The sequence below is a fragment of the Paraburkholderia phenoliruptrix genome (assembly GCF_019511605.1).
GTDB lineage: Bacteria > Pseudomonadota > Gammaproteobacteria > Burkholderiales > Burkholderiaceae > Paraburkholderia > Paraburkholderia phenoliruptrix_A.
Genome location: NZ_JAEUAV010000037.1, coordinates 1 through 44623, shown reverse-complemented (window position 1 = coordinate 44623; position 44623 = coordinate 1). Strand labels below are relative to the sequence as shown.

Below are 44623 nucleotides of genomic sequence, written 5' to 3'. Positions count from 1 at the left end.
GTATAAGAGACAGGGGGCAAGCGGGTGCTTCGCTTGCCAGGCGTTCGCGACCGCCACGGGTGAGCGAAGGTCGCTGAGGTCGCTGAGGTTGAAGACGGGCGCTGAATGAACGATCAAGCCGCAGGAGCGGATAAGCCTCAAGCGCGGCATACCGCCGCTAACATCGGATAAAGCGGCTAGTTCCCATCAAAGCCGCTCGCACCGTCAAGTATCGGGCGAATCCCGCGGCCTCGCTCACCCCTCGGACTGCGTGTGCAATATATGTTGTTGCACAGCCCTGTCGATCAGGTCGGGGCGGTCGAGCCGCTCCACCCACCAGCGCAGTGCCTTGCCCGTTTCGTCGTCGCGCCACGCCAGATAGAAATGCGTGATCTCGCGCATGCCTAGCACTTCTTTCTGGACCAGCTCGCCGCTCTTGAGCGCATCGACGGCGAGACATTCGGGAATGGTGCCCGCGGCAAGCCCGCGCAACTGCGCGGCGAGCTTGGTTTCGAGCGTCGGAACGGTCAGCACTTCCTGATGGTCGGCAATTGCGATGGTGCGCGGCGCGAGCTTGCGCGACGTGTCGCCGATTGCTACTGCACGATGACGCGCGACCACGTCGAGCGTCAATGGTCCGGGCAACGCTGCGAGCGGGTGATCCGGCGCGACCACGAACACATGCCGCAGCGAGCCGATTGGCTTTGCGACGAGGTTGGGGATCAGCGGCGGGTCGCCCGCCGCGCCGACGATCAGATCGGCGCGGCGCGTGAGCAGCGCATCCCACGAACCGCCCAGCACTTCCTTCGACAGATTCAGGCGTGTGTCGAGCTTGAGCTTGTAGAACTCGTCGACGTGATCCCATAGCAGCGCAAACGGAATGATCTCGTCCACGGCCACGTACAGGTCGCGCTCCCAGCCCTGTTCCATGCGCTTTGCCTTGAATTCGAGGTCTTCTGCGGCCGCAAGCAGGCGGCGGCCTTCTTCGACCACCACGCGTCCCGCCGGCGTGAGCGTGGCGCGCCGGCCGCTGCGGTCGAACAGCTTGACGCCAAGATCGAGCTCCAGCTTCTGAACCAGATAAGTGAGCGAGGAGGGCACCTTGTGCAGTGATTCTGCAGCACTTGCAAACGTGCCGGTCCGATCGACCGCGTCGAGCACCTGCAGGACTTCAAAGGAAAGATTCATGGCGAAAATGGGCGAACGGCGAAATACATGCGGGCGGGGCGGCAGAAGCACTCAGCGCATCGGGTTAGGCTCGTTTCGCGACGCCTTATGGATCGCCTCTTGCGCTCTTCTGTGCGTTGTTGTCTTCTGACAAGTCGTGCAAGCATTATGCAACAGCTCGCTATGAAACGAGGAGCGTCTTATGGATTTTGCGCGGCGTTGTTGCGTGCGTGTGCTTTGTCCGCAAAGTATTGCGCCGCCATAGAACGGAACGCGATGACGGCCGGGTTGTCCTGATCGGCACGCCACGCCATGCCCATTTCCGCGTGGATCGCATTGCCGGCGATCAGGCGGAACTCGACGTTGTTATAGCGGAACCGTTGCGCCGAAGCCGGCAGTATCGCGAGACCGAGCCCGGCTCGTACGAGCGAGAGAATGGTAGGTGTTTGATCGATATATTGCGCGATGTTCAGATTTACATTCTCGGCCGCAAGCATGCCCATGATGCGATCATGAAAGTACTTGCCTTGCGCGGGCGAAGGCATGATGAACGGCTGCGCGTCCAGCTGCTTGAGCTCGATCTGCTCGAATTCGCACAACGGGTGGCGCGTTGGCAGCGCGACAATCAGCGGCTCTTCGTCAATGAGCACAAACTCCAGTTTCTGCCTCGACGGCAAGGGTCGCAGAAAACCAAGATCGATTGCGTTCGCGGCGAATGCCTCGATCTGCGCGGCGGAAACGAGTTCGAGCAGCACGACGTCGATGTCGGGCAGTGCATTGGCAGCGGCCACGAGCAACTCGGGAATCAGTTCATAACCGGCCGCGCCGGTAAAGCCGAGGCGCACGCGCCCGGTCTTGCCCTTGCTCGCACGGCGCACCGCGCCTTCCGCCTGTTCGGCGAGATTGAGCAGGCGCGTGGCGTCCGCGAGAAACACGCGGCCTTCAGTTGTCAGCCTGACCGTGCGGCCAATGCGTTCGAAAAGCTTCACGCCCAGGTTGTCTTCGAGCAATTGAATCTGTCTGCTCAATGGCGGCTGGGTCATGTGCAGCAGCGCGGCAGCGCGCCTGAAGTTCAGTTCCGTCGCTGCGGCGACGAAGCAACGCACTTGTCCGAGATCGAGCATGCTTGTATCGACATGGGTGGGAAATCGACGCTCATTATAGGTGCGCGCGCTCCCACCCCGATCGCGACGGCCATGCGAAGGCGCCGCCCGCGCTAGCATTACGTCGTGAGGCTGCCTTCAGGACGTTGGCCCGCCAGCGCCTGTTCGAGGCTTGCGAGCACCATCTCGCCCATTGCGGTGCGCGATTCCACCGTGGCGCTCGCGCGGTGCGCCTGCAACACGACGCGGTCCATGCCGAAGAGTTCGGGCGGCACATTTGGCTCGTCGACGAACACGTCGAGACCGGCGCCTGCAATCACGCCGCCTTCGAGTGCTTCGACGAGATCGCGTTCCACCACCAGTTTCCCGCGCGCCACGTTGATGAGGTAGCCGTTTCTGCCGAGCGCGTCGAGCACGGCGGCGTCGACAATGCCCTGCGCCTTGTCGGCGGCCGCGGCCAGCACGAGAAAGTCGCTACCGCGCGCGAGCGACAGCAGATCGCCTATGAACGGATGCCCGACGTCCTCCATGCGGCGCAGGTCGGTGTATGCAACCGGGCAGTTGAACGCGCTCGCACGCTGCGCGATGGCGCGCCCCACCTTACCCATGCCGACAATGCCGACACGCTTGCCGCTCAAGCGGCGCGACAGCGGCAATGCCCCCGGATGCGGGTTCTTCTGCCAGTTGCCCGATTTGACGAACTCGTTGCCTGCGCAAATTTCGCGGCACACCGCGAGCATCAGGCCGATCGCTAGATCGGCGACATCTTCCGTCAACGCGCCGAACGTGGCCGTGACCGGAATGCCTCGCGAACGCGCGAAAGTGAGATCCACAGCGTCGGTGCCCACGCCGTTCACTGCGATTACTTCGAGAGCCGGTAAGCGCTCGATCAACGCGTTCGAAATACCTGTGTGGCCGCCGGTGATCACAGCACGGATCGACGCACCATGCTCAGTCACATAGGCATCCTTATCGTCTTTTTCAAAGAGCCGATGCACCGTGTAGAGCGACGCGAGCTTCTCGTTGATTGCGGGAATCAGAATGGGGTTCAGTTGCAGAATGTCCGGTTTCAATGCCGTGCTCCTTCTTGTAGTCGACTATGCGCTTCGCACCGCGAGCAGCGCACGCATCCCGTCGTGATGTCGGCGAATCATGAGCCTTTTGGCGAGCGGCGTCCAATCCCAAAACGCTATCAGTTGATCCACAAATCGAAGCGCAGCGCGTGCTCGCCGATGATTCAATCCAGGAATCAGGTAATAGCGAGAAAAGATTGGACGGTCTGGGGCATGGGCCGCCAGAATCGACAACGTCGGAAGGAGCATTGCTTCGCAGATTGACCGGCAGGCAGGCGCCTCATACATTTCAAATACATCGGAGACAAAGCGTGAAAACATGCTGCCGCATGACGCCTCTCGCTGCACCTGGCTTTTCGCTAGTGCCCCCGCGTCGCGACGCAACGCTTGCGCGGAGTTCACATGAATAATGCCAGGAGTGTGGTTGCCGCAGCCAAGGCCGAGCCGCTTGCGCAAAAACGCACGAGCCACCGTTGGGTGGTGATGGGCCTGATCTTCTGCATCTGGGCGATTGCCTGCGCCGATCGCGCCAATTTCGGCATTGCATTGCCGTACCTGAAGAAGGAGTACGGCATTACCAACACGCAGGCCGGCCTCATAGTCAGTCTCTTTTCATTCGCGTACGGATTCGTGCAGATACCCGTCGGACTGCTTTACAAGCGGCTCAGTGAAAAGACAACGGGTTTTCTGTTTTCAATCTTCATGATTTTCACGTCGGTCTTTACAGGGCTGATGGGCACGACCTCGTCCGTGTTGCTGCTGCAGGCGTATCGGGTCGGTCTCGGGCTCTCGGAAGGCCCGTTGGGTATCGGCTGCACGAACGTCATCAATCGCTGGTTTCCCGCGAAAGAAAAGGGCACGGCGACGGGCCTCTGGATCGCTGCGTCCAAACTGGGTCCGCTGATCGTGCCCTCGGTATGCATCGTCGTGATCCAATTGTGGGGATGGCGCGAGATCTTCTACGTGTTCGCCGTGCCGGGCATCGTGCTCTCGATCGTCTGGATGTTCGTCGTCACGAATTCGCCTGCTGACAATCGTTTCTGTTCCGAAGCCGAGCAGCGCTATATCGCCGACGACACCCCACGCGAGAGCCGCGGCGCCAATGTGTCGCGACGCGGTGAAGCCGCGCCTATTCCTTATCTGGATGTCATTAACCGGACGAAACGTGTCGCCCAACTCGAAACCATTCGCCAGGTGTTCGGCTCATGGAACATCCTCGGCGTGGCGCTCGGCTATGGCTGCATGATCGGCATCAGCAACATCTTTATGTCGTGGATGCCGACCTACCTCGTGACGGTAAAAGGTTTTGCCTCGGTGAAAATGGGCTTTCTCGCGTCGGCGCCGTTTATTGGCGCGGTCGCCGGCAACATGCTCGGCGGCGTGATCTCCGACCGGCTGCTCGGCGGCCGCCGCAAACCGATGATGATGCTTGGGGCGCTCGGCACGATGCTGACGATGTTGCTGTTGATCGATGCGCCGAACAGCGTCGCATATCTCGGCGCGACGCTGATACTTGCGGGCCTGATGCTCGGCATCGGCTTTGCCGGATATTCCGCGTATCCGATGGGACTCGCGACCAAGTCCACGTATCCCACGGCGTTCGGCATCGTGAACTGTGTGGGCCAGATAGGAGGCGCATGCGCGCCGCTTGCCGTCGGCATGCTGCTCGACACATTCAGTTGGACCAGCGTGTTTCTTTACATGGTCGGCACCGCGCTGCTGTGTCTATTACTCCTCTTTAGCGTGGTAGAGCCGATGGTCGCCCGGCACGGCGACGGGCAGGAGAAGGCGCGGTAGGTCGCCTGCACGGCACGCGCCGCCGCCCCGCGCGGAACGGGACGGACTCGACGCGCGCCTGAAACCCGACACCCGGCCTGCTGCACCCGTCAACGCTCGGGTAGGGTTAGCTCCGTGCGTTCGTCGTGGCGGTGCGCGTCGTCGCACGTTTCGGTCAGAAAAAGCGATTGATGGCCGATCACAAGAACGGCAAAGTCAGGGTGACGGCTGTCTCGCCTCTTTGCAGGGCTGCTTCGGTGCACGCAGTCTTTTGCGGTTCCTTTTGCCTCTTGAAGCGAGCCACACCGCCGGGTTCAGGGTCAGGCGGTATCCGGCGTAGCCACGCAAGACGCGCGCATTGCAGTCGGTGTCCGATCGCCACGCAGCGGGATTCGTGCAACGCGTTTCGGCAAGTGAAAAGTACAGCAGGCTTCTGAGCATGAAGCGCGATATGGTTTGTGGTTTCATGATGTGATGACGCGCCTCGCGAGTGATCCGACGTCTGCGCAATCGAATTGCAGTGCTTGCGCTCATTGCAGCAGACTAAATATTCCACTGTGATGAGTCGCAGTTCTTATCCGATACATACGAGCACGGAAGAATAGAAGTTCCCTGTGCTGAATGATGGGCACCAAATCCGGTCTGCGTCTGGCGTTCAATACAACGCTTCTGGCGCGTTCCTCCTTGCTTGAGTAACTTGCAGAATTGAAGCCACGCGTGGAGCGCGGCGTGGCCTGGACAAAGTTGTCCAACACGAGGCGGGCAGTCGCCGTGCGCCTCAACGCAGGTCGCGCAAGTCGACCAGCAGAAACGCTCAGGCGCAGCTGCGGGCGAGCGCAGGCGACGATAGGCGAAACCCGTCGTGCCGGTTAAGTGGCAACTCTGGCCAGGGTGAATCGAATCGCCGACCACACGCGTTCGGCGCGAGTAGGTTCACTACGCGAATGGCGTGCAAACGCATCGCGCCGGGTGGCGTGCTATTCGATTTAAAGGCGGGGAATCTGCCCGCAAGGGGCGAGAAGCACCGCATCCTGCTGCTCTGGATGCGGCGCAGAGCGTTCTGCGTTACATCTCAGGCTGCAGTCAAGTTGGTACAGGACCAACTACAACTCGCATCGGTGTTCACAGAAATCTCCGGCAGTTCAGATGGGCCGAATGGTAATCGCTCGTTATCAGCCTCGTCAATAGACAACCGCGCATTGAATGGCATTGAAAGAATGCCAAACCAGAGCACAACAGCGCAACCAACGGCGCGAATGAATTCACTCAACGCACGCGGGAAGATTCGAAAGGTTCATTACGGTACTTGCGGTTTGCACGGCATGGTTATGTCGTCGCGCCACGTAATGCATCCATTGCGGTGCACGCGCTGTGCGCTGTGCCAGGTGCCGGACATTTTATGCACGATCCGCACTGCTTTCGTACTGACGACGATTCCGTACCTGTCCGATTGAACGCACGTTTCAGAAACTGTATCGTCCTTCTCCATCGCGACGGGTGCAACGATTTGTGCAACTGGCGTTCGTACGGGCAGCCATTGCGAACCGTCATTGCGCGCGGACTTTCCTGATTCGTGCAACAGCTATCGGTTCCCATACCGGTGAGCCTGTAAAGAGTGCGACCGGTGCGGAAGCGGCAGATGACCCCTCCATGCCTCTTCCGTGCCGGCAAGGCACTGCTATCCCAACAGTGCCTTGCTTTTAGAGCCGCTCCCAGCGGCTCTCTTTTTTCCGCATTACCGTTCAACGATCAGTATGACTGATTAACAGCCGGGTGCTTCATTTCTCGATTACCTGACCACGAATGCATGCGACTGAGATTCCTTGACGTGGTCTTCACGTGCTCGACGTTAGCAAAAACCGTACGTGTCCGATTGAGAAGAAGTCGAATCAAAAATAAGCTTGTCGCGGAGCCTGAGCACACCGTTCTTTCGGTGTGATCAGCCGCGAATCCGATCAACCCTGTCACGAACGATTCCCATGTGCATTAAGGTCATCTGCGCGGACAGACATCCCGTGCTGTTAATTGGTATGCAGGCCATCATCGAAGGTCTGGAGGAGGTGGAACTGGTGGGCACCGCTAACAACTGTACTTCTGCGCTGCGCCTGTCGAATGAGGTCTTCTTCGACGTGCTGGTCACCGACACGACCGCTCCGGCGCCCGATTACGACGACTGGCGCCCTTTAGTCTGCCTCATGCGTGACAAACATCCGGAAAAGGGCGTTGTTCTGCATTCGTGCAATAGCAATGCCGCGTATCTGTCAACGCTGTCTTGCTGTGGAATTCACGCTCTAGTGGCCAAGAACGATATTACCCGCCACCTCGGGATTGCCATTCAGTCCGCTTATCAAGGAGGCACCTACCTGTCTCCGCAATTGGCTTTGGCCACCGAGGCGCATTCGCGGCTATACGGTAAGCCAGTGCCGCTGACATACCGTGAAATCGAGGTATTGCAGCTGCTTTTGTCCGGCAACAAAGTCACTGAGATTGCGAAAAAGCGGTTCCGCGCGAAACAGACTATCAGCACTCACAAGTCAAGCGCTATGTCCAAGCTCGGCATTTCGTGCGACGCGGGCTTGTTCAAGACGATCTCCGAGGAGGACGTCTCTCTGCTTGCAGGCCTGCGAAACACTGTTCGCGGAGTATCGAATTGAAGGCCCGGGCATTCCGACGTTCAGTAAGCAAGTACCGCAGGGGGCGCGCGATTTTGAATGCGAGGAGACCCATCATGAGGGTACTGGGTAAATTCACGTTGCCGATCGTCGCTTGGGGCGTAACTGGATGCTCAGACGTCTTTCCAAATCAGTTTACCGAGCACTTCACGGCCACGAACACTATGCAGAGCGTCTCGAGCACTCCCGAAATGCCGCGCAATGGCATTGATCTGCTTGTCAGGGATGACGCCGAACCCGAGTGCAGACAACTTGCCGACCTTCACTTTCGTCTGCTCGGCACCTCGCGGTTCCGGTGGGCAGAGCTCAAATCGTGGCGCAGCGATGCGCTTGCCCAGGCGCGGGAAATCGGCGCCGAGGTAGTGGTCGTCAGTCGGCGGCCGGTGGGTACGGTGACCAATACCATTCGAATCCAGTATCCCGACAACCGGACGGAGCTGCAGAAAGTACTGAATCCGCACCCGCGGACCATGCTCGGCACGCCTCTTTACGACCAACCGGGTGGTCTCACGTCGTACCAGGCCAATACCGTACAGGTAATGGAATACAGCGCATATTTCTGGTTGAGGCCTTCGCAGAAGTAATGGTGTCGCCGGCGGGTGGGCACATTGCGACCGAGCCACCGGCGGCTTCATAAAAGTGGCAACCGCGCTGGGCTTGCCTCTGTAGTTGCTCCGTTCATGTTCCGCGTCGTCAGCGCATGACGGTCTCAGTGTCCTGGTGGTAGACATCAACCGGGTGCTCGCCTTAAGCGACAACTTCATGTGTATTCACGTGGATCTTTTAAGAACCTGACAAGATGAAAAAACTGCTGGTGATTGCTGTGCTCGCAATAACTCTTGGCGCTACCGGGACGGCATATGCGGCCCCCGAACTGGCGTTCTCGACGGATGACATCTATCTCGGTGTATCTGGTGCGCAGTCGTCAAAGCGCGACCCGACGCTGCTGATGAGAGACAGAGGCATTATCGGTGGCGGAGGGGAAATCCACTTTGGCCACTGGCTGCTGTCAGATAGTGGTGGGTTTCGTCTTGGAGCCGAAATGGAGAACATCAATACAATTCATCGCGGGACAGACAGCACGAAGCTGGACTTTGATGGGGTGAACAGTGCGAGTATCGCCGCCCGCCTGGCGCGTGACATTGGCAGGTTCCGGCTGTCGGCCCGTGTGGGCTTTGCCAGGTTCGGTGAGTATCAGCCTGCTTCGCCCGACCGTGTGGCGTATAGAAAGTACGTGGATGAAGAGGAAACGAAGAACAAGAGGAAATACGAGAACGAGCAAAAAAACAACAGCAATCCGCGCAATAGAATCTACAAGAAGAAAAACGAGGCAGAAGACGGTAGCTTCGGTCGATATGGCGAAGAAAGCTCAGCGCTTGGAGCATTAATAGGTGCAGATGTTGCTTATCGATTTACTGAGAACATTAGTGTTCATGCTGCATGGACCAAGCTTATTGGCGTACAACAGTACGTCTATGACGGTAGGAGCGTCGCTCCTGAGAATCGTAACTCCCCTAGTATTTTCTCGGTTGGCCTGGAGTACGACTTCTAGTGACTGCGAACACGCGCGTCGCGCCAGGTTCGAAAGATGGCGTTCGAAGGGGATGCCGGCGCCCCCGCCCGAGCTCGTGAGCCGAAGTTCCGACCACAGCGCCGGATTGCACCCCGTTAGCTCGTGGCAGGGACGGAAGGAACCTTGCACTCCTTTCAGACACGACAGGACCTTCCAGGCTGACGCAGCATCGTCAATTCCGGCTTTCAGTTGCCCGATGCGGCTTTGAGGTCGCTCTGCGGCGGGTCAACATGTTCATCGCTTCGACGAACGCGGAAAATGCCATCGCCACATAGATGTAAGCCTTCGGAACATGCGAGCCGAAGCCCTCGGCAATCAGCGTCATGCCGATCACCAGCAGGAAGCTCAATGCCAGCGTAACGATAGTCGGATTGCGGTCGATGAATTGCGACAGCGGGCGCGCGGCGAACAGCATTGCCATGACCGCGCTGATCACCGCAACGAACATGATCGGCACGTGGTCGGTCATGCCAACGGCCGTGATGATGCTGTCGACCGAGAACACGATATCGAGCAACAGGATCTGCCCGATCGCACCCGCCACCGTCAATTGCACGGTGCTGCTTGCGGTGCCGCGTTCCTCGTTGCCCGAGGCATGCACCACGTGATGATGCATTTCACGCGTCGCCTTCCACACCAGGAAGAGGCCGCCGCCGAGCAGAATCAGGTCGCGCCATGAGAATGCGTGGCCGAACAGCGCGATTGCAGGGGTGGTCAACTGCGCGATCCAGGCGACTGTGCCGAGAAGCCCGAGCCGCAACACCAGCGCGAGCATGATGCCAAGGCGCTGTGTGCGAGCGCGCTGTGCTCGAGGCAGCTTGTTGGTGAGGATCGAAATGAAGATGAGGTTGTCGATACCGAGCACGATTTCCATCACGACCAGCGTGAGTAGCGCTACCCATGCGGCGGGGTCGGCAGCGAGTGCGAGCAGAGTGTCCATGAGTTCGTGAGTGAATGGGTGGAGTAGATCAGGCAATAGCGGCCATGATCGCCGATGGCGTGCATCGCATAAACCAGTGTTAAGCTGACCGACGTTTCGATTTTTACGAACCTGATTTCGGTTGACCGCACCATGCTCAATTACCGGCACTTGTACTATTTCTGGATCGTCGTAAAAGAGGGCGGCTTTGCGCGCGCGGCCGAGCGGCTCGACATGGCGGTTCAGACCATCAGCGCGCAGGTGCGCGAGCTCGAAAAATCCATCGGGCGGCAGCTATTGAAACCGGCCGGTCGGGGCGTGACGATGACCGAGGCCGGCGAGGCGGCGTTCAGCCGCGCGGAGCAAATCTTCCAGCTCGGCGAGGCGCTGCTCGACGACATGCGCGAAGCGGGGGGCGAGGACGTGGCCCGGCTGGCGGTCGGTCTGTCTGACGGCATCTCGAAGCTTGCCGCTCACGCACTTCTTGCGCCAGTGCTCGGCACGCCGTCGCTCAGGCTGCTGTGCCACGAGGGTGAGCCTGCACAGTTGTTGTCCGAACTTGCACTGCATCGGCTCGATCTGGTCCTCGCATGCCAACCGGCACCACATAATTCCGATCTGCGCGTACTGAGCCAGCGACTCGTGGGCGCGCCGGTCGACTGGTATGGTCCAGCCGAGATCGTGCGCAAATCCGTGCGAGCGGGCTTTCCGCAGTGCCTCGCCGAGATTCCCGTGTTGTTGCCTACCCGGCATGCCGCGTTGCGCGGGCGGCTCGACCGCTGGTTCGATTCGCAGGGCATCCGGCCGCGCATTGTCGGCGAGTTCGAAGATAGCGCGCTGATGGCGGTTTTTGCCGCGCGCGGCCTCGGCGTTTTTCCACTCGCGGAACTCGGTGCCGAAGGTCTGTCGCTACTGCGCGGCTTGCGTCGGCTCGGTCGCGCGGAGGGCGTGATTGAAGAGATACACGCCATCCGCTCGCGCCGCGGCCAGCATCACGCGCTGGCGTCTCAGGTGCTCGCCACCGCACGCTCGTAGTCCCGCAACACATGTGACGGCAGTCCATGACGACTCGTGGCAGGCTTCAGTTCGTGTCCCCACGCGTCGAACACCGCGGCGAGCAGCGCGATTTCGCCGTCCGCGAGATAGTCGTCGGCGACGGTTACCGCGACGCATAGGCGAACGACCCTGCGGCGCAGCGTGGGGTCGTCGATTTCGTCGATCAGCGTGGCGAGCAGGGCCGTGTCGAGACAACCCATGGGAGGCGTGCACGACAGCTGCGCGATTGAGCGGTCCTCGCAAAGCGCCTGCACGATCTCGGCGAATTGCGCCGGCGCAAGTCCAAGTTCGCCGGCTATGTTCAGCTTTTCGAGCGCCCGCTCTTCCGAGCTGCATACGTAGCCGTCCGAGGTGAGGGCCAGCGCGACGATACGTGCTGCGGCTTCTTTACTGTTGCGCGGATAGGTTCGCATGATTCGGTCCTTTTGCGGACGATGTCCGTATTGAAGATAACCCAGTCTGCGGCAACGTTGGTATCGAATAAACCTGTTAATAGCGAAGCTAGACTTCGGAAAAAACGAATCTCTAGTTTGGGGGCGGACAGATGCTTGCCGAACAGCCGGCAACGCGCGCAATGCACCGCTGCACGCGTTGCCGGAGCGTGTGAACCGTTACAACATGCCGAGTTGTCGCGCAGTCGCGTCGACGGCCTTCTTTGCTTTCGCCACGATCTCGTCGATTTCCTGCCTGCTGATAACAAGCGGTGGAGACAGTAGCATACGGTCGCCTGTCGCGCGCATGATCAGATTGCCGTTGAAGCAGAAGTCGCGGCAAAGGATGCCGACGTCACCGCCATTCGCAAAGCGTTTGCGCGACGCAGGTTGTTGCGCGAGCTGAATTCCGGCGACCAGCCCGGCGCCGGCAATCTCGCCGACAATCGGATGATCCGCAAAGGCATCGCGCAGTTGCTTCTGGAAATACGGCCCTGTGTCCAGTCTGACTTGTTCGACGATTTTCTCATCTCGCAGCAACCTGAGATTCGCCACCGCCACGGCTGCCGCGACAGGGTGGCCGGAGTAGGTAAGGCCGTGATTGAATTCGCCATTGTCGATAATTGCGGTGGCGATACGATCGTGCAGGCCGACCGCGCCCATCGGTACATAGCCGCTCGTGAGCCCCTTCGCGAGCGTGATGAGATCGGGTTCGAAGCCGAAGTGCTGGTGAGCAAACCATTCTCCCGTGCGGCCAAAGCCGCCGATAACTTCATCGGCCACTAGCAAAACATTGTATTTACGGCAGATGCGCTGAATCTCCGGCCAGTATGTGGACGCCGGGAAGATAACGCCGCCCGCGCCCTGGAATGGTTCGCCAATGAACGCGGCGACGTTTTCGGCGCCTAATTCGAGGATTTTGGCTTCAAGTTGCTGCGCGCGAGCAAGGGCGAACTCTTCAGGCGTCTCGCCGCTTGCAGCTTCACCGAAGAAGTACGGCTGGTCGATATGGACGACATTCTCGACCTTTGATGGCATCTGCTCGTGCATATAGCCCATGCCCCCGAGCGTGCCGCCTGCGATCGTGGAGCCGTGGTAGCTGTTCCTGCGTGAAATCACCACCTTTTTCGAATGCTTGCCCTGGATGGCCCAATACTGATGGACGATGCGCAGCACCGTGTCGTTGCCTTCGGAACCGCTGTTGCAGTAGAAAAAGTGCTTGAACGGTTCGGGCGCAAGTTCGGCAAGCAGCGCCGAAAGTTCGATAATCGGCGGGTGAGTGGTCTTGAAGAAGGTGTTGTAGTAAGGCAATTCCTGCATCTGTCGGTAGGCTGCATCAGCCAGTTCCTTGCGGCCGTATCCGACGTTTACGCACCAGAGACCGGCCATGCCGTCGATGATCTTGTTGCCCTCCGAGTCCCACAGATAAACCCCGTGCGCTTTCACGATCACGCGGCTGCCGCTGCGATTGAGCGAGCCCATATCCGAAAAGGGATGGATGTGGTGCGCGGCGTCCAGTGCGCGGTATTCCGCGGTACTGCGTTGCGGTGCAGCCGCCGGGCTCGCGGCAGATTGCGCCGGCTGCACATAGGCGATTTCTTCCGTTTGGTAGCTCATTGTGTTCTCCAGGTCTCTGTTTGCATTAGACGTGCAGCAGTAAATGCCGGCGCTCCCACGAACTGATTACGCGGAAAAACGCCTCATATTCGGTCTCTTTCAAAGCGAGGTAGGCTCTCACGAATTTTTCGCCGAGTACTTCCGCAATGGGCTCGCATGCGCTCATCAGCGTGAGGCCTTCTTCCAGGTTGCGCGGCAATTGGTAGGGCAATTCATAGCCGTCGCTCAGCAGCGGTTCGGTTGCTTCAAGTCTTTGCGTGATGCCGAGATAACCGGCCGCGAGCGTTGCCGCAATCGCCAGATAGGGGTTGCAATCCACGCCTGGAATGCGATTTTCAATGCGCCGCGCGGCAGGCCCCGAATGCGGAATGCGAAAACCTACCGTGCGGTTGTCGTAGCCCCAGGCCACGTTGATGGGTGCAGCCATGAAGCGCGACAGCCGCCGATATGAGTTGATATACGGCGCGAAAATCGGCATCAACGCAGGCGTATATTTCTGCAAGCCAGCTATATAGCTTGTGAAGAGCGACGTCGGCTTGCCGTCGGCAGCGGTGAAGAGATTGTGGCCGGTCTCTTCGTCCACGAGACTCTGATGCATGTGCATGGCCGACCCCGGTTCGCCTTCCATTGGCTTGGCCATGAAAGTCGCGTACATCTTGTGGCGCAATGCGGCTTCACGCACCGTGCGCTTGAAAAGAAATACGCTGTCCGCGAGTTTCAGCGGATCGCCATGCATGAAGTTGATCTCCATCTGCGCGGCGCCCACCTCGTGAATCAGTGTATCGACCTCGAGTTCCTGCACCTCGCAGTACTCGTAGATGTCTTCGAAGAGCGGGTCGAACTCGTTCACGGCTTCTATCGAATACGACTGACGTCCGGTCTCAGGACGGCCGGTGCGGCCGATCGGCGGTTGCAGGGGCAGGTCGGGGTCCTTGTTCATATCGACCAGGTAGAACTCCAGTTCCGGCGCGATGACGGGCTTCCAACCCTTTGCACGGTACAACTCGAGCACGCGGCGCAACACGCGGCGTGGCGAAATCGCGACCGGCGTGCCGTCGAAATGCACGCAATCGTGAATGACCTGGGCAGTCGGGTCGACGGCCCACGGGATCATGCGGATCGTGGTGGAGTCGGGAACGCACACCATGTCCGGATCCGTAACGCCGGTTAGCGTACCGTCGTCCGGATAGTCGCCTGTGACGGTCTGAATCATCACGGCCTGCGGCAAGCGCATGGATTCGCCAGACTCGAACTTGCTGCGCGGAATGATTTTGCCGCGCGCAATCCCCGCCATGTCTGGAATGATTGCCTCTATTTCAGTGACGTGGTTCTTCTTCAGAAAATCGTCGATGTGATGCATGATCTTTCTCTCTCGTTGCAGTACTGTTCGGGTCAAGCAGTGGGGGATGTCACGAAATGGCCGGCCTTGTCGCGCATCCGTTCGCGGCAGGCATTGCCGAACGCACTAAAAATCGCGCTGGAGAGCGCATCGTCCGCATGCCTCCATTCCGGATGCCACTGCAAACCCAGTGCGAAACGGCGCGCGCTTCTGACGCTGACTGCTTCGATCAGCCCATCGGGCGCGCGCGCTTCAATTGCGAGGCCCGCGCCCAACCGCGCTATGCCCTGGCCGTGCAACGAGTTCACACGTGCTTGGTCTGCGCCCCCTGCTAGGCGTTGCAATAAACCGCCTCGGGTCAGCGAGATGCTGTGAGAGGGCGCATATTGCAGCTCGACGCTGTCTTCATTGTTCTCGCGATGGTCGTGCAAGCCGGGCACCGCATGAACGCTTTGATGCAACGTGCCGCCGAATACGACGTTCATTTCCTGAAACCCCCGGCAAATGGCGAGCACGGGTACGCCAGCCACGATCGCGGCCGGCAGCAGCGGCAGCGCGGTTGCGTCGCGAGCGGCGTCGTACACAGCGCCTGGTTCGTCGGGCTCACCACCGTAGCGATACGGCTCGACATTCGAGTAGCTGCCGGTGAAGAGCAGGCCGTCCACTGCGGCCAGCACGTCATCCGTCGGCTGACGCTCGCCGAGCGCAGGCACCAGCATGGCCAGCGCCTTTGCACCGTCTACGATCGCTGCAATGTATTTTTCGCCGACCACGTGAGATGGATGCTTTCCTATCGTCGTTCTATCGGCAATGATGCCGACCAGAGGTTTATTTCGCATAACGAACCGATGTGTTTGTTCAGCCGCAAACGCGGCAGGACGTTCTTTGAAATGGCGCGCTGAGCGTGCGAAGTGCGCGGCCGCACGCGCTGCGTCAGGCCACCGGGATAAGGCAGGAGGCCGCCGTCAACGGAACGCGCCGCGCGTCATGATTTGATGCGCAGTCCGATGCCGCCCGCGACGGCAGCCAAGCGGGCGCGCGCGTGCCAGACGGATCGATGTCAGGCAAATGCGCACGCGCGCCAGTCCTCGCGTGAGGCGAGTACGTTCTGGCAGTCGGGCGGATCGAACGGCAAACAGTAGGGAGGCGCTAGGGCAACAGCGAAGCGACTTCGTCTGTGCGCACCGCGATGAAGGCGCGCGCAGAAACAGAGTTGTGACGTCGAACTGAACGGCGGGACAGGATTGTGAAGACGGACAGAAAGCGGCGGAACGCAAGGCTGCCGCTGCTGCCGTTGGCGATGGCGCCGTCAGCGCGAGGACAGCTCGCCTGACTGCGGTTCCATCTCACCAAAGGGCCACGGACTCTCACGATGACACTCGATTAGCGACGTTGAACATGTTGAACCGGCTGCTGCACTTGCATGACGCATGCACACAAGCAGTCGGTCTGGATGATCGTGTTATCCGCTGCGAACCGGGTTCGCTACGCCGCAAAACGTGATGCGTGTTTTCGTTTCGACGCCGGTTTCACGATCGCCTGTTAACCAGCATATACGAGTCGGTCATGGCGTCAAATTGTTTTGTGAGCGGAAATCGCTGCGGGCCTTCCCGAAGGCGTGTGACTGCCAGTTTGCACACGTGGCCGAGGTTTGCATAATGCATGGTTCGGGGGTTTTCGTATTGTCTGCCCTCGGAAAATTCCGGCTGTCATGGCATTGCCGTAAGCCTTTGATTTCTCGGGAAACATTGATTTAATTCCGCGAAAATCCCGATTGTCTGGGGCTTGCAATCTGGTTAAGTGGTCTGCTTTCAGGTCGCAACGACCACGGTCAAGACACACAAAAGGATAATGAACAGGCTTCCGCGGTTTTTGATAGCGAAGACGATGGGGTCATCATTCATCTGTCCCCTGAAGGCGACCATCCACATGCGGCTGATCCAATAAAGCAGCAGGGCAAACAGAACCCACAGCCAGTGAGGGTGCTGATACAGCACGGGCACACCATCGGAGTGCATGTAAAGCGCAAGCACTAGCACCGCAACGTATCCGGCAGCCGTTCCGAACGACCGCACGATGCTCATATCGTCAGCCAGATAGCCTCGGCCCGCTGCGGCGATCTGGCCCTCGCGCCGGACCTTGTCGAGTTCCGTATAGCGCTTGACCATCGCGAGACTGAGAAAAATCATGACCGAGAACATGATCAGCCAGTCGGAAAGCACAATGTCGGCGGCGGCTCCGCCGGCGACAATACGCGCCGTATAGAGCGCGGCGAGCACGAACACGTCAATCAACATCATTCGCTTCAGGCGAAAGGAATAGGCCAGCGTCATCGCGACGTAGCCCGTCAGCACGAGTTGAAACGCAGGCGTCAACATGACGGCAAGGCTCGCCGAGACGGATAACAGCACGAGCATCAGGATGATGCCTGCGAGAAGCGGCAGTTCACCCGATGCAAACGGGCGAGCGCGCTTTCGGCTGTGTCGCCTGTCTGCGTCAAGATCGAGCATGTCGTTCAACAAGTACACTGACGACGCGCAAAGGCAGAACGAGAGGAATGCGATGCCCTCGTCGATGAGAGTGCCCACCTGGGTGAAACGGTGAGACGCGAGCAGTGGCACAAAGATCAGGAGATTCTTGACCCACTGATACACCCGCATTTCCCTAAGCGCGAGCCGAAAAAACGGACGCGACTCCTCGAAAAAGACCGTCGTTTGGTTTTCCTTTTTGGCCGCCGCCTCGATGCTCTTGCTTCCTACCACAATCGCCTGTCGCGCGAGTTTCCAGACCGGAATATCGGCGCGCGCATTACCGCAGTAATCGAAACCCTGTACGCCAAACGCCGAGGACAATGCCTGCGCCTTGTGCACGCCGGAAAGGTTGTGCGAGGCGTCGCTTGCCATTACGCCTTTGAAGAATCCGAAGTGCGAAGCAACCTGATCGGCATACCGGTGATCACCGGCGGTACACAGGTATAAATCGCGGCCGCTGGACCGTTCGTGTCGCAAGAAATCGACGAGGCGGGCGTTGTACGGAAGCAGAGAAACGTCAATTGCGACGCGCGCAGCGATCTGGGCTTTCAGATACCCTTTGCCGCGCAATATCCACGCTACGCAAAGGAACGCGTAGAGAGGGTTCTTCTTGATCAGTACAAGGAACGACTCGATCAGAATGTCGCTATGGGTCAATGTGCCATCGAGATCCACACATAGAGGGACAGTTGCACCAGCCATCATTAGCCTCAACGGTTGCCGACGGAAGTTCATGTGCTGCGGCCCTGGCGCACAGAGTGAAAATCATGCGTCGCGACGCGCGATATTCAAGCTAGCACAGGTTTTCTTAATGAACAGTGGACGGGTGTTGATTGGCGCGGCGAAAGGAAATCGTGGCTGATTTCGCCAGAAGTGCAGTAAAAGGCTGATTAATGGCTTTCCAACAGACGTCCATCTAGAGATGACAAAAGTTAGGTTTCTTATCTATTTGTCGCGTCGCTCGGCTTGCAAGCGGGCTACTATGAATCGAACTGTAGATCGTGTGGACAACGATCAAAAGAATTCCTCCGATTTCATCATGCTTTCAAAACAAAGCGGAAGCACTCTAAAGCAGATCGCGAGAGTGATAGGACGTTGTGGTTTCTTCATACACGCGCCATGCGGTTAATGCTTCCGGTGGAATGGCTTTCGGTGCCTCCCTCCAACGGCCAGTATCAATAGAAGGAAGTTCGCTCATTGTGAACGCGCACGACATTCGAACCTCATCCACGAAGGACTCAAAAGAACGCGTCTTGCGGCTCACCCATCGAAGTTCTGCACGAGGGAATCGGCGTTCCGGCCGATCTGGCGAGGTGTACGAACGTCCTTTACCAGCAGGAGGGCCATTCATGTCGACATCAATGAGAAACGCCATTGAACAGATTTTGTGGCCCCGATTCTGCGATCATGTTCTCGTATTCGTGTTTGCTTCCTCTCTGTATGGTGCCGTGCTGTACAACACCGGTTGGCATGCGCCGTACTGGCAGGCGGTTCTCGGGCTGGTTATTCTGGCGGCAATCGCGTCCTATGGCTATATTACAGGCGCCGACTGGCGCACGGCTCTGCTGGCGATAGCATTTATCGCCGTCGTGCTATTCGCCTGTGGATTCCTGCGAGAGTTCAGTTACGACGGCTTGAACTACCATAGCGCCGTCCCTCTCACACTGGATCAGCGCAACAGCGGGCTAACAGGCGCCTCCGAGATAGGCGGAATGTTCTGGGCAGAGCACTATCCGAAAGCTTTCGAATTCTTCGCCTATACTGCCCGCGTTCTGACTTCCCGCTTTAATAGCGGAAAATCCTTCACTTTCCTGCTGAGCGTTCCTGCGCTGGTTTGCCTGATGGAAGTGTTCCGAAGCGCAGGGCACTCGGTAAAGACGGCATTCGCCGCGGCGATAGCGTGCGTCTACAGTCCCGTCGCGTTAGGACAGATCACTACGCTTTATGTCGATGCAGCGCATTATTATTGCTGGACCATCTTCTCGGTTCCGCTCATATTCGCCGTCGCGAACAGGCCCTATTCGGCGATCCAGTTAGGTACCGCACTTGCGCTTCTCATTGGTTCAAAAATGACTGGTGCTGTGTTCGCTGGCGTTTCCATACTGGTTGTTGTTGGTGTGGCACTGGTGGAACAGGAGAGAAATGGATTTCTGCGCCGACAATGGAAAGTGCTCGCTCAGATCGCTGTCTGGTCCGTCGTGGCCGTCACGATTCTCGGCTATTCTCCTTACCTGCAGAATGTATTCGCAGGCAGACACGTCTTCTATCCGGTTCTTGGCAAGGACAGAATAGACATCATATCGAGCCAGGCGTCGCCACATTTTCTAGGCATGAATCCGTTGCACCGGCTTCTTTTGTCTTACTTATCCATACCGAGTAACTGCACTTCTTGCGCTGCGGCGGAGCCGGTCTTCGCGCCCTCGATGGACCATCTACGCGATGCATTTATCGCTCTGCACACCGCCGATACCCGCTTCGCCGGATTTGGTCCGTTCTTTGGCGCAATGCTAGTACTTGGCGTTATCGCGGCGCCAGGCAACAAGAAAGGCGCGAGCATTGCAAAAGTCTATCTGCTCGCCACGCTGGCAATCGTGCTGGTACATCCTCAATCATGGTGGGCGCGCTATGTTCCCATGCTTTACGCGGCTCCTTTCCTCAGTTCTGCCGCTTTCTCCAACAGCCGAAAACTCTTCCACTCGATAATTGTTCTGGCGCTGCTCAACTCGCTCCTGGCGGCAGGCAGTGTGACAGGCTACATGGTATTGAAGCAGACCCACTATAGAAATACCTTGGACTCAGTCCGCTACACGTGCGGTCAACGGCCGCTTGCCTTGTCTGCTTCAAAAATGAACTGGCAGTTTGACTTGCGCGACGACAATTTCAATATCGCGACAAACGGTACGCCTTCGTTGAATGGATGCGGTGTCAACTTCGATCAATTGATGATCATGAAGAGGTAGACAGTTTGGGCCATATAGCATCGTCCGCCAGCATTTGAAGCTTTGGTAGTGAAAAATGAGAGCTTCGTGAAGCTCGTTTCCGCGCGTGCGTGCTGCCCGCGACCGCTCCATGGCGAAAAGAGCAGCGGCGTCGTTGCGGTTTCCGCGCTACTTCACGTGATCTGAGTGCCCGCCGTTCCTGCCGCCATAGCCTCGATATGTTCAAGGGAACCGATTACCGCACGTTTTCCCATCCGCGTGACAAAGTCGCACGCCGCTTCCACCTTGGGTCCCATCGATCCGGCCGGAAATTTCAAGGCCCGTAGCTCGGCGACCGAAGCGGTGCGCAACACGCGCTCGTGCGGCGTGCGCCAGTCCGCATAGACGGCCTCCACGTCGGTGGCGATCAGCAGCACATCGGCGTTCAACTGGGCAGCGAGCAGGGCGCTACACAGGTCCTTGTCGATGACAGCTTCTACTCCGGTTCGCGTTCGTCCGTCTGCGGCCAGCGTCACCGGAATGCCTCCTCCGCCGGCTGCAATCACAATGACATCGTGCTCGAGAAGCCATTGCACCGGCTTCACTGCTGCAATACGCTGCGGCTTCGGCGAGGCCACCACGCGTCTGAAACCGCTGCCGTCCGCAGCGATGTGCCAGCCGTTACGCTCTGCCAGCAGTTGCGCCTCGGCTTCGGTATAGACGGGCCCAATCGGCTTGGTTGGATGAGCGAAAGCGGGATCGCGGGCATCCACTTCGACGCGCGTGAGCAGCGTGGCTACCTGCCGGGCAGCCGGCAATGCGTTCGCCAGCTCCTGCTCGAGCAGATAGCCGATCATGCCTTCCGACTCGGCATCGAGCACGTCGAGCGGCGCCACGTCTTTCGCACCCCCTGCGGCTGCCTGCATTGCAAGCAGGCCGACTTGAGGACCGTTGCCGTGGGCAATGACCAACTGGTTGTGATCCGCGAGCGTCGCTATCTGCGCTGCTGCCCGACGAATATTGGCGATCTGGTGCGCCATCGTCATCGGTTCGCCGCGGCGAAGAAGCGCGTTGCCGCCCAGCGCTATCAGGATACGCATGCCAAACCCCTACGCAAGGGTCGCCACAAGCACTGCCTTGATGGTATGCATGCGGTTTTCGGCCTGGGAAAAGACGATCGAGGCGTTGGACTCGAACACTTCGTCGCTGACCTCGAGTTCGGACAGGCCGAAGCGCTCGTGAATCATGCGCCCGGTGTCCGTCTCCAGGTTGTGATACGCCGGAAGACAATGCATGAAGCGTGTACGCGGCTTGCCCGTTGCTTTCATCAGCCTGGCGTTGACCTGATAGGGCAACAGCAAGTCGATGCGCGGCCCCCACGCGTCGACCGGCTCGCCCATCGACACCCACACATCGGTATAGAGGAAATCAGCGCCGCTCACCGCCTCATACGGGTCCTCGATAATCGTTACCTTAGCGCCGGTGCGTTCGGCCAGGTGCCGCATCTGCTGCACCAGTTCGTCGTGCGGCCACAATTCGCGCGGCGCCGCGATGCGCACGTCCATCCCCATCTGCACGCCGCCGATCAACAGAGAATTACCCATGTTAAAGCGCGCATCGCCAAGGTAGCAGAACGACAGTTCGTGGAGCGGCTTTTCGCCGAATTCGCGCATGGTTAGCAGATCGGCGAGCACCTGTGTCGGGTGAAACTCGTCTGTCAACCCATTCCAGACCGGCACGTGCGAATAGGTCGCCAGATCTTCCACCACGCTTTGGTGAAAGCCGCGATATTCGATCCCGTCGTACAGGCGCCCGAGCACGCGCGCCGTGTCCTTGAGCGACTCCTTACGGCCGAGCTGCGAACTGGATGAGTCGATGTACGTGACGTGCCCACCCTGGTCATGCACGGCAACCTCGAATGCGCAGCGCGTGCGCGTCGAGGTTTTTTCGAAGATCAAGGCCACGTTCTTGCCGCTTAGCCGTGGCACTTCGTTGCCGGCGTATTTGGCACGTTTGAGTTCTGCGGCAAGGTCGAGCAGAAAGCGGATGTCGCGTGGGGTGAAGTCCTGCATGTTGAGCAGGCTGCGATTGCGAAGATTGAATGCCATGCGCGAGTTCTCCTGAAGTTTGACTAAATGCGGCGTGCGCGTGGCGTCAGACCGGCGCGCGTTCAATGGGGCAGGTCATGCAGTGGCCGCCGCCGCGCCCGCGGCCGAGTTCGGCGCTCGGAATGGTGATCACCTCCACGCCCGCCTTGCGCAGCAGCGTGTTGGTGTACACATTGCGGTTGTACGCAGCGACCACGCCCGGTGCGAGCGCGATCACGTTGTTGCCGTCGTCCCATTGCTCGCGCTCGGACTCCCATGTGTCGCCACCGGTGGCGACAGTGCGCAACGCCGCGATGCCGAGCGCTTTGGCCACGACTTCCAGGAACGGTGCTTTCTCGGGGCGCACGTCGAGCTGACCGGGCAGGCGGCCAGGGCGCAGGCTCGTGCAGCGAATGGCATCGACGACTTCAGGAAAGATGGTCACGAGGTCGCGGTCGCAGAACGTGAACACCGTGTCCAGATGCATTGCACCGCGTGAGCGCGGCAGCTGCGCGGCAATGACCTGCTTGACCGACTCGCGGGCGAACAATGCGCGCGCAAGCTGTGCGACGCCTTGCGGCGAGCTTCGCTCGCCCATGCCGATCAGTACGACGTCGCGCGACAGCGGCATCACGTCGCCACCCTCCAGCGTCGCGCCGCCGTGGTCCACGTCGGGATCGCCCCACCAGATGCGCGTGCCGCCGCTGAAAAGCGGATGGAAGCGGTAGATCGCCGCGCACAAAAGCGTCTCCTCGCGCCGCGCGGGCCAGTACATCGAGCCGAGCACGAGGCCGTCGTTGATCCAGCAACTGCTGTCGCGCGTAAAAAGCGTGTTGGGCAGTGGTGCAAGGATGAAGCCCGACGCAGGCGTGCATTGCGCAAGCAGGCCATCGGGCTCGAATGGCAGTTCCGCGCGCACCACGCCGCCGATCAGCCGCTCGGCAAGCTCCGCGGCCGGCATCTGCGCGAGCCACGTCTTCAATTGGGAAGCGAGCTCTGCGTCGACGGTGCCCCGCGCAAGCTTGCGCTCCAATACCCATTCGCGCGCTTCCCGTCCATGCAAAATGTCGGCGAGCAGATCGTGCATGTCGAACACTTCGACGCCGTGCTCTTGCATCGTGCTCACGAACGCGTAATGATCGGTCTTTGCCTGCGAGACCCAGAGTACGTCGTCGAACAGCAGGTCGCGGCAATTGGCGGGAGTCAGGCGCGACTGCGCAAGGCCCGGGCGGCAGACCATTACTTTGCGCAGCGCGCCGATTTCGGAATAAACGCCGAATGTCATTGTAGTTCTCCTGAAGAGTCTCGGATTACAGGCCAATTGCACCTGTTGCCAGCAGCCAGCCCGCTACTGCTGCAAGCACGAGAAGCGCCGCGAGTATCACGAGTTCGAACGGCTTGAACAGACGCGCGCCGCGTTCGCGTTTGGCCCATCCATACAGGAGCACCCCGGGCGAGTAGAGCAGGGCCGAGAGCAGCAAATACTTCGGGCCTGCCGCGTACAGCAGCCAGCAGCAATAGACGGTAGCCGCTGCCCCGATCAGCATGTCGCGGGTTCGCACGCTTTGGTCTTGTGCGTAGCCTTCGCCGCGCATCGCAATGCGTGTCGCGTAAACCGCGGAGAACAGATAGGGGACGAGGATCATCGAGGTCGCGAGCGAGATCAGCGCCTGATACGTCGCACTCGAGACGAGCGTGATGACGAGAAACAGTTGCACGAGCCCGTTGGTGACCCACAGCGCGTTGGCGGGAACGCCACGACTGTTGGAACGCGCGAGAAACTTCGGCATGACGCCGCCGTTCGCCGGCGTGAAGAGCGTTTCGGCTGCGAGCAGCGTCCATGCGAGCAATGCGCCACCCACCGACACCAGCAGACCGAGACTGATCAGCACCGCGCCCCAGGCCCCGACCGCTCTTTGCAGCACGCCTGCCATCGACGGGTTTTTCATCGCGGCAAGTTCGCCTTGCGGGACGATGCCGAGCGACAGCAACGAAACCGCCATCAGCAGAAGCAGAACGACGCTGAAGCCGAGCAGGGTGGCACGGCCCACATCTTCGCGCCGCTGTGCTCGGGCCGAGAATACATTCGCGCCTTCAATGCCGATGAACACCCACACAGTGATAAGCATGGTGCTTTTGACCTGTGTGAACACGTTGCCGAGCTTTGCATTGCCCCAGAAATCCTGTGCGATCACATGGCTTCGGAAAGCCACTGCGGCGAGCACGATGAACAGCAGGAGCGGAATCACCTTGGCGATCGTGGTAATCGCATTGAGCACAGCAGCGCTTCGCACGCCGCGCAGGATCACGGCGTGCATGGTCCACAGCACGATGGACGCCCCCAACACGGCAGCAGACGTGTTGCCGTCGCCGAAGACGGGAAAGAAGTAGCCAAGGGTGCCGAACACGATCACCAGATAGCCGACGTTGCCGATCCACGCGCTGACCCAGTAGCCCCACGCCGAATTGAAGCCGAGGAAATCGCCGGCGCTCGCTTGCGCATAGGCGTAGATGCCGTTGTCGAGTTGCGGCTTGCGGGTGGTCAGCGTCTGATAGACGAACGCGAGCATCAGCATGCCTGCGCCTGTAATGAGCCAGCCGATCAGCACGGCGGCGGCGCCCGCGCCCGAGGCCATGTTTTGCGGCAGGGAAAACACGCCGCTGCCGATCATCGAGCCGATGACGAGCGCGGTGAGCAGACCGAGCCGCAGCTGCTTCACGCCAACGCTGCGAGCCGGCTCGGCTGGCTTCGCGGCAGACGATGCCGGTAATGAACCTGTCAGGTTTTTCATGTCGCACCTCACTCCGTTTTCGGATAAGAGGATTAGTACATCGCCGGGAGCCTCGTCGATTGATCTGGATCATTCGGGCCTGAGTGGGCTGCGCCGTCATCACGATGCCGTTGGCTGAACGTGCGCGCTCCTGGCAGGCCGCGAATTCGTGGCACCTATCGATAGGACAGTTGATGGAGATCAGTTCCTCCAGATGCTCGGGCGATATCTTCTGACTGTTCACGACCGACCGGGGGACCGGGTATGCCGACTGATGCAGATCACGTAGATCACGTAGATCACGCAGCGTCACAGCCAAAGCACAGCGCCACCACGCGCGAAGGCTACGTGGTTGCCATACGCGGGGCGATCGTCGACGTCGCATTCGGTGACGCGCCTCTGCCTGCGCTCGGAGAGGCGCTCGTCGTCAGGCCTGGCGATCTTGCGCCAGTGCTCGCCGAAGTAGAGGCGCATCTGAACGAGACGACGGTCCGCGCGCTGGCCTTGCAAACCACCGCCGGTTTGCGGCGCGGCATGCGAGTCGAGGCGCCTGGCGGCGCCATTGAAGCGCCGGTGGGCGAGGCAGTGCTCGGCAGGCTCATCGACGTGACGGGCACAGCGTGCGACGGCGGCGACGCACTGGACACGCAAGTCGAACGGCGGCCGATTCATCGTGCGGCGCCCCCGCTTAAGTCGCAGAAGGGCACTACCGTGCTGTTCTCAACAGGCATCAAGGTGATCGATCTGCTTACGCCACTGGCACAAGGCGGAAAGGCCGCGATGTTCGGCGGTGCCGGAGTCGGCAAGACCGTGCTGGTCATGGAACTGATCCACGCGATGGTCGAGCACTACGAGGGAATCTCGGTGTTCGCGGGCATCGGCGAGCGCTCGCGCGAAGGGCACGAAATGCTGCTCGACATGCGCACTTCCGGCGTACTGGCCCGCACCGTACTTGTGTACGGGCAGATGAACGAGCCGCCCGGCGCACGCTGGCGCGTTCCCTTCACTGCATTGACGATAGCCGAGTACTTCCGCGACGAGCGTCGTCAAAACGTGCTGCTGCTGATGGACAACGTCTTTCGCTTCGTGCAGGCGGGTGCGGAAGTGTCGGGGCTGCTCGGGCGCATGCCGTCGCGAGTGGGCTATCAGCCTACGCTCGCAAGTGAAGTCGCGCAGTTGCAGGAGCGCATCGTGTCAGTGGGCGGTGTGTCCGTCAGCGCGATAGAGGCGGTGTACGTGCCCGCCGACGACTTTACCGATCCGGCCGTGACCGCGATCGCCGCCCACCTCGACAGCAACGTCGTGCTGTCCCGCTCTATGGCGGCCGAAGGCATGTATCCGGCCGTCGATCCCATTGCGTCGTCGTCGATTCTGCTCGATCCGCTCGTGGTAGGCGACGAACACGCGGCGGTTGCTACCGAGGTGCGCCGCGTCATCGAGCATTACCGCGAACTGCAGGACGTGATCTCGCTGCTCGGCATCGAGGAACTGGGCGCGGAAGATCGCACGCTGGTGGGCCGGGCGCGACGCCTGCAGCGTTTTCTCACGCAGCCCTTTGCGGTCACGGAGGCTTTCACGGGCGTGCCCGGCCGCTCGGTTGCGCTGGCCGACACGATTGCCGGCTGCAAGGCGATTCTGGCCGGCGAATGCGATACCTGGCAGGAGAGCTCGCTCTACATGATCGGTACGCTGGACGAAGCCCGCAGCAAAGAAGAGGCGGCGACGCAGCAGACCGCTGCTGCCGCAACGGAGCAATCGGCATGAGCAGCAGCACGTTGCGGCTCACAATCGCCACGCCTTCGCGCGTGTGGTTCGACGGTGTGCAGATCGCTTCGCTGCGCGCCGAAGACGAAAGCGGTGCGTTCGGCATTCGCGCCGGTCATGCGGACTTCGTCACGCAACTTACGCCCTCGGTGGTCCGCTGGAGCGGCACGGACAACGTGGAGCACTACTGCGCGGTGAGTGGCGGTGTGCTGCTCGTGTCGGGCGGCACGCACCTGTCCATCGCCTGCCGCGAAGCAGTTCCGGGCGATGTGCTGAACGATCTCGCGGCCATCGTTCAAAGCCGCCACGCCGCCGAAGAGGAAGCGCTGCGGCGCGCGCGCGTCGACGAATTGCGCCTTCATGCGCGCGCCGTGCGTCAGATACTGCGCTACCTGCGGCCGCGCGCCGACGCAGGCAGCGCGCTGTCAACCGTTGCCGGCACGTCGCTGCCATGAATGAGCCGCGCCGCGACGAGCGGCACTCCCGCGATGACAGACTTGCCGACGCGGCGCGTGAAGCCGCGCGGCGCGCAGCGCACGCCCGTGAGGTCCCTGAACCGTCGCTTGGCAGCCGGCTTGGCCAGATCGGCATTCTCGGCTGGGCAATCGTGCTGCCGACACTGCTTGGGCTTGCTGCCGGGCGCTGGCTGGACCGTATCTTCGGCATGGGCGTGTTCTTCTCCGCGCCGTTGCTGATGGTGGGAGCAGCGCTCGGCTTCTGGTCCGCATGGAAATGGATGCATCGCGAACATGAGGAGCGCCGTGATTAATACGCTGAACACCTTGATCGTACCGCTCCCTTCGCTTGTGATTCAGAGCGCGGTTGGACTCGCGGCGGGCCTCGCGGCAGGCGCATGGCATTTCCTGTCATTGAAGTGGAACTGGCCTTTGTTTTCAGCAGGGAAATTTGCCGCGGCACTCGGGCTGCAGTGCGCGCGCATTGCGCTGACCTGCGCGTTGCTGCTGCTTCTCGCGCGAATGGGCATGCCCGCATTGCTTGCCGGAATGGCGGGCGTGCTGGTGGCACGCCGCATCGTGGTGCAGCATTACAGAGCTTGCAAAGGCGTGTCATGACCGAGTCACCGCTCACCGTCTCGCCGGTATTCCAGCTTGGCCCTGTCGTGATTACCGAACCGGTGCTCGCGACGTGGGCGATCATGGCCGTCGTGACGATTATTTCAATCGTGATGAGCCGGCAACTCTCGCTTGCCCCCGGCAGGATGCAGACCGCCCTCGAACTGCTCGTGGACACCATCGATCAGCAGATACGCGACACCATGCAAGCGGCACCGGGTCCTTATCGCGCGCTGATCGGCACGCTCTTCGTCTTCGTGCTGATCGCCAACTGGTGCGCGCTCGTTCCCGGCGTCACGCCACCTACCGCGCGCCTCGAGACCGACGCCGCGCTCGCGCTGGTCGTGCTTGGCGCGGCCGTCTTCCACGGCCTTCGCAGCCGGGGCTTGGCCGGCTATCTCGCGTCGTTCGCCGAACCGAGCTGGGTCATGATTCCGCTGAACGTCGTGGAGCAGATCACGCGCACGTTTTCGCTGGTGGTGCGCCTGTTCGGCAACGTAATGAGCGGTGTGTTCGTGATCGGCATTGTGCTGTCGCTCGCGGGGCTGCTCGTGCCGATTCCGCTGATGGCGCTCGATCTGCTCACAGGCGCCGTGCAGGCCTACATCTTCGCTGTTCTCTCCATGGTTTTTATCGGCGCCGCGATCGGCGAACCGCAACCCGCTAACGTCAAAGAGGCAAAGACTCATGAATAACCTTGTGCAGATTGTCAGCATCGTCGCGGCAGCGCTTGCCGTCTCGTTCGGCGCGATTGGGCCCGCCATCGCCGAAGGCCGCGCGGTCGCAGCGGCGATGGATGCGATCGCGCGTCAGCCGGATTCCGCCGGCACGGTGTCGCGAACGCTGTTCGTCGGTCTCGCGATGATCGAGACCATGGCAATCTATTGCCTTGTGATTGCACTGTTGCTGTTGTTCGCCAATCCGTTTGCGAAGTAGGTGGGCGCCATGAGAATCGACTGGTGGACCCTCGCGTTGCAAACCATCAATGCGTTGGTATTGATATGGCTGCTGGCGCGCTTCCTGTTCCGCCCCGTCGCGGACATCATCGCCGAACGCCAGAACACGGCGCGCACCCTTATCGCCGATGCCGGCGCTGCGAAGACCGCTGCACTTCACGAGCGCGACGAAGCGGCTCGCGAAACGCAGCGAATCGTGGCGGCCCGCGACGATGCACTCAAGGCCGTTGCCGCCGAGGTCGCGGCGCAGAAGCAGGCGCTTCTGGCCGCCGCGCGAGCCGATGCGCAGGCGTTGCGGGCGGCGGCCACAGACGAAGCGGCCGCTGCCCGTGCGCTCGAAGACAAACTCGCTGGCGAACGCGCGAGCCGGCTCGCCGTGGACATCGCGGCGAAACTGCTCGAAAGGCTGCCCGACAGCGTGCGCGTGACGGCCTTTATCGATGGTCTCGCGGCGGGAATCGGACAGCTTGCGCAGCCGGCGCGCGCCGCGCTCGCAGAAGACGGCGTCGCGCCGGTGCTGGCCGCGCCGCGCGCCTTGAGTGCACAGGAACAGGACACGTGCCGCGCAATGCTGGCTGCGTGTCTGCGGCGGGATGTGCCGCTTCGCTTCGAGGTCGACCCGCAACTTATCGCGGGCCTCGAACTGCGGTCCCCGCACGCCGTCGTGCGCAACAGCCTCGGCGCCGAACTTGCCAGAGTCAGGGAGGCGCTGCTCGATGACAGCCATGCTTCCCGCTGAGTCGTGCGACGACGCCTGGCTCGCGGCGCAACAGGCGGCGCTCGCCCGCGTGCAGACGGGGCCATATGCCGACACGCTCGGGCGCGTCGAACGTATCGGCGACGGCATTGCGTTCGTCTCGGGACTAAGCGATGCCGCGCTCAATGAACTGGTGCATTTCGACACCGGCGCAAGCGGCTTCGTGCATACGCTCGAAGCCGACCTCATAAGCGTGGTGCTACTGGACGATGCCGCCACGGTGGAAGCCGGCGCGTCGGTGACTCGTACCGGTTCGGTGCTCGAGGTTCCGGTGGGCGAGGCATTGCTCGGCCGTGTGATCGACCCGCTCGGCCGGCCGCTCGACCGCGACGAACCTGTGAGCGCGGCCGGTCGCATGCCGGTGGAGCGTGCGGCGCCCGCTATCGTCGATCGCGATCTGGTCAGCGAGCCTGTGGAGACCGGCGTGCTGATCGTCGACGCGCTTTTCGCCATCGGCCGCGGGCAGAGGGAACTCATCATAGGCGACCGGGCGACTGGCAAGAGTGCATTGGCAATTGATGCGATCGTCAACCAGAAGCACTCGGACATGATCTGCGTGTATGTGGCCATCGGCCAGCGCTCGACTGCCGTGCAGCGGGTGATCGAGGCCGTGCATCGCTATGGCGCGCCCGAACGCTGCGTGTTCGTCGTTGCCGCTGCGGCGTCGGCTGCGGGCTTGCAGTGGATTGCACCGTTTGCGGGCTTCACGATAGCCGAATACTTCAGAGACCGCGGGCAACATGCGCTGGTTGTCATTGACGATCTGACGAAACATGCCGCGACGCATCGCGAACTGGCGCTGCTCACACGCGAGCCGCCGGGCCGTGAAGCCTATCCAGGCGACATTTTTTACGTGCATGCACGGCTGCTCGAGCGCGCGGCAAAACTCTCCGCGAGCCTCGGCGGCGGTTCACTGACTGCATTGCCGATTGCGGAAACCGACATGGGCAACCTGTCAGCGTATATTCCGACCAATCTGATTTCGATTACCGACGGCCAGATCGTGCTGGACGCAGGGCTCTTCGCGGCAAACCAGCGTCCGGCCGTCGACGTCGGCCTGAGCGTCAGTCGGGTAGGGGGCAAGGCCCAGCATCATGCGTTGCGCGACGTGTCAGGACGATTGCGGCTCGATTACGCGCAGTTTCTCGAGCTCGAAATGTTCAGCAGGTTTGGTGGACTGACGGACTCGCATGTCGCCGGCAAGATTGCTCGCGGCGAGCGCATTCGTGCCTTGATCGCGCAGCCCCGCTTTGCGCCGCTCTCGACGCTCGACGAAATCGCGTTGCTCGCCGCACTTGCGCAAGGCGTGTTCGATGCAGCGCCGCCATCGGTCGCGGCGGCAGTGCGCGCGGAACTGGCCGCGCGGCTGCCGGGCGCGCAACTGGAAGGAGCCTATGACGATGCGTCGTTCGACGCGGCGACCCAGGCGAGACTCGTTGCGGCGGTGCGCGACATCGTGCAGCGTCTGTCACGGGGCAGCAGTCCCGGTATCGCTGCGGCCGGGCCGCGGAGCGAGCGATGAGCGGCAGGCTGGCGGAAATCGAAGCGCGCAACGCGACAGCGCGTCAGCTCGATGCGGTGATCGGCGCGATGCGCGGCATCGCAGCAGCCCGCTCGCGGGAGGCGCAACGGCGGCTGCCCGGCATACGTTCTTCCGCGGCAACCGTGGGCGCCGCAATCGGCGCGGTGCTCGCGCATGGAAGACCCGAGCCTGCGCTCCAGTCGCCACAGGATGTACGCGCGCGAATCGTGATCGCGCTTTGTTCGGAGCAGGGCTTCGTCGGTGCCTTCAATGAGCGGATACTCGACTATGTGCAGAGCCGCACCGCCCACGCGCAGTCGGAGTTGATGCTGGTCGGCACGCGCGGCGAGTTGCTGGCCAACGAGCGTCGTTGTGCGGTGGTCTGGAATTCACCCGCGGCTTCTCACGCAGACGACGTTTTGTCCCTGGCGGGCCGCATCACGGATGCGCTCTACCAGCGTCTCGCAACCCGGGCGATAGACAGTGTCTCTCTCGTGCACGCGCTGCCCGGTGGTGCGCTTTCAGGCGAGGTCGTCGAGCATCAACTGATTCCTTTTGACTTTTCACGGTTCAACGCGCACGAGCGCAGCTTGCCGCCACTGTTGAACCTCCCGGTCGAACGTCTACTTGCCGGGCTCGTTGAATCCTATGTGTTCGTTGAAATCTGCGAGGCGTTGATGCTCTCGTTCGCTGCTGAAAATGAAGCGCGGATGCGGGCGATGCTGGCCGCTCGTGCGAATGTGCGGGACAGGCTAGATGAACTGACGCAAAGCTATCGGAGGGTTCGCCAGGACGAGATCACCGACGACATCGTGGAACTGGCAGCGGGCGGGGCAGAGATACGCTAATGTCACAGCCAACACGCTAGTGTCACAGCGGACGGTGCAGGAGCCGTGAGACTGCGGGGCAGTTGCGGGCGATCTGGCGGACAAGCCAGGCGCCTGTCGTCGGGCGCCTGGTGTGTTCTGCCGCTGTTGCCGGTTTAGCGGCGCCTGCTTCGTGCGAAACGAAAACGCGTCCGCTTGCTGTCAAGCCGCGGGTTGATTGCCGCGGTCGTCACCGTCCGCATTGCGACGTTTGCGTGACTGACGCAGCGGCTTGCTGGCAGGCTTACCAGCGGGGCCGGCGTCGCCCGCAGCGGAAGCGGGCTCGCGCTTTTGCGGCAGCGTTTCTCGAGCCTCTTCCTGCGGCAGCGCTTCGCGCACTTCAAAAACCGCGACTTTATCGCTTGTATCGAAACGGCATACCACCCGATTGCCTTCGCGAACCGCGCCGTCGAGCATCTGCTTCGCGAGCGGATTTTCGATGACCTGGCGGATCCGCCGCCGCAATTCGCGTGCGCCGTACTCCGGCCGGTAAGCCTCGGTCGCCAGATGATCGACGACGCTCGCGTCGAACTCGATGTCGATATCCTGGCTCCTCGCGACGCGCGCCACCTGATCGAGCTGCAGACGGACGATGGAGCGGATCTGCTCGGCACTCAACGATTCGAAGATGATGATTTCGTCGATGCGATTCAGGAACTCGGGCCGGAAGTGCGAGCGCAACACCGCCATCACGCCCTCGCGCACGGGCTCCAACTGCCGCTCTTTGGCAGCCCGTGTGCCCGGCGCGTGGCCGGTTTCCCCCTGCATGAAACCCGGCCGGCTGCGCGACGTGCCCATAATGACTTCCGAGGCCAGATTGCTGGTGGCGATGATAAGCGTATTGGTGAAGTCGACCACGCGTCCTTTGCCGTCTGTCAATCGCCCGTCGTCGAATACCTGCAACAGCACGTTGTAGACGTCGGGGTGCGCCTTCTCGATTTCGTCGAGCAGAATCACGCTATGCGGGCGGCGCCGCACGCGCTCGGTCAATTGGCCGCCTTCGTCGTAACCGACATAGCCGGGCGGGGCGCCGATAAGGCGAGCCACCGCATGCCGCTCCATATATTCGCTCATGTCGATGCGCACGATGGCGTCCTCGTCGCCGAACACGACTTCGGCGAGCGCCTTTGCCAGTTCGGTCTTTCCGACGCCCGTCGGGCCGAGGAACAGGAACACCGCAAGCGGCTGCCGACGGCTCTGCAAGCCTGCGCGGCTGCGGCGCACGGCGTCGCTGACCGCGCCAATTGCCTCTTCCTGACCGATCACCCGCTTGTGCAGACGCGACTCCATTTGCAGCAGCTTTTCTTTTTCCTCCAGCGTGAGATCCGCAACCGGAATGCCAGTCATCTTTGCAACGATTTCGGCAACCAGTGTGCGGGTCACTTCCGCGCTGCTGGTGCTCACGCGTCGTTTCCACGCGAGGGTGGCGTCGTTGAGCTGACTCTGTTTTCCCTTTATCTGCTCAGCGAGCGCCTTGGCGCGCTCGAACTGCTTGTGCGACGCCGCGTACTCCTGTTCGCGGTCCATCTGCGCGATCTCGGCTTCGAGTTCGAGCACCTCGGCGGGCCGTGACGTGGACGAAAGATGTTCGCGCGCGGCAGCCTGATCGATCAGGTCGATTGCCTTGTCCGGCAGAAAGCGCCCCGAGATGTAGCGATCGGACAGTTCAGCGGCGGCCACGCAGGCTTCGTCGAGAATGGTGACCTTGTGGTGCGCTTCGAGGCGGTCACGAAGCCCGCGCAGAATGCCGATGGTCTGCTCGACACTCGGCTCGCCTACGAGCACCGGCTGGAAACGGCGCTCCAGCGCCGCGTCTTTCTCGATGTACTTCTGATACTCGGCGAGTGTCGTCGCGCCAATCAGGTTCAGTTCGCCGCGCGCCATCGGCGGCTTGAACACGTTGGCGATGTCGAGGCCGCCTTCGCCGCCGCCCTGGCCTGCTCCCACAATGGTGTGCACCTCGTCGACGAAAAGCACCAGTTCGTCCTTGTGCGCGGCGATTTCGTCCATGATCTGCTTGACGCGTTCCTCGAACTCGCCGCGATATTTCGAGCCCGCAACCAGAGAATTGACGTTGAGCTCAACGAGCCGTTTGTCGCGCAGCGTTTCCGGCACGTCGCCGCTGATCATGCGCAGCGCCAGTCCTTCGACAATCGCCGTTTTGCCGACGCCCGGCTCGCCGATCAGTACGGGGTTGTTTTTCTTGCGCCGCGCGAGCACTTCGGCGAGCGTTTCGGTTTCCTTCGATCTGCCGATCACTGGATCGAGCTTGCCTTCGCGCGCAAGCCGCGTCATGTCCCGGCTGTACTTGTCGAGTTGCGGCGTGTTGCCCGGGGCGTGTCCTTTGTCTTCCTGACCGGCCGCTTGCAACGTCTGCTGACGCAATTGATGAGACGACAGGCCGTACTTCATCAGCAGGTCGCCGGCGAAGCTGTCGGTAACCTCGGCGAGCCCGGTCAGAATGTGTTCCGGGCCGACATAGTTCTGCCCAAACTCGCGCGAAGCGATCACGGCCCGTTCCAGCGCACTTTTCAGCCGTGGCGAGACCGAAATATCGGCTCCTTCCGGAAGGCTCTGGGTGGTTTCGCCTTTGGGTGCATGGGTGTCGATGTAGTGCTGAAGGTCGCTCGCCGAAATCTTCAGAGATGACAGAATCCGCTCGACAGTGTCGGTCTGCGCGAGTTCGTAAAGTACATGCTCGGTGTCCACTTCGCGTCGGCCGAATTGCACCGCGCGCTCAGCGGCACGTTGCAGAATCTCCTTGGCCTGTTCGCTGAAATGTTGTTGCAGGTCGATGCCCTTACTGACGGGCGCGTCGCGTTGCGAGTCTGCCCGCCCAGCGCGTACTTCGTTCATGCCCGCGTCGAGCAGACCATCGAACAGCCCGCCCCGAAACAGCGATTCGAGCGGTGATATTTGCCGCTGATGCCGCGTGAGTTGTGCGTAGTGGTAATCGCACACGTCCAGTTGCCTTCTGCGTCCGCCTTGAACGACGGCGACGCGGATCGTCGCCGGCCTGACGCCGCATAGTTCACACAGGTGCTCCGCCATCTCGTCTCTCCTGATTGGCTTGCCGCGAAACAAAGGGCGGCGCAGCGCGGCTTCCGCTGCCCGTCGGTAAGTCGATTGTGGGCGGTGACAGACGCGAGGCGTTGAGCTTGATCAAGCGCGCGGATAACTGGTCGCGTGTCGGCGCGACGCATCTGCTTTGTGCGGGCGCGAGCGCTTCGAGCCGATCGCGCGGCGCGCCGCCAGCGCAGTGCATGTCGGCGCAGTCCATGCCGGATCGCTCGGGAAACGCTCATTGCGCCGTGCTTTCCCGTTGGGGTCGAAGGGGGATGAGACGCGAACGGGCGACCAGCGCTTGTGAAGACGGCCTGCGGGCGTTGACTTGTGTCAAGCGGCTCCGTTGCCAGTGGCCTAGCCTGAACTCATCTGGCTTCGCGGCGCCGTGCCAGCACGATGCGGCCATCGACAATCAGGAGACGCACAATGAAACAACGGCTCCCGGCCCGACCGGGCATTGCAGCGGCGCTGTTGATCGTTGCGTCGTCGGCTGCGTTAGCAGGTGAAATCGCGTCGATAGAAACGCACACCCAGCGTTACGGAAACCATATCGCCATCTCTGCTTTCGAAGATCCCCTGGTGAAGGGCGTGACCTGCTACGTCACGGAATCGCAATCGGACCGCGCGTTTGGGGGCGGGCGGATGTCGCATGCCGCGGATCTGACGGCCTCGTGTCATCAGACAGCCAACCTCGAGGTGGCCGCCGCCGTGCCTGCGCGCGCAAAGGTGTTCGCGGCTGAACAGAACGCGGTTTTCGATTCGCTACATGTGTTCCGTATTGTCGACGCCGAGCGGCATGCGCTGGTGTATTTCAGCTATTCGGAAGACGAAACCGCCGGAGACCTGCCTGGCCGGCTGAGCGTGATCCGCTTACCGGCGGGACTGCGGATGTCGACGCGATAGCGCTGTCAACGCCAAACGTTCGGGACATTGTGGCGAGATGTCAGCGTGCGCCGCCGCGTCGTGCGTGCCATACTGCTTAAGGTTTCCTTCAGCTTTGCTCCGTACCATCTGCGCGGATAGGGTCTGTGGGGTCTGTAGGGTCTGTGCCGCCCGGGCGGCGGCCGTTCCGACTTTCCGACTGTTCGTCGACAGAAATCTCCAGGCGCCCGAACAAGGCTCGCCGGAGCACGCCATGAAAACTCTGTTCTTGCAGGCGCCGTCGTATGACGGCTTTGACGGTGGCGCGGGTTCGCGTTACCAGGCCAAGCGCGAAGTGCGCTCTTTCTGGTATCCGACGTGGCTTGCGCAACCCGCCGCGCTCGTTCCCGACAGCAGGGTACTGGATGCGCCCGCCGACGGCCTGTCCGTCGATGCAACGCTTAGCATCGCGCAGCACTACGATCTGGTCATCATTCACACGAGCACGCCGTCATTTCCCACCGACGCGCTATTCGCGGAAGACCTGAAAAAGCGCAAGCCTTCGCTTCTGATCGGCATGGTCGGCGCGAAAGTTGCCGTGGACCCGCACAATTCGCTGACGGCGAGCGAGGCGATCGACTTCGTTTGCCGCGAGGAATTCGACTACACGTGCCAGGAAGTGGCCGCCGGCAAGCCGTTCGCGCAAATACTCGGGCTCAGCTACCGAGCCGCGGACGGTTCGATCGAGCACAACGCAGCGCGCCCGATCCTCGAGAACATGGACGAACTGCCGTTCGTCGCGCCCATCTACCGACGCGATCTGAAGATCGACAATTACTTCATCGGCTATCTCAAGCATCCTTACGTGTCGATCTACACCGGACGGGGTTGCCGCTCCAGGTGCACGTTCTGCCTCTGGCCTCAGACCGTGGGCGGGCACCGCTACCGCACGCGTTCGGTCGAGAACGTGCTGGAAGAAGTGAAGTGGATTCGGGACAACATGCCAGAAGTAAAAGAGATCATGTTCGACGACGACACTTTCACCGACTTCAAGCCGCGCGTGGAAGAAATCGCCCGGGGGCTCGGCAGGCTCGGCGTGACGTGGTCGTGCAATGCGAAGGCCAATGTGCCGTATGGCACGCTCAAGATCATGAAGGAAAACGGCCTGCGCCTGTTGCTCGTCGGCTACGAATCCGGCGACGATCAGATCCTGCTGAACATCAAGAAAGGCTTGCGCACAGACATCGCGCGGCGTTTCAGCGAAGACTGCCGCAAGCTCGGCATCAAGATTCACGGCACTTTCATTCTGGGTCTGCCGGGCGAAACGCAGCAGACCATTCAGAAGACGATTGAGTACGCCAAAGAGATCAATCCGCACACCATTCAGGTGTCGCTCGCCGCGCCGTATCCGGGCACGCGCCTCTACGACCAGGCGGTCGAAAACGGCTGGCTCGAAGAAAACAAAGTCATCAACCTCGTCAGCAAGGAGGGCGTTCAGCTTGCGGCGATAGGCTACCCGCATTTGTCGCGCGAAGAGATCTACCACCAGCTCGAGACTTTCTACAAGAGCTTCTATTTCCGCCCGTCGAAAATCTGGGAAATTCTGCGCGAAATGTTGACAAGCTGGGACATGATGAAACGGCGCTTGCGTGAAGGTGTCGAGTTTTTCCGCTTCCTGCGCGCCCACGAAGCGTGAGCGGTCGAGCCGCTGCAAGACAGCAAGCGGGCGGTGCGGGAGAATGCGTCGACGTTGCGCGAGCCGGACCCCGGCCGGCCACATGCAGTTCCTGTTCGGCGCGCACGGCGCGATGAACCCGCATTGCAAGCCGCTGCCGGGCAAGAACACAACAGCAGGATAGGCCGCGATGACATGCACGTTTTTCAGATTGAATAACCACCGGTCAACTCGTTGCGCGATGCGCGCACGTGAGATCTGCAGATGATCAGGCACCTCGGCAGAGTAGCCGCCATAGTCGGGCTCATTGCGGCGCTCTGGCTCGTCTGGCAGGACAATCCCACGGCGGTACTCGGCGCGTTGCGGGCCGCTGGCCTGGGTCTCGTCGTCGCGGCACTTGCGCACAGTCTGCCTATGCTGGCCAACGGCTGCGGCTGGCGCTCGCTGATTCGCGGCGCGAAGCGGCCAGGCGTGCTCGCCATGCTGCATCTCGTTTGGGTTCGCGAATCCGTCAATAGCATGCTGCCGGTCGCGCGCATCGGCGGCGAGGTGGTGTCGTTTCGCATGCTCAGGCGTTGGGGCGTGCGGCCTCCCACGGCGGTGGCGAGCATCATCGCCGATATGCAGTTGGCTCTGATCAGCCAGTTGCTGTTTACGATGGTGGGGATCGGCTTTCTGTTTGCGCGGGCGCATTCCGACACGCTACGGCTCGCCGGGCAACTTGCGTGGGGCGTGGCGGTGCTCACGCCGCTCCTTGTGCTGTTCGCGCTCGTGCAGCACGCCAGTCCTTTCGAGCGCATGACGCGCGTGCTCAATCACATCACGAGCGGCAAGCTCGCCGCACTGGTCGGACGCTCCGCGCAAATAGACAACTCGATCAAGCTCATCTGGCGGCGTCGCGGCGTGGTGCTGCGCTATCTGTTCTTCTGGCAGCCGCTGCAATGCTTCCTGACTTCGCTCGAAATCTGGCTTGCGTTGCATTTTCTCGGCGCGCAAGTCACGCTCGTGGAAGCCGTGGTGATCGAGTCGTTGATCCAGGCTATCAGCAGCGCTGCATTCTTCGTGCCGGGCGGCCTCGGGGTGCAGGAAGGCGGTTTCATTGTGATCGGCGGCGCATTGGGACTCGACGCATCCACCTGTCTGGCGATGGCGGGCGCGCGGCGGATTCGCGATTTGCTAGTGTTCGTACCAGGCTTGATTGCGTGGCAGTTTGCGGAAGCGGCGAACCGCGCGCCCGCGCGAACTGTCGTGCGGCCCGCGCCGATGCGTGGCCGGCCGGATGCCAGTCCAATTTCCGGCAACCCGCCTGCACGCGAAGCGGTGCAGGTGGAGCTCACGCAACGCATGGCCGCCGGCGAGACCAACCGCCCCTAACCGCCGCTAACCGGCGGGCTCCAACTGCTTTGCCGGCGCAGTGGTGTAAGCGGGGAAAGAGACTTCGACGCCCAGTCCGCGCCCGTCGAGGCCCGTGCCGAACTGAACGGTTGCACCGAAGTGTTCGGCAATGCGCGAGACGATCGACAAACCAAGGCCGCTGCCGGTCGCCTGGTTGCCGGTTGCGCGGAAGAAGCGGTTTGTCAGTCGATGCAGATCGGCAGGCGCCACGCCCGGGCCGTCATCGCGCACGCTCACCACGACGCGGTCTTGCCCCGGCTTGCGCGCGCTCTGCACGGCAACTTCGACCCGGCCGCCGGTATTGCCGTACTTGATCGCGTTATCCAGCAGGTTGTCGAACAGAATGCCGATCAGCACCGGCTCGGCCTCGATCTCGGCGCGCATGTCGCAGTTGAGTGTGATGTGAATGTCTTTGTGCTGCGCCCCTCCGGCGTTTGCCAGCAACGCATTTTTCGCGAGCGCGCCAGGCGCGAGCGGCACCTTCGCCAATTTTTCATGCATGTCCAGACGCGCGAGCAACAGCAATTGCTCGGCGAGCCGCGCGCTGCGATCCACCCCTTGCACGACGCGTTCCATCGCGAGCCGCTGGCGCGCCGGGTCGGGCTCCGCCAGCGCGACTTGCGCCTGGACCTTGATCGCGGCGAGCGGCGTCTTCAGTTCATGCGCGGCATCGGCCGTGAACGCACGCTCCCGTTCGAGCGAATGCAATAGCCGCGAAAGCAACTGATTGATCGCGTCGACGAGCGGGAGCACTTCGATTGGCGCGCGGCCGATGTCGACGGGCTCGAGGCGGTTGATGTCGCGCGCGCGGATCGCGTCGGAGAGCGTGCGCAGCGGCGCGAGGCTCCAGCCGATGCTGGACCACACCAGCAGCGCCAGCACCGGCAGCGCGATCAGCGCGGGCCGCGCAATGCGGCTCGCGACCCCGCTTACGAGGTCGCTACGCGTATTGGCCTGCTCGAATACGCGCACCGTGTGGCCGAGCGGCGTGTCGCGCAGCGTGAACGAGTGGTACGTCTCGCCGCCGAGCACGACGTCCCGTGCGCCGGTGACGGGCGGTACCGGCAAGTCCCATGCGTGGAGCGCGTGCAACGGCGAACTGCCGGCAATTACCTCGCCGTTGCTCGTGCGCACCTGGAAGAGGGCGTCGCGCGGTAGCGAGTCGTCGTCGTCGGTGTCGTTCGCACTGGTTTCGCCGCCTCGTTCTTCTTCGCGCACGTCGATGTGCGCGTTCGCGAGCGCGTTCAGATTCGACTGATCGAGAAGCGCGAGCATCTGCGCGAGTTCCGCGAGACGCGCTTCCTCCCACTGCGCGACTTCCCGCGTGGCCTGACGATAGCTCGACACGAGCGCAATCGCCCACACCAACGTGATGCTGCACAGCACGAGCAGCATGAGCCGCCGCCGGATGGAAGCGCCCATCATTCTTTCTCCACCACGTAGCCGATATTGCGCACCGTGCGTATGAGATTGGCGCCGAGCTTCTTGCGCAGGTTCGACACGTGCACCTCGATAGCATTACTTTCGATTTCTTCCTGCCAGCCATACAGGCTTTCCTCGAGACGCGAGCGCGACTGCGGAATGCCCTGATTCGTCAGCAGTTGCAAGAGGATGGCCCATTCGCGCGACGTGAGGGACACGCGCCGGCCGGCCACCTCCACGGCCTGCGCCGCAGGATTCACCGACAGATCCCGATAGCGGATCAATTCGACGCTGCGCCCTTGCGCACGTCGCAGCAACGCGCGGCAGCGCGCGATCAGTTCGGTCAGATCGAACGGCTTGCCGAGATAGTCGTCGGCGCCGGCTTCAAGACCGCCGACACGGTCGACCACCGTGCCGCGGGCGGTGAGCACCAGCACCGGCACGTCCTTGCCGGCGTCGCGCAAACGCCTGAGCAGTTCCATGCCGGACACGCGCGGCAGGCCAAGATCGAGCACGACGAGCGCATAGCTCGTGGTGTCGAGCGCGAGACTGGCCTTGTGGCCGTCGCGCGCCCAGTCGACCGTAAAGCCTGCCTGGCGCAAGCCCGCTTCGATTCCACAGCCGATCAGGTCGTCGTCTTCTACAAGGAGTACACGCATGGGGTATCCATTCCGTTAGATGTTTCTATCGCTGAGGCTGCACATCGCGCAAGCGTGCTGCAAGCGCACCAGCCGCAACCTCACAGTCTACCCACGCGGATTGCGAGCTGCTTTGCGTAGCGCCTTTGCTTAAGGTTTCCTTCAGCTTGGCTCGATACTATCGTTCGTTAAAAGCTCATCGTTGCATCAATCAGACAACTACGCCGCATTGCGTATCGTTGTTGAGTTTGCGAAACGCGATCGTCAGTCCATCGAAGGAATGTATGCGTCAGGTGGCCGTTCCGTTCTTGCCGGTGGATGCGCCGAGAGTCGGCATGCGCCGCGGCCCCGAGCCGCGCGGTGCTTTCACCAGGCCACGGGACAAAAACCATGAAGCCAGTCACCGCTGACATGCTGCGCGCCCATCTGCTGGTGGCCTCCTTCACGGCTCTAGTCGCAGACGTATTCGCGTGCGTGATCGTGGCGGTAGCGCCTCGCACGCAGCACCTGCTGGTCTCATCGGGTTTCCGGCTCGCTGCGCTCGTCATGATGGCAGGCGGCGTGATCGTCGCTCGCCAGATGGGCCAGACCGCGTTCAAGCTGGCGGTCGCGCACCGTTATGCGATCGGGGCAGGCATCCACGCACAGCCCGTTAGGGTCGCATCCGGCTGCCCGCGCCGCTGGCTTGTGATACTCCATCTGCGCCTCGCGGGCAAACCGTTCGTCGTCAACGAACACTGACGGAACCCGGTCATGGCTGCGCACGCAGTGGCAATTTGCGAATGGGTCCTGCTGGCCGGCTGCATCGGCGCCGCGCTGTACGCAGTTGTGGCGGCGGTCGCGATGCCGTTCTTCACGGTTCGCCGCGGCGCGGCATTTCATGCTAACCGCATGGCGCAAACTGCCCCTGCAGCGGAGCCTGCCGCGCTCGTGCATGGCGCGTCACTGCACGCAGCAAGCTACCCTTCGTTCTATCCGTTTGGCGAGGCCGGTGTGACCGTGCTCAAGCCGTTGTGCGGCAACGAGCCCCGTCTTTATGAAAACCTGACGAGCTTTTGCGAGCAACGACACACGCGGTTCCAGCTCCTGCTCGGCGTGTCTTCCCCCGACGATCCCGCCATTGCGGTCGTGCACCGGCTGCAGGCCGCCTATCCGGCGCTGGACATCCAACTCGTCGTCGACACGCGTGTGCATGGCGCGAATCGCAAAGTGAGCAATCTGATCAACATGATGAAGCACGCGCGTCATGATGTAATCGTGATTGCCGACAGCGACATCGCAGTCGAAGCGGATTACCTGGAAAGCATCGCCGCGCCGTTGGCCGACCCGGGCATCGGCGTGCTCACGTGTTTATATGTGGCGCGAAGCGTGGGCGGTTTCTGGTCGAGAATGGGCACGCTCTTCATTAACGAATGGTTCGCGCCTTCGGTACGGGTTGCGCACATTGCCGGCTCGCGCCGCTTCGGCTTCGGCGCAACACTCGCGCTGCGGCGCGCGACGCTCGAGCGCATAGGAGGCTTCGAGGTTCTGAGAAATTGTCTCGCAGACGACTACTGGCTCGCCGAACATGCGCGGGCGCAAGGACTGCGCACCGTGCTCTCACGGGTGATGGTGGCCACCGACGTGGTGGAGCCGACGTTCGCCGCACTGTGGCAGCGCGAGACCCGGTGGTTGCGGACCATCCGTTCGGTGAATCCGCTCGGCTTTGCGTTCCTGTTCGTGACGTTCGCCACGCCGTGGCTCGTAGCCAGTGGCTGTCTTACCGGTGCTCTTGCGGCTGGCGCGAAGGGAGGGGCGCAGGGCCTCGCTGCGCTCGTCGGTGGTACAGCGACAGCGGTCGGCATCGCGGCACGCCTGTTGCTCCATGCGCGCGCCGTGCGTCAGCAGACGGCACTGCAGCAGAGGTTGCCCGAAGCGGCTGTGGATTCGTTCGCGCATGCGTTCTGGCGCGATCTGCCGCTCGTGCCGTTGCGCGATACGCTGCTGCTGTTGCAATGGTGCGCAGGCTGCTTTGGTTCGCACGTGGTGTGGCGGGGCGCGTGCGTCCCCCTCAGCAGCGCGAATGCGACGCCGCGCGCAAGGTCGCTGCAGGTGATCGACGTCGTGGAGGTCTCCGATGGCCGCTGATCCGCACGGCATAGAGGAGCACGCATTGCATGCCACAGCATTGCGCCCGCGAGCGTTGATCGTCACGGCCGACGACTTCGGCTTGCACCCGCGCGTCAATCTGGCGGTGGAACGGGCGCATCGCGACGGTGTGCTCACGGCGGCGAGCCTGATGGTCGGTGCGCCGGCGGCCAGCGATGCGGTGCAGCGAGCCCGGGCGCTGCCGCGCTTGCGCGTGGGCCTTCACCTCGTGCTTGCCGACGGGGACCCAGTCACGCCGCACGCGAGCATTGCGGCATTGGTCGACGAGCATGGCCGCTTCGGCAACAACATGGTTCTCGACGGCGTGCGGTTCTTCCTGCTGCCGCATGTGCGCGAGCAGCTCGCGCGCGAAATCCGTGCGCAGTTCGAGGCGTTCGCGAAGACCGGACTAGCGCTCGACCATGTGAACACCCACAAACACTTCCATTTGCATCCGACGGTGCTCGGTTTGATCCTCGAGATCGGCCGCGACTACGGCATGAAAGCGATGCGCCTGCCGTTCGAGGCGAATGCGCCGCTGTGGCTCAAGCCCTGGATCGCCCAGTTGAGGGCGCGGCTCGATCGCGCGGGGATCGCCCACAACGACTATGTGGTGGGCATTGGGCAAAGCGGCCGCATGGACGAAGCTGCCTGGCTGGCGGCGCTTGCCTCTCTGCCCGCCGGAGTCGGCGAAATCTACTGCCATCCCGCCGTTGCAGGGGAGCGCGCATTGACTGACGGCATGCGCGACTACCGGCACACCGAGGAACTGGCCGCGCTGCTTTCGCCGAAGGTCGCCCAGGCGATTCAAAACCTGCGTGCAAGAGTCGGCGGATTTGCCGATGTGTTCCAGTGCTAGAAGCGGCACAGGCCCCGGACTACGCGTTAAAAAAAAAGCCCGTCAGTCAGCGACGAGCCCAAGCGTCCGGGGATCACCGGCGCACGATAATTTTAGAAGACGACCGCGTCGTGGCAAGACCGACGCAGCATACTTTGCAGACATTTTTGACCTTCCATAGTTTGGGACAAATTGATGCATGGCACGCACGGACAAAGCGTGCTTCGCAGCACGAACAAGCGCTCGAAACAATCGGCCGCTCGTACAGGTAGCGCGGTTAACATGCGCTAACAAGGTGGTCGTCGCCAGCCATCGAATCATTCTATTGCGCATCATTAGCTGTCTTCGCTGCCGCTGACCGACCTTACTTCGCGCTACCCTTGCAGGGTCCCAGCGTATCCGGTCTAAAGCGGAAATGACCGCTGTGCAGACGCAGTTGGTGTGTATCCACCTGGTCGAGCAGGTCGCGCGCGGTATTCTGTATCTCGGTGCGGTGGCGCCTGAATGCATTGAGCAGGTCTGCCGATGAAGGCGACCTGGCGCCAAAATGATCCTCGAGTGCTTCTGCCGAGATCGCGCAATCGACATTCTTGCCGTCGACGCAGGCGACAAATGCAACAGTCAGATCCGATCCGCGAAAGACGGGCGGGG

Annotated in this window: 38 protein-coding genes; 21 read left to right on the top strand and 17 right to left on the bottom strand. The window is 61.4% G+C overall.

The genetic code is table 11. The annotated features are described in order from the left end of the window. Positions 1-234: 234 nt before the first annotated feature. From JNB89_RS29260 to JNB89_RS29250, 3 genes are all read right to left on the bottom strand, one after another. The gene (locus JNB89_RS29260) at positions 235-1167 is read right to left on the bottom strand and encodes a LysR family transcriptional regulator (RefSeq protein ID WP_220364520.1); all 933 of its coding nucleotides are present in this window, start codon (positions 1165-1167) and stop codon (positions 235-237) included. 179 nt (positions 1168-1346) lie between these two features. Further along, complete coding sequence (locus JNB89_RS29255) at positions 1347-2270, bottom strand: LysR family transcriptional regulator (RefSeq protein ID WP_220364519.1); 924 nt, start codon at positions 2268-2270, stop codon at positions 1347-1349. Positions 2271-2368: 98 nt separating this feature from the next. Beyond that, positions 2369-3322, bottom strand: a complete 954-nt coding sequence (locus tag JNB89_RS29250) for a 2-hydroxyacid dehydrogenase (RefSeq protein WP_220364518.1) — start codon at positions 3320-3322, stop codon at positions 2369-2371. A gap of 402 nt (positions 3323-3724) precedes the next feature. Between JNB89_RS29250 and JNB89_RS29245 the strand changes: the two genes are divergently transcribed. The 4 genes from JNB89_RS29245 to JNB89_RS29230 all read left to right on the top strand — a co-directional run bounded on the left by JNB89_RS29245 (position 3725) and on the right by JNB89_RS29230 (position 9322). Beyond that, positions 3725-5119 (top strand): MFS transporter, encoded by a 1395-nt coding sequence (locus tag JNB89_RS29245; protein ID WP_220364517.1) that lies wholly within the window; start codon positions 3725-3727, stop codon positions 5117-5119. A 1958-nt stretch (positions 5120-7077) separates the two neighbouring features. Then, entirely contained in the window at positions 7078-7752 is a 675-nt protein-coding gene (locus JNB89_RS29240; RefSeq protein ID WP_220364516.1) for a response regulator transcription factor, read from the top strand. Positions 7753-7826: 74 nt separating this feature from the next. Continuing rightward, positions 7827-8354, top strand: coding sequence for a hypothetical protein (locus JNB89_RS29235; RefSeq protein ID WP_220364515.1), 528 nt, complete (start codon positions 7827-7829; stop codon positions 8352-8354). Positions 8355-8569: 215 nt separating this feature from the next. Continuing rightward, positions 8570-9322 carry a hypothetical protein gene (locus JNB89_RS29230; RefSeq protein WP_220364514.1) on the top strand — a complete coding sequence of 251 codons (753 nt, stop codon included), beginning with the start codon at positions 8570-8572 and terminating at the stop codon, positions 9320-9322. Positions 9323-9515: 193 nt separating this feature from the next. Here JNB89_RS29230 and JNB89_RS29225 read toward each other — a convergent pair whose 3' ends face one another. Further along, the gene (locus JNB89_RS29225; protein ID WP_220364513.1) at positions 9516-10283 is read right to left on the bottom strand and encodes a TerC family protein; all 768 of its coding nucleotides are present in this window, start codon (positions 10281-10283) and stop codon (positions 9516-9518) included. Between the two features lie 132 nt (positions 10284-10415). On the opposite strand from JNB89_RS29225, the gene JNB89_RS29220 reads away from it, so the two are divergent. Next, a complete protein-coding gene (locus JNB89_RS29220; protein ID WP_220364512.1) occupies positions 10416-11297 on the top strand; it encodes a LysR family transcriptional regulator in 882 nt (293 codons plus the stop codon). Here JNB89_RS29220 and JNB89_RS29215 read toward each other — a convergent pair. The 5 genes from JNB89_RS29215 to JNB89_RS29195 all read right to left on the bottom strand — a co-directional run bounded on the left by JNB89_RS29215 (position 11270) and on the right by JNB89_RS29195 (position 17938). Next, positions 11270-11731 (bottom strand): TerB family tellurite resistance protein, encoded by a 462-nt coding sequence (locus tag JNB89_RS29215; protein ID WP_220364511.1) that lies wholly within the window; start codon positions 11729-11731, stop codon positions 11270-11272. The genes JNB89_RS29220 and JNB89_RS29215 overlap by 28 nt on opposite strands. A 198-nt stretch (positions 11732-11929) precedes the next feature. Further along, on the bottom strand, positions 11930-13366 hold the full coding sequence (locus JNB89_RS29210; protein ID WP_220364510.1) for an aspartate aminotransferase family protein: 1437 nt from the start codon (positions 13364-13366) through the stop codon (positions 11930-11932). Positions 13367-13391: 25 nt separating this feature from the next. After that, entirely contained in the window at positions 13392-14726 is a 1335-nt protein-coding gene (locus JNB89_RS29205) for a glutamine synthetase family protein (RefSeq protein ID WP_013339340.1), read from the bottom strand. A 32-nt stretch (positions 14727-14758) separates the two neighbouring features. Beyond that, positions 14759-15544 (bottom strand): gamma-glutamyl-gamma-aminobutyrate hydrolase family protein, encoded by a 786-nt coding sequence (locus JNB89_RS29200; RefSeq protein WP_220364509.1) that lies wholly within the window; start codon positions 15542-15544, stop codon positions 14759-14761. Between the two features lie 972 nt (positions 15545-16516). Next, on the bottom strand, positions 16517-17938 hold the full coding sequence (locus JNB89_RS29195; protein WP_135895604.1) for a UbiA family prenyltransferase: 1422 nt from the start codon (positions 17936-17938) through the stop codon (positions 16517-16519). Positions 17939-18585: 647 nt separating this feature from the next. On the opposite strand from JNB89_RS29195, the gene JNB89_RS29190 reads away from it, so the two are divergent. Further along, positions 18586-20196 (top strand): hypothetical protein, encoded by a 1611-nt coding sequence (locus tag JNB89_RS29190; RefSeq protein ID WP_220364508.1) that lies wholly within the window; start codon positions 18586-18588, stop codon positions 20194-20196. 152 nt (positions 20197-20348) lie between these two features. Here the strand turns inward: JNB89_RS29190 and arcC are convergent, their stop codons facing one another. From arcC to arcD, 4 genes are read right to left on the bottom strand one after another with little or no spacing between them, the layout of a single operon-like run. Further along, complete coding sequence (arcC, locus tag JNB89_RS29185; protein WP_220364507.1) at positions 20349-21254, bottom strand: carbamate kinase; 906 nt, start codon at positions 21252-21254, stop codon at positions 20349-20351. A 9-nt stretch (positions 21255-21263) separates the two neighbouring features. Then, positions 21264-22262: an ornithine carbamoyltransferase gene (gene argF, locus JNB89_RS29180; protein ID WP_013339335.1), complete on the bottom strand. Its 999-nt coding sequence runs from the start codon at positions 22260-22262 to the stop codon at positions 21264-21266. A gap of 46 nt (positions 22263-22308) precedes the next feature. Beyond that, on the bottom strand, positions 22309-23526 hold the full coding sequence (locus tag JNB89_RS29175; RefSeq protein WP_220364506.1) for an arginine deiminase: 1218 nt from the start codon (positions 23524-23526) through the stop codon (positions 22309-22311). Between the two features lie 25 nt (positions 23527-23551). After that, positions 23552-25033 (bottom strand): arginine-ornithine antiporter, encoded by a 1482-nt coding sequence (gene arcD, locus JNB89_RS29170; protein WP_220364505.1) that lies wholly within the window; start codon positions 25031-25033, stop codon positions 23552-23554. A 243-nt stretch (positions 25034-25276) separates the two neighbouring features. On the opposite strand from arcD, the gene atpD reads away from it, so the two are divergent. Genes atpD through JNB89_RS29125 form a run of 9 tightly spaced genes read left to right on the top strand, consistent with a single transcriptional unit; the run spans position 25277 to position 31932 of the window. Then, positions 25277-26776, top strand: coding sequence for a F0F1 ATP synthase subunit beta (atpD, locus tag JNB89_RS29165; protein WP_222859098.1), 1500 nt, complete (start codon positions 25277-25279; stop codon positions 26774-26776). Further along, a complete protein-coding gene (locus JNB89_RS29160) occupies positions 26773-27231 on the top strand; it encodes a F0F1 ATP synthase subunit epsilon (protein WP_135895573.1) in 459 nt (152 codons plus the stop codon). The genes atpD and JNB89_RS29160 overlap by 4 nt, the downstream gene beginning before the upstream one ends. Further along, the gene (locus JNB89_RS29155; RefSeq protein WP_135895574.1) at positions 27228-27545 is read left to right on the top strand and encodes an AtpZ/AtpI family protein; all 318 of its coding nucleotides are present in this window, start codon (positions 27228-27230) and stop codon (positions 27543-27545) included. Before JNB89_RS29160 ends, JNB89_RS29155 begins: the two co-directional genes overlap by 4 nt. Next, positions 27538-27849 (top strand): ATP synthase subunit I, encoded by a 312-nt coding sequence (locus JNB89_RS29150; RefSeq protein WP_135895575.1) that lies wholly within the window; start codon positions 27538-27540, stop codon positions 27847-27849. Before JNB89_RS29155 ends, JNB89_RS29150 begins: the two co-directional genes overlap by 8 nt. Next, positions 27846-28544: a F0F1 ATP synthase subunit A gene (locus tag JNB89_RS29145; RefSeq protein WP_135895576.1), complete on the top strand. Its 699-nt coding sequence runs from the start codon at positions 27846-27848 to the stop codon at positions 28542-28544. Before JNB89_RS29150 ends, JNB89_RS29145 begins: the two co-directional genes overlap by 4 nt. Further along, positions 28537-28785 (top strand): F0F1 ATP synthase subunit C, encoded by a 249-nt coding sequence (locus JNB89_RS29140; protein WP_013339327.1) that lies wholly within the window; start codon positions 28537-28539, stop codon positions 28783-28785. Before JNB89_RS29145 ends, JNB89_RS29140 begins: the two co-directional genes overlap by 8 nt. Positions 28786-28794: 9 nt before the next feature. After that, complete coding sequence (locus JNB89_RS29135) at positions 28795-29544, top strand: F0F1 ATP synthase subunit delta (RefSeq protein WP_220364504.1); 750 nt, start codon at positions 28795-28797, stop codon at positions 29542-29544. Beyond that, positions 29522-31084 (top strand): F0F1 ATP synthase subunit alpha, encoded by a 1563-nt coding sequence (locus JNB89_RS29130; protein WP_220364503.1) that lies wholly within the window; start codon positions 29522-29524, stop codon positions 31082-31084. Before JNB89_RS29135 ends, JNB89_RS29130 begins: the two co-directional genes overlap by 23 nt. Beyond that, a complete protein-coding gene (locus JNB89_RS29125; protein ID WP_220364502.1) occupies positions 31081-31932 on the top strand; it encodes a F0F1 ATP synthase subunit gamma in 852 nt (283 codons plus the stop codon). The genes JNB89_RS29130 and JNB89_RS29125 overlap by 4 nt, the downstream gene beginning before the upstream one ends. 180 nt (positions 31933-32112) lie before the next feature. On the opposite strand, the gene JNB89_RS29120 is transcribed toward JNB89_RS29125, so the two are convergent. Continuing rightward, the gene (locus tag JNB89_RS29120) at positions 32113-35001 is read right to left on the bottom strand and encodes an ATP-dependent Clp protease ATP-binding subunit (protein WP_220364501.1); all 2889 of its coding nucleotides are present in this window, start codon (positions 34999-35001) and stop codon (positions 32113-32115) included. Between the two features lie 441 nt (positions 35002-35442). Here JNB89_RS29120 and JNB89_RS29115 point away from each other — a divergent pair, with 441 nt between their 5' ends. The 3 genes from JNB89_RS29115 (at position 35443) to JNB89_RS29105 (ending at position 38926) form a co-directional block, all read left to right on the top strand. Continuing rightward, the gene (locus JNB89_RS29115) at positions 35443-35919 is read left to right on the top strand and encodes a CreA family protein (protein WP_220364500.1); all 477 of its coding nucleotides are present in this window, start codon (positions 35443-35445) and stop codon (positions 35917-35919) included. Between the two features lie 232 nt (positions 35920-36151). Continuing rightward, positions 36152-37573 carry a hopanoid biosynthesis associated radical SAM protein HpnJ gene (gene hpnJ / locus JNB89_RS29110; protein ID WP_220364499.1) on the top strand — a complete coding sequence of 474 codons (1422 nt, stop codon included), beginning with the start codon at positions 36152-36154 and terminating at the stop codon, positions 37571-37573. 243 nt (positions 37574-37816) lie between these two features. After that, on the top strand, positions 37817-38926 hold the full coding sequence (locus JNB89_RS29105; protein WP_220364498.1) for a lysylphosphatidylglycerol synthase domain-containing protein: 1110 nt from the start codon (positions 37817-37819) through the stop codon (positions 38924-38926). 6 nt (positions 38927-38932) lie between these two features. Here the strand turns inward: JNB89_RS29105 and JNB89_RS29100 are convergent, their stop codons facing one another. Both JNB89_RS29100 and JNB89_RS29095 read right to left on the bottom strand, forming a co-directional pair. After that, on the bottom strand, positions 38933-40372 hold the full coding sequence (locus JNB89_RS29100) for an ATP-binding protein (protein WP_220364497.1): 1440 nt from the start codon (positions 40370-40372) through the stop codon (positions 38933-38935). After that, positions 40369-41028, bottom strand: coding sequence for a response regulator (locus JNB89_RS29095; protein ID WP_220364496.1), 660 nt, complete (start codon positions 41026-41028; stop codon positions 40369-40371). The genes JNB89_RS29100 and JNB89_RS29095 overlap by 4 nt, the downstream gene beginning before the upstream one ends. 369 nt (positions 41029-41397) lie before the next feature. Here JNB89_RS29095 and JNB89_RS29090 point away from each other — a divergent pair, with 369 nt between their 5' ends. From JNB89_RS29090 to hpnK, 3 genes are read left to right on the top strand one after another with little or no spacing between them, the layout of a single operon-like run. Then, positions 41398-41748, top strand: coding sequence for a hypothetical protein (locus JNB89_RS29090; protein ID WP_220364495.1), 351 nt, complete (start codon positions 41398-41400; stop codon positions 41746-41748). A 12-nt stretch (positions 41749-41760) separates the two neighbouring features. Next, entirely contained in the window at positions 41761-43134 is a 1374-nt protein-coding gene (gene hpnI, locus JNB89_RS29085; protein WP_220364494.1) for a bacteriohopanetetrol glucosamine biosynthesis glycosyltransferase HpnI, read from the top strand. Then, positions 43124-43993 (top strand): hopanoid biosynthesis-associated protein HpnK, encoded by an 870-nt coding sequence (hpnK, locus tag JNB89_RS29080; RefSeq protein WP_220364493.1) that lies wholly within the window; start codon positions 43124-43126, stop codon positions 43991-43993. Before hpnI ends, hpnK begins: the two co-directional genes overlap by 11 nt. 343 nt (positions 43994-44336) lie before the next feature. On the opposite strand, the gene JNB89_RS29075 is transcribed toward hpnK, so the two are convergent. Further along, on the bottom strand, positions 44337-44623 hold a 287-nt coding region (locus tag JNB89_RS29075; protein ID WP_220364492.1), incomplete at its 5' end, for a DUF1488 domain-containing protein.

Excerpts from the sequence above, each read along its gene's own strand:
- JNB89_RS29255 (WP_220364519.1), bottom strand. The coding sequence starts at position 2,270 with ATGCTCGATCTCGGACAAGTGCGTTGCTTCGTCGCCGCAGCGACGGAA.
- JNB89_RS29115 (WP_220364500.1), top strand. The coding sequence starts at position 35,443 with ATGAAACAACGGCTCCCGGCCCGACCGGGCATTGCAGCGGCGCTGTTG.
- JNB89_RS29230 (WP_220364514.1), top strand. The coding sequence starts at position 8,570 with ATGAAAAAACTGCTGGTGATTGCTGTGCTCGCAATAACTCTTGGCGCT.
- JNB89_RS29100 (WP_220364497.1), bottom strand. The coding sequence starts at position 40,372 with ATGATGGGCGCTTCCATCCGGCGGCGGCTCATGCTGCTCGTGCTGTGC.
- JNB89_RS29240 (WP_220364516.1), top strand. The coding sequence starts at position 7,078 with ATGTGCATTAAGGTCATCTGCGCGGACAGACATCCCGTGCTGTTAATT.
- JNB89_RS29200 (WP_220364509.1), bottom strand. The coding sequence starts at position 15,544 with ATGCGAAATAAACCTCTGGTCGGCATCATTGCCGATAGAACGACGATA.
- JNB89_RS29130 (WP_220364503.1), top strand. The coding sequence starts at position 29,522 with ATGACAGCCATGCTTCCCGCTGAGTCGTGCGACGACGCCTGGCTCGCG.
- argF (WP_013339335.1), bottom strand. The coding sequence starts at position 22,262 with ATGGCATTCAATCTTCGCAATCGCAGCCTGCTCAACATGCAGGACTTC.
- hpnJ (WP_220364499.1), top strand. The coding sequence starts at position 36,152 with ATGAAAACTCTGTTCTTGCAGGCGCCGTCGTATGACGGCTTTGACGGT.
- arcC (WP_220364507.1), bottom strand. The coding sequence starts at position 21,254 with ATGCGTATCCTGATAGCGCTGGGCGGCAACGCGCTTCTTCGCCGCGGC.
- hpnK (WP_220364493.1), top strand. The coding sequence starts at position 43,124 with ATGGCCGCTGATCCGCACGGCATAGAGGAGCACGCATTGCATGCCACA.
- JNB89_RS29190 (WP_220364508.1), top strand. The coding sequence starts at position 18,586 with ATGTCGACATCAATGAGAAACGCCATTGAACAGATTTTGTGGCCCCGA.
- JNB89_RS29140 (WP_013339327.1), top strand. The coding sequence starts at position 28,537 with ATGAATAACCTTGTGCAGATTGTCAGCATCGTCGCGGCAGCGCTTGCC.
- JNB89_RS29210 (WP_220364510.1), bottom strand. The coding sequence starts at position 13,366 with ATGAGCTACCAAACGGAAGAAATCGCCTATGTGCAGCCGGCGCAATCT.
- JNB89_RS29160 (WP_135895573.1), top strand. The coding sequence starts at position 26,773 with ATGAGCAGCAGCACGTTGCGGCTCACAATCGCCACGCCTTCGCGCGTG.
- JNB89_RS29120 (WP_220364501.1), bottom strand. The coding sequence starts at position 35,001 with ATGGCGGAGCACCTGTGTGAACTATGCGGCGTCAGGCCGGCGACGATC.
- JNB89_RS29260 (WP_220364520.1), bottom strand. The coding sequence starts at position 1,167 with ATGAATCTTTCCTTTGAAGTCCTGCAGGTGCTCGACGCGGTCGATCGG.
- arcD (WP_220364505.1), bottom strand. The coding sequence starts at position 25,033 with ATGAAAAACCTGACAGGTTCATTACCGGCATCGTCTGCCGCGAAGCCA.
- JNB89_RS29175 (WP_220364506.1), bottom strand. The coding sequence starts at position 23,526 with ATGACATTCGGCGTTTATTCCGAAATCGGCGCGCTGCGCAAAGTAATG.
- atpD (WP_222859098.1), top strand. The coding sequence starts at position 25,277 with ATGCCGACTGATGCAGATCACGTAGATCACGTAGATCACGCAGCGTCA.
- JNB89_RS29215 (WP_220364511.1), bottom strand. The coding sequence starts at position 11,731 with ATGCGAACCTATCCGCGCAACAGTAAAGAAGCCGCAGCACGTATCGTC.
- JNB89_RS29135 (WP_220364504.1), top strand. The coding sequence starts at position 28,795 with ATGAGAATCGACTGGTGGACCCTCGCGTTGCAAACCATCAATGCGTTG.
- JNB89_RS29095 (WP_220364496.1), bottom strand. The coding sequence starts at position 41,028 with ATGCGTGTACTCCTTGTAGAAGACGACGACCTGATCGGCTGTGGAATC.
- JNB89_RS29205 (WP_013339340.1), bottom strand. The coding sequence starts at position 14,726 with ATGCATCACATCGACGATTTTCTGAAGAAGAACCACGTCACTGAAATA.
- JNB89_RS29145 (WP_135895576.1), top strand. The coding sequence starts at position 27,846 with ATGACCGAGTCACCGCTCACCGTCTCGCCGGTATTCCAGCTTGGCCCT.
- hpnI (WP_220364494.1), top strand. The coding sequence starts at position 41,761 with ATGGCTGCGCACGCAGTGGCAATTTGCGAATGGGTCCTGCTGGCCGGC.
- JNB89_RS29235 (WP_220364515.1), top strand. The coding sequence starts at position 7,827 with ATGAGGGTACTGGGTAAATTCACGTTGCCGATCGTCGCTTGGGGCGTA.
- JNB89_RS29245 (WP_220364517.1), top strand. The coding sequence starts at position 3,725 with ATGAATAATGCCAGGAGTGTGGTTGCCGCAGCCAAGGCCGAGCCGCTT.
- JNB89_RS29090 (WP_220364495.1), top strand. The coding sequence starts at position 41,398 with ATGAAGCCAGTCACCGCTGACATGCTGCGCGCCCATCTGCTGGTGGCC.
- JNB89_RS29195 (WP_135895604.1), bottom strand. The coding sequence starts at position 17,938 with ATGGCTGGTGCAACTGTCCCTCTATGTGTGGATCTCGATGGCACATTG.
- JNB89_RS29105 (WP_220364498.1), top strand. The coding sequence starts at position 37,817 with ATGATCAGGCACCTCGGCAGAGTAGCCGCCATAGTCGGGCTCATTGCG.
- JNB89_RS29225 (WP_220364513.1), bottom strand. The coding sequence starts at position 10,283 with ATGGACACTCTGCTCGCACTCGCTGCCGACCCCGCCGCATGGGTAGCG.
- JNB89_RS29125 (WP_220364502.1), top strand. The coding sequence starts at position 31,081 with ATGAGCGGCAGGCTGGCGGAAATCGAAGCGCGCAACGCGACAGCGCGT.
- JNB89_RS29155 (WP_135895574.1), top strand. The coding sequence starts at position 27,228 with ATGAATGAGCCGCGCCGCGACGAGCGGCACTCCCGCGATGACAGACTT.
- JNB89_RS29220 (WP_220364512.1), top strand. The coding sequence starts at position 10,416 with ATGCTCAATTACCGGCACTTGTACTATTTCTGGATCGTCGTAAAAGAG.